The 43,929-nt window shown below is 46.3% G+C and carries 39 protein-coding genes (1 of these 39 only partly in view); 31 read left to right on the top strand and 8 right to left on the bottom strand.

The window, feature by feature from the left end; all coding sequences use genetic code 11:
* Positions 1 to 13 precede the first annotated feature (13 nt).
* Together ACFPYJ_RS28200 and ACFPYJ_RS28195 are read right to left on the bottom strand one after the other, a co-directional pair.
* Positions 14 to 652 carry an IS3 family transposase gene (locus ACFPYJ_RS28200; protein WP_379191577.1) on the bottom strand — a complete coding sequence of 213 codons (639 nt, stop codon included), beginning with the start codon at positions 650 to 652 and terminating at the stop codon, positions 14 to 16.
* A gap of 153 nt (positions 653 to 805) precedes the next feature.
* Positions 806 to 1,201, bottom strand: a complete 396-nt coding sequence (locus ACFPYJ_RS28195; RefSeq protein WP_379191576.1) for a helix-turn-helix domain-containing protein — start codon at positions 1,199 to 1,201, stop codon at positions 806 to 808.
* A gap of 558 nt (positions 1,202 to 1,759) precedes the next feature.
* Here ACFPYJ_RS28195 and ACFPYJ_RS28190 point away from each other — a divergent pair.
* On the top strand, positions 1,760 to 2,554 hold the full coding sequence (locus ACFPYJ_RS28190) for a transglutaminase domain-containing protein (protein ID WP_379191575.1): 795 nt from the start codon (positions 1,760 to 1,762) through the stop codon (positions 2,552 to 2,554).
* A gap of 88 nt (positions 2,555 to 2,642) precedes the next feature.
* Here ACFPYJ_RS28190 and ACFPYJ_RS28185 read toward each other — a convergent pair whose 3' ends face one another.
* Positions 2,643 to 3,857, bottom strand: a complete 1,215-nt coding sequence (locus tag ACFPYJ_RS28185; RefSeq protein WP_379191574.1) for a conserved virulence factor C family protein — start codon at positions 3,855 to 3,857, stop codon at positions 2,643 to 2,645.
* A 285-nt stretch (positions 3,858 to 4,142) separates the two neighbouring features.
* Between ACFPYJ_RS28185 and ACFPYJ_RS28180 the strand changes: the two genes are divergently transcribed.
* The 3 genes from ACFPYJ_RS28180 (at position 4,143) to ACFPYJ_RS28170 (ending at position 7,585) form a co-directional block, all read left to right on the top strand.
* On the top strand, positions 4,143 to 5,189 hold the full coding sequence (locus ACFPYJ_RS28180; RefSeq protein ID WP_379191573.1) for an MBL fold metallo-hydrolase: 1,047 nt from the start codon (positions 4,143 to 4,145) through the stop codon (positions 5,187 to 5,189).
* Between the two features lie 109 nt (positions 5,190 to 5,298).
* On the top strand, positions 5,299 to 6,921 hold the full coding sequence (locus tag ACFPYJ_RS28175; RefSeq protein ID WP_379191572.1) for an ABC-F family ATP-binding cassette domain-containing protein: 1,623 nt from the start codon (positions 5,299 to 5,301) through the stop codon (positions 6,919 to 6,921).
* A 166-nt stretch (positions 6,922 to 7,087) separates the two neighbouring features.
* Positions 7,088 to 7,585, top strand: a complete 498-nt coding sequence (locus ACFPYJ_RS28170) for a zinc ribbon domain-containing protein (protein WP_379191571.1) — start codon at positions 7,088 to 7,090, stop codon at positions 7,583 to 7,585.
* A 12-nt stretch (positions 7,586 to 7,597) separates the two neighbouring features.
* On the opposite strand, the gene ACFPYJ_RS28165 is transcribed toward ACFPYJ_RS28170, so the two are convergent.
* Complete coding sequence (locus ACFPYJ_RS28165) at positions 7,598 to 8,551, bottom strand: L-lactate dehydrogenase (protein WP_379191570.1); 954 nt, start codon at positions 8,549 to 8,551, stop codon at positions 7,598 to 7,600.
* A gap of 305 nt (positions 8,552 to 8,856) precedes the next feature.
* Here ACFPYJ_RS28165 and ACFPYJ_RS28160 point away from each other — a divergent pair, with 305 nt between their 5' ends.
* Both ACFPYJ_RS28160 and ACFPYJ_RS28155 read left to right on the top strand, forming a co-directional pair.
* Positions 8,857 to 9,744, top strand: coding sequence for a cation diffusion facilitator family transporter (locus tag ACFPYJ_RS28160; protein ID WP_379191569.1), 888 nt, complete (start codon positions 8,857 to 8,859; stop codon positions 9,742 to 9,744).
* A gap of 160 nt (positions 9,745 to 9,904) precedes the next feature.
* A complete protein-coding gene (locus ACFPYJ_RS28155; RefSeq protein ID WP_379191568.1) occupies positions 9,905 to 10,156 on the top strand; it encodes a hypothetical protein in 252 nt (83 codons plus the stop codon).
* 273 nt (positions 10,157 to 10,429) lie between these two features.
* On the opposite strand, the gene ACFPYJ_RS28150 is transcribed toward ACFPYJ_RS28155, so the two are convergent.
* Together ACFPYJ_RS28150 and ACFPYJ_RS28145 are read right to left on the bottom strand one after the other, a co-directional pair.
* On the bottom strand, positions 10,430 to 11,845 hold the full coding sequence (locus tag ACFPYJ_RS28150) for an NAD-dependent malic enzyme (protein WP_379191567.1): 1,416 nt from the start codon (positions 11,843 to 11,845) through the stop codon (positions 10,430 to 10,432).
* Positions 11,846 to 11,951: 106 nt separating this feature from the next.
* Positions 11,952 to 13,067 (bottom strand): MGDG synthase family glycosyltransferase, encoded by a 1,116-nt coding sequence (locus ACFPYJ_RS28145; RefSeq protein ID WP_379191566.1) that lies wholly within the window; start codon positions 13,065 to 13,067, stop codon positions 11,952 to 11,954.
* Between the two features lie 368 nt (positions 13,068 to 13,435).
* Between ACFPYJ_RS28145 and kapB the strand changes: the two genes are divergently transcribed.
* The 4 genes from kapB (at position 13,436) to ACFPYJ_RS28125 (ending at position 17,296) form a co-directional block, all read left to right on the top strand.
* Positions 13,436 to 13,828, top strand: coding sequence for a kinase-associated lipoprotein KapB (gene kapB, locus ACFPYJ_RS28140; RefSeq protein ID WP_379191565.1), 393 nt, complete (start codon positions 13,436 to 13,438; stop codon positions 13,826 to 13,828).
* A 43-nt stretch (positions 13,829 to 13,871) separates the two neighbouring features.
* Entirely contained in the window at positions 13,872 to 14,408 is a 537-nt protein-coding gene (gene pyrE / locus ACFPYJ_RS28135) for an orotate phosphoribosyltransferase (RefSeq protein WP_379191564.1), read from the top strand.
* Between the two features lie 158 nt (positions 14,409 to 14,566).
* Positions 14,567 to 15,157 (top strand): TetR/AcrR family transcriptional regulator, encoded by a 591-nt coding sequence (locus tag ACFPYJ_RS28130; RefSeq protein ID WP_379191563.1) that lies wholly within the window; start codon positions 14,567 to 14,569, stop codon positions 15,155 to 15,157.
* A gap of 114 nt (positions 15,158 to 15,271) precedes the next feature.
* On the top strand, positions 15,272 to 17,296 hold the full coding sequence (locus ACFPYJ_RS28125) for a YhgE/Pip family protein (protein WP_379191562.1): 2,025 nt from the start codon (positions 15,272 to 15,274) through the stop codon (positions 17,294 to 17,296).
* A gap of 127 nt (positions 17,297 to 17,423) precedes the next feature.
* Here the strand turns inward: ACFPYJ_RS28125 and ACFPYJ_RS28120 are convergent, their stop codons facing one another.
* Positions 17,424 to 18,782: a stalk domain-containing protein gene (locus ACFPYJ_RS28120; RefSeq protein ID WP_379191561.1), complete on the bottom strand. Its 1,359-nt coding sequence runs from the start codon at positions 18,780 to 18,782 to the stop codon at positions 17,424 to 17,426.
* Between the two features lie 480 nt (positions 18,783 to 19,262).
* Between ACFPYJ_RS28120 and gltB the strand changes: the two genes are divergently transcribed.
* The 3 genes from gltB to ACFPYJ_RS28105 all read left to right on the top strand — a co-directional run bounded on the left by gltB (position 19,263) and on the right by ACFPYJ_RS28105 (position 25,902).
* A complete protein-coding gene (gene gltB / locus ACFPYJ_RS28115) occupies positions 19,263 to 23,867 on the top strand; it encodes a glutamate synthase large subunit (protein WP_379191560.1) in 4,605 nt (1,534 codons plus the stop codon).
* Positions 23,868 to 24,033: 166 nt separating this feature from the next.
* Positions 24,034 to 25,152 (top strand): RCC1 domain-containing protein, encoded by a 1,119-nt coding sequence (locus ACFPYJ_RS28110; RefSeq protein WP_379191559.1) that lies wholly within the window; start codon positions 24,034 to 24,036, stop codon positions 25,150 to 25,152.
* 612 nt (positions 25,153 to 25,764) lie between these two features.
* A complete protein-coding gene (locus tag ACFPYJ_RS28105) occupies positions 25,765 to 25,902 on the top strand; it encodes a hypothetical protein (protein WP_379191558.1) in 138 nt (45 codons plus the stop codon).
* 53 nt (positions 25,903 to 25,955) lie between these two features.
* On the opposite strand, the gene ACFPYJ_RS28100 is transcribed toward ACFPYJ_RS28105, so the two are convergent.
* On the bottom strand, positions 25,956 to 26,327 hold the full coding sequence (locus ACFPYJ_RS28100; protein WP_379191557.1) for a helix-turn-helix domain-containing protein: 372 nt from the start codon (positions 26,325 to 26,327) through the stop codon (positions 25,956 to 25,958).
* A gap of 341 nt (positions 26,328 to 26,668) precedes the next feature.
* On the opposite strand from ACFPYJ_RS28100, the gene ACFPYJ_RS28095 reads away from it, so the two are divergent.
* From ACFPYJ_RS28095 to ACFPYJ_RS28010, 18 genes are all read left to right on the top strand, one after another.
* The gene (locus ACFPYJ_RS28095; RefSeq protein ID WP_379191556.1) at positions 26,669 to 27,424 is read left to right on the top strand and encodes a YveK family protein; all 756 of its coding nucleotides are present in this window, start codon (positions 26,669 to 26,671) and stop codon (positions 27,422 to 27,424) included.
* Complete coding sequence (locus ACFPYJ_RS28090; protein ID WP_379191555.1) at positions 27,405 to 28,094, top strand: CpsD/CapB family tyrosine-protein kinase; 690 nt, start codon at positions 27,405 to 27,407, stop codon at positions 28,092 to 28,094. Before ACFPYJ_RS28095 ends, ACFPYJ_RS28090 begins: the two co-directional genes overlap by 20 nt.
* A gap of 237 nt (positions 28,095 to 28,331) precedes the next feature.
* Entirely contained in the window at positions 28,332 to 29,225 is an 894-nt protein-coding gene (gene galU, locus ACFPYJ_RS28085; RefSeq protein ID WP_379191554.1) for a UTP--glucose-1-phosphate uridylyltransferase GalU, read from the top strand.
* Positions 29,226 to 29,236: 11 nt separating this feature from the next.
* Positions 29,237 to 29,932 (top strand): sugar transferase, encoded by a 696-nt coding sequence (locus tag ACFPYJ_RS28080; protein WP_379191553.1) that lies wholly within the window; start codon positions 29,237 to 29,239, stop codon positions 29,930 to 29,932.
* 31 nt (positions 29,933 to 29,963) lie between these two features.
* Positions 29,964 to 30,902: a GDP-L-fucose synthase family protein gene (locus ACFPYJ_RS28075; RefSeq protein WP_379191551.1), complete on the top strand. Its 939-nt coding sequence runs from the start codon at positions 29,964 to 29,966 to the stop codon at positions 30,900 to 30,902.
* 29 nt (positions 30,903 to 30,931) lie between these two features.
* Complete coding sequence (gene gmd, locus ACFPYJ_RS28070; protein ID WP_379191549.1) at positions 30,932 to 31,921, top strand: GDP-mannose 4,6-dehydratase; 990 nt, start codon at positions 30,932 to 30,934, stop codon at positions 31,919 to 31,921.
* Entirely contained in the window at positions 31,912 to 33,258 is a 1,347-nt protein-coding gene (locus ACFPYJ_RS28065) for a hypothetical protein (RefSeq protein WP_379191548.1), read from the top strand. Before gmd ends, ACFPYJ_RS28065 begins: the two co-directional genes overlap by 10 nt.
* Positions 33,259 to 33,263: 5 nt before the next feature.
* A complete protein-coding gene (locus ACFPYJ_RS28060; protein ID WP_379191547.1) occupies positions 33,264 to 34,328 on the top strand; it encodes a glycosyltransferase family 4 protein in 1,065 nt (354 codons plus the stop codon).
* Positions 34,329 to 34,331: 3 nt separating this feature from the next.
* Complete coding sequence (locus ACFPYJ_RS28055; protein ID WP_379191546.1) at positions 34,332 to 34,892, top strand: WcaF family extracellular polysaccharide biosynthesis acetyltransferase; 561 nt, start codon at positions 34,332 to 34,334, stop codon at positions 34,890 to 34,892.
* Complete coding sequence (locus tag ACFPYJ_RS28050) at positions 34,889 to 36,127, top strand: glycosyltransferase family 4 protein (RefSeq protein WP_379191544.1); 1,239 nt, start codon at positions 34,889 to 34,891, stop codon at positions 36,125 to 36,127. The genes ACFPYJ_RS28055 and ACFPYJ_RS28050 overlap by 4 nt, the downstream gene beginning before the upstream one ends.
* Positions 36,128 to 36,163: 36 nt before the next feature.
* Positions 36,164 to 37,432, top strand: a complete 1,269-nt coding sequence (locus ACFPYJ_RS28045; protein WP_379191543.1) for a UDP-N-acetylglucosamine 1-carboxyvinyltransferase — start codon at positions 36,164 to 36,166, stop codon at positions 37,430 to 37,432.
* Between the two features lie 25 nt (positions 37,433 to 37,457).
* Positions 37,458 to 38,021 carry a serine O-acetyltransferase EpsC gene (gene epsC / locus ACFPYJ_RS28040; protein WP_379191542.1) on the top strand — a complete coding sequence of 188 codons (564 nt, stop codon included), beginning with the start codon at positions 37,458 to 37,460 and terminating at the stop codon, positions 38,019 to 38,021.
* Positions 38,014 to 39,306: a flippase gene (locus ACFPYJ_RS28035; protein WP_379191541.1), complete on the top strand. Its 1,293-nt coding sequence runs from the start codon at positions 38,014 to 38,016 to the stop codon at positions 39,304 to 39,306. The genes epsC and ACFPYJ_RS28035 overlap by 8 nt, the downstream gene beginning before the upstream one ends.
* Before the next feature lie 27 nt (positions 39,307 to 39,333).
* Complete coding sequence (locus tag ACFPYJ_RS28030; RefSeq protein ID WP_379191540.1) at positions 39,334 to 40,371, top strand: NAD-dependent epimerase; 1,038 nt, start codon at positions 39,334 to 39,336, stop codon at positions 40,369 to 40,371.
* 4 nt (positions 40,372 to 40,375) lie between these two features.
* On the top strand, positions 40,376 to 41,257 hold the full coding sequence (murB, locus tag ACFPYJ_RS28025) for a UDP-N-acetylmuramate dehydrogenase (protein WP_379191539.1): 882 nt from the start codon (positions 40,376 to 40,378) through the stop codon (positions 41,255 to 41,257).
* A 14-nt stretch (positions 41,258 to 41,271) separates the two neighbouring features.
* The gene (locus ACFPYJ_RS28020) at positions 41,272 to 42,315 is read left to right on the top strand and encodes a glycosyltransferase (protein WP_379191538.1); all 1,044 of its coding nucleotides are present in this window, start codon (positions 41,272 to 41,274) and stop codon (positions 42,313 to 42,315) included.
* 37 nt (positions 42,316 to 42,352) lie between these two features.
* Entirely contained in the window at positions 42,353 to 43,726 is a 1,374-nt protein-coding gene (locus ACFPYJ_RS28015) for a sugar phosphate nucleotidyltransferase (protein WP_379191537.1), read from the top strand.
* Positions 43,727 to 43,739: 13 nt separating this feature from the next.
* Positions 43,740 to 43,929 carry the 5' portion of a glycosyltransferase gene (locus ACFPYJ_RS28010; protein WP_379191536.1) on the top strand. The gene runs 908 nt beyond the window's last position, so 190 of the gene's 1,098 nt are visible here — the first part of the coding sequence; it begins with the start codon at positions 43,740 to 43,742; its stop codon lies beyond the right edge, outside the window.

The following is a 43,929-nucleotide window of genomic DNA, read 5'->3' as shown; positions in this document are numbered from 1 at the left end:
GTTCACTCATTCCTTATGGTACCATAAGGTTTTTTTTCTGAGTGTCTACTTGAAGGGGATAATACCAGCCCCGGTACTGTACCGGGGTCAGCTTGTTTAACTTTCTTTGTGGCCGACAATGGTTATAAAAGTAGATGTACTCTTCAATTCTACTTTGTGCTTCCTCGATTGATCGGATATCATAAGGGTAGAGCCCTTCCGTTTTCAGATGGGAGAAGAAGCTCTCCATTGAGGCGTTGTCATAACAATTGCCTCGGCGTGACATGCTGATTTGGGCGCCAACCTTTGGCAGCGTGTCGTGGTAGTCATAGGACGTGTACTGGGATCCCTGATCGCTGTGAACGATCAGCCCGGTCACGTCCTTCTCTTTGTCAAATGCCTTAGAAAACGTCTGCAGCACAAGCTGCTTGTCGTTATGGAGACTCATCTGGTAGGCCACGATCTCGTTATGGCATAAGTCTTTAATGGCGGAGAGGTACAGCCACACTTCACCGACTCGGTATTGTGTGACGTCGGTTACCCACTTTTGATTGGGTGCATCAGCCTGAAACTGACGCTCCAGTAAGTTCTTAACAACTCGGTCACCTATGTTCCAGACGCGGCTATGACGGTATTTACGGCGTATGCTGGAGCGCAGCCCCATCTCTTGCATTAACCGAAGAACCTTCTTAATGGTTGATCCAGATACCATGGTCTTGAAGCAAGAACAGTTGAACCTGACGATAGCCGTAAACACCTTTATAGCGCTCGAAGGTAGCGCGGATCATCTCTTTGGATGTTTGATCCTTATCTATCTTCTTTCGTTCTACATAGGCGTAGAATCCGCTTCGGGAGAGGCCAACTTCTTTGCAAAGCTCTGTAACGGTAAAATCTCCTCGGAGCTCTTCAACGAGCCGACACTTCTCTGGTACACCTCCACCTTCGTAATTGCCAACCACTTTTTTAGGACGGCATTCTCCATTTCCAAACGTTTGACATAGCGATTCTCATCCGTGTATTGCTTCCGCCTGCCACGATTGTCCGTAAGTCCGAAATCGCCCATTTGCCTATAACGCCGCATCCATACCTTCAGTCGGTCAACATCTACGATCCCTAGCTCTTCGGCTACTTTCTGCTTCGTCATCCCTTGAAGCCGCAACTCCACTGCTTTCTTCTTTGTCTCAAAGCTATACGTAACAAACTTTTGGCCCTTCTTTGCCATAACGAAAAGCACCCCCTATAGTTTTCATCGGTTTAACACCAGGGTGTTTTTCCAATGTCCACTATAAGGGGTGCACTTCAATTCCACGGTGGTTTTTGTCATTAATCATGTAGAACGGCTGGACTATTATTTGAAATTTTTTCAAGGAACCGGGATCGCTTGGTCAAGCGCCCCATCAGGATTATAATTACATTCATAATGAACCGAACACATTGATCGGGGTTTGGATGGCGATGGAGGACGGATGTGGAGAACGGCTGCCTGTGGGTCGTGCCGGGAAGCCGCCGGCTGGGTGTCCTTAAACATGCCGATGTAAGAAGCCTGAAGGAATATGATCCGCTGATGAGTGAAGCGCAGGATGTCTGAAAGCGAAGTATTCGTTAATCTAAAGGGAAGAAAAGAAATCCTGGACAGCCCAATAGGCTGGTTCAGGATTTTTTGCATGGGACAATCGGCTTGACTTAAGAGCCGCCTTTATTAACCTAGTCGCATTAGGGTATACTATAACTAGTAATTGTTGGTAATGCGATAAGGGTTAATAAGGGAAGGAGCAGGAGATTGGGTCAACTTTTATATCGAATAGGCTTGATAGCCCTGCTTCTTACAATCGGACTCGGCTCAGATTTCAATTATACGGTTGATCCTGCTCTTCCTGCTGCTGGTACTTTGGAAGAACTGAGGACCAGCCTCCAGAAACAGATCGGGCAGCAGGCAGATGAAATCAATATGGATTACAACGGGGATCACCAGGAGCTGTCGGCTAATTTTGCGGATCTGCTAAAGCATGTTTTCGCCGCAGATGATTATGTCGCTTATATCGTGGACTCTTATCTGTATACGATACGGACATGGGGGGGCACTGCAAGAATCAAGGTTACGGTCCGATACCGGGAAACGGTAGAGCAGTCTCATCAGGTAGCGGAATTAACGGGCAGAGTGCTGCCTGCGATTCTTGTTCACGGCATGCCCGAGACGGATAGGATCAAAGCGATTCATGATTGGATCGTCCTGCATGTCGCCTACGATCAGTCCCTGCAGCGTTACACGGCTTATGATGCGATCGAATCGGGTAAAACCGTCTGCCAAGGTTATTCGCTGCTTGCTTACCGCATGCTGAAGGAGGCAGGCTTCCAAGCCCGGATTATTGAAGGCACGGTTGATTCCGGCAGCCATGTCTGGAATTTGGTTCAAATCGGTTCCGAATGGTACCATATGGATGTTACTTGGGATGATCCCATACCGGATCGTGAAGGCAGGGTCAGCTATAATTATTTTCTGAAATCGGACAGTGAGATGAAGAAGGATCATCAATGGGTGAAATCTTATCCTGCTGCAATGAATAGTAAGACATAGAGTGAAGAGAAGAGAAGGGCTGCCAGCGCGATTCGTGAAATCGCACTGGCAGCCCTTCTTTCAAAGATCAGGTTCCTCCGGCGAGGGATTAGACCTCGCCGTTTCCTTCATCGCCGCGGCTGCGGGCAGTGATCTGCTGCCATACGGAGCCGGCGGATTCTTCGCCGCGCTCAATGCGTTCGAGCGCGATGCGGGCTTGCAGGCTGACCTCGAATTCCGGGTCAGCAATTGCAGTGCGCAGCCCCTCTACGGCCGATTCATCGCCGGCTTCGTAGAGGAAGCGGGCAGCCCGCCAGCGGACGAGCTTATTGCGGTCGCGGAGGGCTTCGATCATGGGACCCGTCGCAGCGGGGTCGCCAAGATCGGACAGGGTGTCGCCTGCGGTGCGCCGCACGGAGGCGGAGCTGTCGCGAAGCGCCGCGACCAGAAGCGGCAGCGTTTCTGGGAGGCGAAGCTCGCCGAGGTAGACGACGGCCTGTCTCCGGATGGAGACATTCTCGTCGGATATGGCCTTCGCCAGCAGCGGCAGCATGGCTGGCTCGGGCGAGGTCCGCGATAGCGCCTCGTAGCGGACGCTCCAGTCCGGCGAGGCGAAGCGCTCCGCGAGCTCTTCGCTCGTCAGCGGAGCGGGCCGTACCGGGGCAGGGGAGGCTTCGCCCTCAGCGCTTTTGCCGAGCGCAATGGCTGCGGCAACCAGCTCCTGCAGCCGCTCCTGCGGGTACGCGGCTTCGAGCTCCTTGACGAGCTCCGCTGCAATATCCTCAGGCTCGCCGTATCGGACGCCGAGCTCCTCCAGTTTGCGCTCGCGAATCATAGAGGCAGCTGCAGCGGCCGTGACCGCTTCCGTGAACCGCTCCGGCATCGCCGCCCGGACCTCGCGGTCGCCGATGCGCACGCGCAGCTGCATCGGGATTCCCCGATACAGCTGCGCGAAGCAGCTGGCTTCGCCAAAGCTATCCTGCCGCACGGCTGCCGCTGCGGAATCCTCTGCAGAGGCGTCTTCCCCGCTCTGCAAAGCGGTCCGCGCCGCCGCCAGGATACGCTCCCAATCCGCGCCCGGCTTCCGGTCGAGCGCGATAAAGTCCGCCGTGCGGAATAACCCCCGCACGCCCTCGATTGCAAGCAAGCTGCGCAGCGGCTCGCTCACCGCTCTTCTGTAAGGCACCGTTCCTTCTCCGTCTTCAGCCGTATCCTTCAAATCAGCCGCTGTAAAGCTGAAACGCTGAGCGGGCGGCAGCTTCTCATCTACATTCAATTTCATTGTATTTGGACTTGGTGTGGGTTCGATTCCGATTAGTTTCATGATGATAGCCTCCGTCATTCATGGATTCAAATGTAAGTTGTTCTCCCGTTACTACAAGTTTAAACCAAATATGAGAAGTAAACCACATGGAGGGATATGCTTGTGAGATCGTTTGCTTATTCACCTCACCCTTGGTATCGTAGGAGTAGAGAGAGATAGAGATTACCGAGCTTATGCCCATGCGGGTTTGCGGACTTGTCGGTCAGGCTGCAGACCGTAAGGCCTGAGCATAGGCATCAAGGGCAGTTTTGCACCCTGCAAAACTATAGGAGGAAACCGACTGTTATGCGCTTTGAAAACCTGGATCCAGCCGCAACAATCAAGTCGTTTAAAGAACTTAGGCAGTGGCGCCGCGAGCGTGCCGTGAAGATGAAGCATAAGGATTATTCATTCGCTGTTCCTGCGGAGCAGCCGGATACCGCTTATCTGAACGGCAACACCAGCCAGCCTTCCTTAACCTGGATCGGACATTCTACGTTTCTGATTCAGCATTCCGGACTCAATATTATTACCGATCCTGTATGGGCGGAGCAGATGGGCTTTCAGAAACGGCTGGTGCAGCCTGGACTGCCCATTGCCGATGTACCGCCGATCGATGTCGTCCTTATCTCCCATTCCCATTATGATCACCTGCACATAGGTTCACTCAAACAGCTGTCAGGCGGCAAGACTCTTATTGTGCCGGTTGGCTTAGCCGATAAAATGCGCAGTAAAGGATTTTCCTCCGTCATCGAATTGGATTGGTGGGATTCAGCTACGATCAGCGGCGTTAAATTTACTTTCGTTCCTTCCCAGCACTGGACAAGGCGCACGCTGCTTGATACGAATCGCTCTCATTGGGGCGGTTATGTCATTGAAGCCTCGGATGAATATGAAGCTATGAGGGCCGCGGCTCAGGCATCGGTCTTGGAATCAGCTGAAACAGCAGAGACGGAATCAGAGAGTCAAGCCTTGCATCATGTGGAGCAAAAAAGGCCTTTCGTAGGTCTTTCACCATCGATTTATTTCGCAGGAGACAGTGGATATTTTGACGGATTCAGGCAGATCGGCGAGCGGTTCCGCATCGATATTGCCCTTATGCCGATCGGTGCTTATGAACCGGAATGGTTCATGGGACCTCAGCATGTTACGCCTGAACAAGCTCTTCAAGCATTTATAGATACGGATGCAGCATACTTCGTGCCGATGCATTACGGTTCCTTCCGGCTTGCCGATGATACGCCCCGCGAAGCACTTGACCGGCTTGAATCGCAGCGGGCTCATCTTGAGCTCGATTCCACCCGCATGGTCATTCTTCCGCATGGCGAGACATGGCGGATGAACGGTGTTTGATGAACGAAAAACAACTCGGCATACACAAGGGGCGCGGGATTAATCCGCGCTTTTGTGCTATAATGATGTGATGAATAAGATTTTCGAGTGAAGGACGGGATTACGTACAATGATCAGCACAAGCGGCATAACGCTTCGATATGGTAAGCGTGCGCTATTTGAAGATGTTAATATTAAATTTACGCCAGGCAATTGCTATGGTTTGATCGGCGCGAACGGAGCCGGCAAATCGACGTTCCTGAAGATTCTATCAGGTGAAGTCGAGCAATCTCATGGTGAAGTTCACATTACGCCAGGCGAGCGTCTTGCAGTCCTGAAGCAGAACCATTATGAGTACGATGATAATGTTGTGCTCGAAACGGTTATCATGGGTCACAAGAAGCTCTTTGAAGTGATGAAAGAGAAAGATGCGATCTATGCCAAAGCGGAATTTACCGATGAAGACGGTATGCGCGCAGGCGAACTGGAAGCTGAATTCGCCGATATGAACGGCTGGGAAGCTGAATCCGAAGCAGCAGGCATGCTGAATGGACTTGGTATCACACCTGACCTGCATGACAAGAAGATGTCGGAGCTCTCCGGTAACGAGAAAGTTCGTGTCCTCCTTGCGCAAGCCTTGTTCGGCGCGCCGAACATTCTGCTGCTCGATGAGCCTACCAACCACCTTGACATGGAATCCATTCACTGGCTGGAAGATTTCCTTGCCGGCTATGAAGGCACTGTCATCGTAGTATCTCATGATCGTCACTTCTTGAACCAAGTCTGTACGCATATTGCGGATATCGATTTCGGTAAAATCCAAATGTATGTCGGTAACTATGATTTCTGGTATGAATCCAGCCAATTGGCGCTGACGCTCATGCGCGATGCCAACAAGAAGAAAGAAGATAAAATTAAAGAGCTTCAAGCCTTTATCCAGCGCTTCAGCGCAAACAAATCCAAATCCAAGCAAGCGACTTCCCGTAAGAAGCTGCTTGATAAAATTTCACTCGACGACATTCGTCCGTCGAACCGTAAATATCCATTCATCAACTTCAAGCCGGAACGCGAAGCAGGCAAGCAATTGCTGCTTACAGAAGGTTTGACGAAGTCCATCGATGGAACGAAGCTGATCGACAACCTGACGATTGCCATTAATAAAGGCGACAAAATCGCGCTGGTTGGACCGAACACGCTTCCGAAGACCATTCTATTCCAGCTGTTAACAGGTGAAATCGAGCCCGATGCAGGTACGTTCTCATGGGGAATTACAACGACGCAGGCTTATTTTCCGAAGGACAATGCGCCTTATTTTGACGGCGTTGAGCTGAACCTGGTTGACTGGCTCCGCCAGTATTCCAAGGATCAGGATGAGAGCTTCATCCGCGGCTTCCTCGGCCGCATGCTGTTCTCCGGTGACGAAGCGCTTAAGAAAGCGAGTGTTCTCTCCGGGGGCGAGAAGGTGCGCTGCATGCTCTCCAAAATGATGCTCTCGAGCTCGAACGTTCTACTGATGGATGAACCGACGAACCATTTGGATCTTGAATCTATTACAGCGCTCAATAACGGCTTGATCGATTTTGACGGTACGCTGATCTTTACTTCTCATGACCATCAGTTCGTTCAAACCATCGCAAACCGGATCATTGAAATTACGCCAAACGGCATCATCGACCGCATCATGCCTTATGATGAATACCTCGAAAGCGCAGAGGTTAAAGCGCTGCGCGAGCGTATGTATCCAGCTGAATAATTAGGTCAAACAAGATGGCCGCACCTTAACGTAGAATTCTACGACAAGGTGCGGCTTTTTTTGACGAATAAAGGCGACTGGACGCGCCTTCTGACGTGACCCTGATGATGGGTTTATGATAAACTTGTACAATGGCGATGAACATCAGATTAAGGAGTCGATATAGATGTCTTTTCTCGATAAATTGAAGCAGGGTGCTTCCGAAGCAGCGAAGAAAGCACAGCAAACGGTTGAAATAACGAAGCTCAAATCGCAAATTTCCGGTAAGGAAAAAGATCAGGAAAAGCTTTTTCTTCAGATAGGCGCTGCTCTCTACCGCTCTCATCAAGCTGGCAATGTAGCGGATTCGGAGCAGGAGGTCATGGGCTGCTGCCAGCAGCTGGATGAGATTCAAGCTGATATTCAATTGATCGAAGAACGAATCAAAATGATCCGTTTCGAGAAGACCTGCACATGCGGGAAGGTCGTTGCTTTGGACACCAAATTCTGTCCGGATTGCGGGACCCAGCTTCCACAGGAGCCTAGGCCTGACACAACGATCGGCGAGATCCAGGTGATCTGCAGCAAGTGCGGGATGGAGAACGAATTGAACACCAAATACTGCTACAGCTGCGGTACAGAGAATTCCTCAAGCATTGCGGACGAGTTTTCACAAGGGCAGTAAACGTTCTCTGTCCTACAGAGGCGGAAGGCTTGCCAGCGCTCCTCGAATGACCGTACAGGAATGCTTGAACTGTTCTTGTTCTTTCGGGGTCAGGTTCAGCTCCACAATTTCTTTAATTCCATGACGGGTAAGGATCGCGGGAACGCCTGTGCATATGTCATTTTGGCCGTATTCACCTTCCAGAACAGCCGAGACTGCAATAATTCGATGATCATCATTGAGGATGGAATGAATGATATAGGCTAAAGCATTAGCTATTCCATAATAAGTGGAGCCCTTGAGAGTATAGATTTCCGTGCCGGTTTCCTTCGTCTTTTTTGCGATTTCGTCCAGCTTCAAATGACGGAATCGCTCCGGATGCTGAGACAGGATGTCCATTACCGGTTTGCCGCCTATTGTAACATGAGACCATACCGGAAACTGAGAGTCACCGTGCTCACCAAGAACATAACCCTGTACACTGCGGGGATCGACGGGGAAGTAGTGAGAGAGCAGCGTTTTCATGCGGGATGAATCGATGGATGTGCCTGTTCCAAGCACCTGATTCCGAGGGAGACCCGATATTTTCCATACCATATACGTGACAAGGTCAACGGGGTTCGAAGCAGCCAGAAATATGCCGTTGAAGCCGCTCGCCATGATTTGTGCAATAATCGGTTTATGAATCGAATATGCAGACTCCAAGACTTCCAACCGGTTTTTAATATTCTTCGGCCTAATCCCCATGCATAACACGATGACATCCGCATCCGAGCATTGCTCAAAGGTTCCAGTCGATATTCTCGTCCTCGCATGAACAAAATCCATACAATGTGACAGATCCAGCGCCTGTGCATAGGCTTTCTCGGGCGTTCGGTCAATGAGTATAATTTCATCGCAGATCGCTTGATTAATTAAGGAATAAGCGCAAGTAGACCCGACATAACCAACCCCAACGATGGCTACCTTCCTCACCTTGCTTCGCATCCTGCAGCCCACCTCTTGCTGTTAGTTATGATGACTTCCAGTACTACTTATATTTATGGCCGGATATGGATGATATGTGCATCAATATTGACTCCCTGCGTATATCCGCCTTGTGAAGGGATAACCTAAATGGATGCTTAAGCACTTGTGTGCGGCCGGCGCTCATTGGAAGAGTTCAAACCAGTTCGTCCGGGTTCGCCTGCGAGTTTCCTGGAGCAGCGTTATCACAAGTGCCCGTTCGATTACGATCCGTTATGATTCGGGTAATAGGTAGGATCGCCAAGTATGTGAGAGGAGTTTGACCTGTGGATCAGTACGAAGCAATCAAGCGGGGAGAAAAAGGAGCTTGGATCAGCATCGGCGCCTATATCCTCTTATCAGGCTTAAAGCTGGCAGCAGGCTATGGCTTTGCGTCCGCTGCACTAGTAGCAGACGGATTTAATAACTTAACGGATATCGTAGCTTCAACCGCCGTATTAATAGGACTGCGCATTTCACAGAAACCACCGGATGAGGATCATCCATACGGTCACTTCCGGGCAGAGACGATAGCTGCGCTTGTCGCTTCCTTCATTATGGCTACAGTTGGCATACAAGTACTGATCAGTACGGTCAAATCTCTATTTGCAGGGGAGCGGCATGTACCGGGACTGTTCTCGGCTTGGATCGCTCTTGGTGCCGGCGCAGCGATGCTTCTTGTTTATGTCTATAATAAAAGGCTTGCCAAGAAAATAAATAATCAGGCTTTATTGGCAGCAGCCAAAGATAATTTGTCCGATGCACTTGTCAGCGCCGGGGCCGCGGCAGGCATTATCGGCGCCCGTTTAGGGCTGCCATGGCTTGATCCGGTTGCCGCTTTAGCCGTAGGAGCTATTATTTGCAAGACGGCTTATGAGATTTTCTATACCGCGACTTATGCCCTTACGGATGGATTCAACGAGAAAGAGCTGTATACGCTGCGGGGAACAATCGAAAGCACAACGGGTGTCGAATCCATCAAGGATATTAAAGCCCGCGTTCATGGCAGCAATGTGCTTATCGATGTCGTCGTGCTGGTAGATCCAGCATTATCGCTCGTGGAAAGCCACCGGATCAGCGATGAAATCGAGCGCCGCATGGAGCATAAGCATAACATTATGAGTGTCCATGTCCACGTTGAGCCGCAGGGTGTAGAGAGTTACAAGGAGTTGTAGGAAGCAAAAAAAAGATGAAGAAATCAACTTTTTTTGTCTCTATGTGTGTTATAACGGTGTACATATGGGTATATATAGGAGAGCCCGCAAATGCGCACCCTTTGTAAGGGGTATTTGCGATGATAAGATCAAGGCATCTATTTAAAAAGGAGGCGTTTACATGCTCGTACCCGTTGAGTCCAAACAAATTGCTTTTTGCTCCTATGATGAAGATGATTCGACCCTGCTGCTTTATTACCATACCGGTAATATTGTACTGATCCCAGCTGTTCATAAAAGCGACTATCAATCTGTATTGGATTCGCCGAACCGTTATGATTCATTAATGAAGGTAACGAGGAAGAATCAAGCGGATGAATCATTCGGTGCCGTTACTCCGGGTAAAGTAACGGCTTCTTGTCAGGAGAGTTAGCAAGTCTGGATGGGATTCTTCCTGCTTGAATCCGTATTCGGCATTCGGGTATTCGGGTATTCTCCCGCGAGCAGCGGGCCCTGTAATAACGGGATTTTTATGATTTTACGCAGGGCGTCTCACCAGAGACGTCTTTTTAGCACGGGTTTAATACGTTAGGTTTCTTATTCGGCGGCAGCGCACTATAAATGAATGTAAGGCTGGATCCGGCCGCAGATCGTCTAATCACCTGCGGCAGATCCAGCCTTTTACTTTAAAAAAGCGGCTGCTGCGTTATTCTCTAGGCTGGCGGCGGGCAACTCCGCTTGCCGTGGCAGCCTGAACGACTCTGCGCCTTACTTCTTCGACGACACGCTGATTAAATACACTCGGAACGATGTAGAGCGGGCCCAGCTCATCGGTGCTGATGACAGATGCAATAGCTTCTGCTGCGGCAAGCTTCATCTCTTCATTGATGACCGAAGCTCGGCAATCAAGCGCTCCGCGGAAGATGCCGGGGAAACAGAGGACATTATTAATTTGGTTCGGATAGTCTGAGCGGCCTGTTGCGATAACGGCGACCAGGTCCTCTGCTTCTTCCGGACGGATCTCTGGTTCAGGATTAGCCATAGCGAATACGATGGGCTGATCGGCCATTGTGGAGATATGCTCCCGCTTAAGGATGCCGCCGGCGGAGAGGCCGATGAAGACATCGGCATTCTGCAGCGCTTCAGCAAGTCCTCCATATACCCGATCTTCATTGGTATGCTCGGCGTACCACTGCCACATGCCATTCGGATAATGGTGATCACGGGTTAAGATACCTTCCCGGTCGACCCCGATCACATGTCTGGCTCCGCCTGCGAGCAGCATTTTCGTGCAAGCGGTGCCAGCAGCCCCGATGCCGCATACAACGATTCGGGCATCCTCGATCTTGCGGTCTGTCAGCTTCAAAGCATTGAGCAGAGCCGCGTAGAGGACGACGGCTGTACCATGCTGATCATCATGGAATACCGGAATATCTAACTCCTCCCGGAGCCGCTGCTCGATCTCGAAGCAGCGCGGCGAGGAGATATCCTCCAGATTAATGCCGCCAAAACCAGGCGCTATGGCCTTAACAGTGGCAATGATTCCTTCTGTATCCTGTGTATCCAAGCAAATTGGAAAGGCATCGACATCGGCAAATTGTTTGAAGAGCATCGCCTTACCTTCCATTACAGGCATTGCCGCGAAGGGACCGATATTGCCGAGTCCAAGCACCGCACTGCCGTCTGAAACGACAGCTACGCAGTTCCGTTTAATGGTTAAGGTGAATGCCTTGGAGGGGTCCTCGTGTATAGCATTGCAAACTCTTGCCACCTCAGGTGTATAGACACGTGAGAGGTCATCCCGGTTCTGAATGGGGGTCTTGGGTTGAATCGTAATTTTGCCGCCGAGATGGAGCAGGAACGTTCGATCGGAAACATTAATGAGTCTAATTCCCGGAAGCTTCTCGAACGCCTTGGCAATACGGCCCGGGGTATCGGCTTCCCTGACCTTAACCGTTAAATCACGCACCGTACGGTCACGACTGGTCTGAATGACATCAATGGCGATAATATCACCGCCGGCATTCTCAATTGCAGTTGCTGCTGTCCCGAAGAAAGTTTGCTTCGTATCAAGCTCGATCCGCAAAATAATCGTTTTTCCATCAAGCGGTTGATTTCTCATATTTCCTGCGCCTCCTTATATATCTATCTTTGTTTACCCAGAGTCGAAAAGTGCTATGCAGTTTTTGGGTAAATAAGGACAAGAAGAATCCTGAGAAAAAAAGCCGTCACTGCATCAGCTGCAGGACGGCGCGTGAACATTGCATCGGGTTATACTGCTGATTGCGCTTCGTCATCAGATTATTCCTGAATTGTACGGAGGCGTAAGGCTCCAGGAGGAGCTCGAACCATTTGTCGATGGTTTCGGAGGAGACCAGCATCTCACCGAAGCCGCTTGCAATGAAATATTCGCAGTTTTCTTCTTCCTGGCCGGGGATCGGTTCGTAGAACAGCATCGGTATGCCTTTGCTGAGACCTTCCGTACATGTCATACCGCCCGGCTTTGTGATAAGCAGATCAGATACATCCATCAGCTTGCTGATTTCTTTGGTGAATCCGAGCACCTTAATGTTCGGATGCTGAAAATGCGGATCAGAGAGCAATTTCTCCCTGGACTTATCGTTGCTGCCAACGCAGTAAATAAGCTGAATATGGTCCCGCCAGCGAGTCATATATTCCAGCAGATTGTCGCTGTACATGATTCCCCAGCCGCCGCCCATAATAAGAACGGTGGGCAGCGGTTTCAGATCGAACTGAGACTGCAGCTCCGTTTTGTCATGGGTTTGCCAGAAGTTCGGATGAACGGGAATACCCGTCACCTCGATACGGCTGGCCGGAATGCCGCGATCGGTCAGCTTCTTCTTCACAAGGGAAGTGGAGACCAGATATTTCGTTACTTCCGAACTAGTCCAGGTTCCATGAGCATCATAATCTGTAATTAATGTGTATAAGGGAACATTAAGGCCTAGCCGTTTTAAACGGGATACGACCGCGTTAGGGACAGGGTGCGTACAAACGATTAAGTCAGGTTTGAGCTGGGAAATGACCTGGGATATATGGTTATAGAATAGACGATGCAGTGCGAGCTGGGCGAAGCGGTTAAGGGATTTCTTATATTGACGCCGGTAAACCATGCCGACCAGCTTCGGCTGCTTGCTAACCGTTTTCCGGTAAGCAGAAACAATTAAAGGACCGATAACCGGATTTAAGAAATTTCCTATTTCGATGACGCGGGTTTGAATGTTTGGGTTAAGTGCGCGCAGTCCGACGGCAAGAGCATAAGCGGCTTGTGTATGTCCGGACCCAAAACCCTCTGAGAGCAGCAGAACTCTTTTCTTACGCATCTTCTCACCTACTTTTCTTACCAGTTCTGAAGTTGCTCCCGCGAATTCCGACTGGCGATCAAAACAACGACATCTTCAATTAAAAAAGATCTCATTACCATATTACGATGCAACCTGATGCAAAACAAGATTGGAATTAAGACTTACGTATGAATATACGATTAATTTATGCTAAAATTTAGGGGGATAAGCATCGGAATGGTTCAAGATGCCTACGAGGCGGTAACTAATTCAGGCTCCCCTGCGGCAGAATGAACGCAGCCCCAGCTTAAGACGAGCCGCGCAGAATTTTAGTTTGAGATTTACCGGAACCGGCCAAAATCTAAGGCTTGGTTTGAAGTATACAATGTTAAGGAGAGATGGATCCGATGCAGTCTAATGAAAGATTTTCCCCGGAGACGGGTGCTTTAGTTGTTATTCGTTATAAAACTGGAGAGTATGTAGGTGAAGTAATGGAAGCGGGAACTCCGCGGTCGCTTGTTAAGGTGCTGGCTGTTCTTAAGCATCCAGAGCAGGGAGATTTACATAATCCTTATAATCCTGATGTTCCGATGTTTCATGAGAGGCGGGCACTCAGTTACACCGAGAAAACGAATATCCCCGCAGGCGACATGGAGCCGTACCACGGAGAAATTCCGGATTATAAGGAATCACTGAAGCATGCACTGGCTGCGGATATTGCGGAGCTGGACCGTTTGAAACGATGGGCGGAACGCGGACTTGGTCAGCTTGAACAGCTGCATAAAGAGTATAAATTCTAAAATCAGTCCTATCAACAATAGAGGAATAAGGGGAGAGGGTTCAATGGAACGGTTGGAAATGGCTAAAGAAATATACGAGGCAGCCCATTTGACCGGTCATTTCACGCTGCGGTCGGGACAAGTATCAAGTGAGTATTTTGATAAATATTTGTTTGAAGCATTACCCCGCCTGCTTGGTGCGATCGGTTGGGAATTATCAACGCGCGTGCCTGTTGGAACGGATGTGCTCGCCGGACTTGAGATGGGCGGGATCCCCATTGTAACCGTGCTCTCTTTAGAGACTAATCTGCCGGCTGCCTACGTCCGGAAGAAAGCGAAGGAATATGGCACCTGCAAGCTGGCTGAAGGGGCGGATATACGAGGCAAACGAGTTTGCGTCGTTGAGGATGTCGTCACCACCGGAGGGCAAATCATCAGCAGCGTGGAAGGTTTGCGCGAGGCAGGAGCAATCGTTGAGGATGTCATTTGTGTCATCGAAAGAAACCCGGAAGGCCGTAAGAAGCTGGAAGAGTCCGGACTGCGGCTGCAAGCGCTGTTTACGATGGAGGAGCTTGCTGCAGCGGGCGGAATCCCGCAATAGAGAAAATTGGAATGCAAAGGCGCGCAAGGACTGAATGATTAGTAATGAGCATCAGTCCTTGCGTTCATTTTATTTTCGTGCTAAAATGCATGTAATGACTGACTGACCGAAATTGATTTTTGGTCAACAACTTATCGAGGCAGGCGGGGGCAGCGCGCATGGAGCAGAAGAGACCGGTTGACCGTAAATTGCAAATCGTTGAAGCGGCTGGACAGTCCTTCGCCATGTTTGGTTACAAGGCGACGACGATGGAACTTGTGTCCAAAATTGCTGCAGTCGGCAAAGGCACGATTTACACTTTTTTTCAAACGAAAGAAGAGTTATTCAGTGAAATCATCAGCCAGTTTACGTTCACGCTCAGGCAGCTTGCTGAGCGGACGATTGACCGGAAGCTGCCGTTCTTCGAAAATCTTGTTGATGTGTTATACGAGCTGCTCCTGTTTAGAGAAAAGCATGAATTGTTCATAAAGCTCACCCAAGAGGTACGGGATATCGGCACGCCGATGGCCAAAGAGGGCATTGAGAAGATGGAGAGAACCATCATTGCTTTCATTCAGAAAGAAGTTACCGCCGGCATTGAGAAGGGCGAGATTCGCAGCGTCGACCCATCATTGACTGCATTTATTATGCTGAAGCTGTTTGTTGCCTTATCGGCCGAGTGGAACAGAAATCATGAGCCGCTTTCGAAGGATGATATTGCCCGTTATTTAACGAGCTTTCTTAAAGATGGAATAGGTGCGAAAGCGTAACGAAAGCAATAAAAGTCTATTGAAAAATAGTGGCGGAAGCTGCTTATTTTTTTGATATAAAATGACCAATAAACCAAATTGGTCATTAGTTCATTAAGTGGAGGCGAGAAGGCGATGACAGGATTAACTTTATTCGGCAGGGAAATGAGCCGGATTGTACGGGACCGTAAGCTTCTGATTCCGATTATCGGTATCTTATTCATACCTATTATGTACAGCGGAATGCTGATCGGTGTAAATTGGGATCCCTATGGAAAGCTCAGCAAGCTGCCGGTTGCCGTCGTCAATGAAGACGCAGGCGCACAGTTTAAAGGCAAGTCCTTGACTGTAGGCGAGGATTTGGTAAAGGAACTGAAGGAGAAGAAGGATTTCAAGTGGGAATTCGTCGATAAGGTCAAGGCGGAGAAGGGATTAGAGGATGGCGATTATTATTATGCTATCGAAATTCCCGAGCAGTTCTCCAAACAAGCAACGACCCTGCTCGATAAGAATCCCCATCCGGCTGCGCTTCGTTATGTGACGAATGACAGTGAGAATTACTTAGCGTCCAAAATTGGTCAATCTGCGATTGATAAGCTGCAAAGCGAAATATCAAGTCAAGTGACCAAAGCCTATGCGGAGGCTGTATTCAATCAAATCGGCGATGCAGCTGATGGGATTGCTAAAGCGAGTGACGGGGCAGCGAAGCTTAGTAATGGCGCAGCAGATGCGAAGCAAGGCGCAGAGCTGCTGCGCGATAATGTAGCGAAGCTCGCGGGCGGCTCCAAGGAGCTGCTTAGCGGCGTGAGCCAGCTGGGCACCGGGGCAAGCAGCGTATCTGCCGGCGCAGCGAAGGTCAGTGACGGCACGGCGGCATTGTCAGCCGGCCTTAGCAAGCTTGAAGCTGGCGGCAGGCAGCTTAGCGGCAGTGCGGCGAAGGCCGCCGGTGCCGCTGCGCAGCTGGCCGCGGGGCTTTCTTCGGCGCAGCAGGGCAGCGCGGAACTGGCTGCCGGCGCGGCGAAGCTGGAAGCGGCGCTTGCGGCTTATGCCGCTGCGCAGCCGGATGCAGCGCAGAATGCGGCGCTGCAGGAGCTGCTGGGCGCAGCGAAGGCGGTATCCGCCGGCGCAGCCGAGCTCTCTGGCGGCAGCACGAAGCTGGCCGCCGGAGCCGCGCAGCTTCAGCAGGGGCAAAGCTCCCTGCTGCAGGGGGTTGATGCGCTTCATGCGAAGCTCGCTGAAGCATCGAAGAGCAGCGCCAAGCTTGCAGCCGGCGCTAAAGCCACTGCTGATGGCGCCGCCAAGGTTGCAAGCGGCGCAGCCGCCGCCGGCCGCGGGGCGGCCCAGCTTGCTGACGGCTCGGGCAAGCTTGCAGCCGGCTCCGCGCAGCTTGCTAACGGAACCAAGAAGCTCGCCGACGGATCTGCAGAGCTGTCCGGTAAGCTTGGTGATGCTTCCCAAGATTCCGGTGAAGTTAAGGGCTCTGACGCCCTATACGACATGTTCGCAAAGCCGGTACAAGTGGACGAGGCGAAGCTGACGAATGTTCCGAACTATGGAACGGGCTTTACGCCTTACTTCTTATCGCTTGGATTGTTCGTTGGAGCGCTGCTGTCGACCATGGTGATGTCGCTCCGCGAGACATCGCTTGCACCCAAATCCGGCTGGAGCTGGTTCTTGAGCAAAGCGCTGCTGTTCGGACTTGTCGGTGTCTTGCAGGCATTGATCGCAGATGCCATTCTGATCTATGGCATCGGAGTGCATATCAATCATATAGGTGCGTTTGTGGGCTTTACGTTATTAACGAGTGTGACCTTCATGATGATCATTCAGTTCCTGGTGGCGGCGTTTGATCAGCCCGGCCGGTTCATCGGGGTTATCTTCTTGATCCTGCAATTGACTGGAAGCGGCGGTACGTATCCATCTGAGCTCATACCAACATGGCTCAGCAGCATTCGGGAGTTCCTGCCGATGACCTACACAATCTCGGCTTTCCGTGAAATCGTTACGGGCAATGAGCTTATGACAGCAGGCAGCAGTGCCGTACACGTTGCTGTATTCGCAATCGTGAGCACCGCATTATCGCTGCTGGTCTATACCCTTATGTTCCGCAAAAACAAAAACAGCTCCGCCCCAAACGAAACGGCGCTGCAAGCGTACTAGACCATAAAGTAAGCGGCTGTTTGCGTCCGCTGTGTATGACCGTCAAATAAAAACACCTTTGCCGAGGCGTGTAATCACACGAATTGGCGAAGGTGTTTTTTTACATAGGGGCAGGGGCTATAGATTCCTACTTATTTACGAATACCGTTTGAATCGGCTTTCGGTAGATGACTTGGTAGCCCAGCCCTTTGGAGAGCGCGGCAAGCGGTAAGTAAGTAACGGACTGATTACCGACCTTCTGCAGATAAGCCGGAGTTTCCAATGGGGCTGTCTGTCCGTTTATCTGCATGGTTTTTGCGCCTATCGTGAAGGAGACCTGCTTGTCGCCTGATTTCAGGGTTGCTGTGCGGGTTTTATTATCCCAAGACAGATTAGCATTCATTGCATCTGCAATATCGCGCATGGGAAGGAACGTCGTGCTGTTCTTCACAATGGGCTTGTTAGCGCCGGATAGCGTCCTGCCATTCACCACAATCCGCAGCGGAACGCCTGCCGGCAGTACTGCCGGTTCTTTGTAGTCGCTCCAAATTCCTTTGGCGAAGGCCTTTCCCATCTGTTCATAGCCTGATTGTTTAGGATGAATATCACCGCGCAGAATATAGGTGTAGGACAGCTCATTTCCCATGAAAGGAGCAGAAACGTCAACCATCTTGACATGATTTCCTTCTTGACGCAGTTTGACAGCTAACGCTTCATCTTGCTCCTGAAGTTTCTTCACTGCGGCAACGAGGACGGCGTACTGCTCGGCAGTTACAGCTTTATTAATGGCGGACGGCTTTGGAACAGGCAAATATTGATCGGCAAAAACAATTTGAACCTTCGGGTTGATGGATAGAATAGCCCGCAAGGAAGATTCTAATGAGACATTATAGTCGGTTAGCATGGTATCAAGCCTGGAAGAAAGCTGCTCCGCAGTCATGGGGCTTGCCTTGATCTCTTCAAAGATCGAGGTGAAATCGTTGCCGCCGATCGTCAATACAACGGTATCGGCTTGTTCGAGCGCGCTGCGCAAATTTGCGGATTTTGCAATTGTTTCGGATGCGAGGGGATAACTGGATAAGTTCGGCTGGACCTCTTCGGCTGTCGTTGACGTTCCACTAATTACTGCACCCAGCCAGTGCTCCAATCCGGTGGATTTCAATCCCAATATGCCGTAATTTTGCAGCTCGGCCCGGCCGTGATATAAGGCTTGTTCATATACGCGGTCCGCGTAACCGTAAGGGGTGGAGTTCTCTGTCATACCAAGCTCGTACCCGACCGTTAGGGAATCGCCGACGGCCACGATATGCTGGGTGTCTGCTGCTTCAATTGCTGCCGGAACTGCTGCATATGGCACATAATTAATGGCTGAGAATAGGGAGCTCTTCACAATTGGCGCTGCATTTCCAGAGGCTGCAGCGCTTCCCGCGCCGACTGCAGCCGCGAGAATGGCAGCAGCTGTCAGTGCAGCAGCCAGCCGGGGTGATTTCCTGAAGTTACTATACAACCCGAACACATCCTTTGTTATAGTTAGTGTAGCCGTAAATGGATATCAATCACCCGCATGGGTGTTTAAAGCTCATCGTAAAATACTTCTTATCACCACCATAAAAAATATTAAATTGATATCATTATGGCGTGATGCTAAAATAATATAATAACGAAAATTCGAAATCGTGCCCCTCAACCCGGATGCTGACCTTTATGGCAAGCTACACAGCCGTAGACAGCATCTTTTTTGAAAAGATCAGCTGGGCTTCGTTTCACCCTCGTCCTGCCTGATTTTTCCAAGGGAAGAAACGATAACCGGAGTCTGCAAGGGCAGCCGAGTACTTTCTTCTTATACCTACTTGTTCATTTTCGGGTCGTTTGTTATGCTGTATCCTTACGTGTACTTTTTCATTTTAAGCGATATCGCAGCGAAAATGAAGCAGGACCTCATGATTATTGTTTACTCACAAAATTTCTCATAGAAAGGTTGCAACCAATGAAAGAGAATCGTTTGGGATTGCCGCCGAAGCAAGGTCTCTATGATCCGCAATTCGAGAAAGATGCTTGCGGCATGGGCTTTGTGGCCAACATCAAAGGAATCAAGTCACATTCAATCATTCGCCAGGCGCTCACGGTGCTCGAGAATATGGAACATCGCGGAGGCCAAGGCAGCGAGCCGAATACAGGTGACGGAGCAGGTATCATGCTGCAGCTTCCTCATGCTTTCTTCGCTCGCGAACTGAGAGGCAATGGAATTGAACTGCCGGCAAATGGAGAGTATGCGGTAGGCATGCTGTTCTTGTCGCAGGACGAGAGTGTACGCGTGAAGCATGAGCGCGAATTGGAAGCAATCATTCGTGAGGAAGGCCAAACGTTTATCGGTTGGCGTACGGTTCCCACAAATGACGAGAAACTCGGCACATCCGCAGTAGCAGCTAAGCCGTTTGTCCGTCAAGTCTTTATTGGTAAGAACGCCTCGCTTCAGGATGAGCTGGCATTTGAGCGCAAGCTGTATGTTATTCGCAAACGTGCAGAGCATGCCATTCGCTACTCTGGCGCAGAAGGTGCGGACAGCTTCTATTTCTCCAGCTTGTCGAGCAAGAAAATCGTTTACAAAGGGATGCTAACAACCGAGCAAGTACGCTCTTTCTACCTCGATCTTAACGATGAGGCAGTTGAGACAGCGATCGCGCTTGTTCACTCCCGTTTCTCCACGAACACGTTCCCAAGCTGGGAGCGCGCGCATCCATACCGTTATTTGATCCACAATGGTGAAATCAATACGCTTCGCGGTAATGTTAACTGGATGCATGCCCGTCAGACGCTTTGCGAAACCGAATTGTTTGGCGATGATATGGAGAAAATTAAACCAATCATCAATCCGGACGGATCGGATACGGCGATGTTTGATAACACGCTGGAATTCTTATATCTGTCAGGTCGTTCCCTGCCGCATGCAGCAATGATGATGGTGCCTGAGCCGTGGTCCAACCACGAGGGTATGAGTGATGAGAAGAAAGCCTTCTATGAATACCACAGCTGTTTGATGGAGCCGTGGGACGGGCCTGCCGCAATGGCGTTTACAGACGGGACTCAGATCGGTGCAATTCTGGACCGAAACGGTCTTCGCCCAGCGCGTTATTATGTGACCAAGGACGATGTCATCATTCTTGGTTCTGAAGCAGGTACAGTTCCTGTCGAACCAGAGAACATTTTGTATAAAGACCGGCTTCGTCCGGGCCGTATGCTGCTTGTTGACACCAAAGAAGGCCGCATCGTTTCCGATGAAGAAGTAAAAGCAAAAATCGCCGAGGAGCATCCATACCGCGAATGGCTTGATGAGCATTTGGTTGGTTTGGACGATCTGCCGGATGCACCGGAGCTGCCGGAGCCGGATCACGATACGGTTGAACAGCGTCAGCAAGCGTTTGGCTATACGTTCGAAGACCTGCGTAAGGTGCTTGAGCCGATGGCTGGAAGCGGTGTTGAGCCGATCGCATCCATGGGTTATGATGCGCCGCTGGCTGTTCTATCCGAACGTCCTCAGCGTCTGTATAACTATTTCAAACAAATGTTTGCACAAGTAACGAATCCGCCGATTGACGCGATTCGTGAAGAGATCATCACAGCAACTGGCACAACACTTGGACCTGAGCGCAATCTGCTCAATCCGGAGCCGGAGAGCTGCCGTCATATAAGACTGGCATCCCCTGTTCTGTCCAACGAAGAGTTTGCCAAGCTGCGCCATGTACGCCGTGAAGGCTTCAAATCCATCACGCTTCCGATTTTGTTCGAAGCGGCGAAGGGCGAAGAAGGCATCCGGTTTGCCATCAAGCAAATGTGTGAAGCAGCAGACCGCGTAATTGGCAAAGGTCATAACGTGTTGATCTTGTCTGACCGCGGAGTGGACCGTGAGAATGCAGCTATTCCAGCGCTTCTTGCCGTATCTTCCCTGCATCACCACTTGATCCGTGAAGGTACGCGTACCAAAGTGAGCTTGCTGCTTGAATCCGGCGAACCTCGTGAAGTGCATCATTTTGCACTATTGCTTGGTTATGGAGTAAGTGCAGTTAACCCTTACCTGGCATTCGAGACTTTGGACGATATGATCCGCCAAGGCTTGCTGAGAGGCGTAACTCACGATAAAGCAGTGAAGAACTTCATCAAAGCCGCAACGAAGGGTGTCGTAAAGATCTTGTCCAAAATGGGCATCTCGACGATTCAATCATACCGCGGAGCGCAAATTTTCGAAGCGGTTGGCTTGAAGCCGGAGCTGGTTGATGAATACTTCACTTGGACGACAACCCGTATTGGCGGTATTGGTCTGGATGTGATTGCTGAGGAGACGCTGAAGCACCATAACCGTGCGTTCTCTGAGCAGGAAGGCCGCGTGAAGGAGCTTGACTCCGGCGGTGAATACCAGTGGCGTAAAGACGGAGAAGATCATCTATTCAGCCCGCAGACGATTCATACCCTGCAAATGGCTTCCCGTTCCAACGACTACAAATTGTACAAAAAGTTCTCTGAACTTGTTCAGGGTGAAGATAAGAAGCATCTGACGCTCCGTTCCTTGCTTGACTTTAACTTTGACGCAGAACCAGTGCCTTTAGAAGAAGTTGAGTCTGTTGAATCGATCGTTAAACGGTTCAAAACCGGTGCGATGTCTTACGGATCCATCTCCAAAGAAGCGCATGAATCACTTGCAATTGCGATGAACCGCATCGGCGGTAAGTCCAATACGGGTGAAGGCGGCGAGAATCCGGCCCGCTTCATTAAAGATGAGAACGGCGACTCACGCCGCAGTGCGATTAAACAAGTAGCATCCGGACGCTTTGGCGTAACGAGCAACTACTTGGTGAACGCGGATGAGATTCAAATTAAGATGGCACAAGGTGCGAAGCCTGGTGAAGGCGGACAGCTGCCTGGACGTAAAGTATACCCTTGGGTTGCCGAAGTTCGCGGATCTACACCGGGTGTCGGACTTATCTCTCCGCCGCCGCATCATGATATCTATTCGATTGAAGATTTGGCAGAGCTGATCCATGATTTGAAGAATGCGAATCCGCGCGCTCGCATCAACGTAAAACTCGTATCCGAGAATGGCGTTGGCACGATTGCTGCAGGTGTAGCTAAAGGCCGTGCCGATGTTATCCTTGTCAGTGGATATGATGGCGGTACAGGCGCATCGCCGCTTGCTTCGATCCGTCATGCCGGCATGCCATGGGAGCTTGGGCTTGCGGAAACGCACCAAACGCTCATGCTCAACAATTTGCGTGATCGCGTTGTTGTGGAGACAGACGGTAAAATCATGAACGGCCGCGACCTTGCGATTGCAACATTGCTGGGGGCCGAGGAATATGGCTTCTCAACCGCACCGCTCGTTGTTCTTGGCTGTATCATGATGCGTGTTTGTCAGCTGGATACTTGCCCAGTGGGCGTAGCGACTCAGAATCCGGATCTTCGTAAGAAATTCATGGGTGATCCGAGCCATGTTGCGAACTATATGCTATTCGTAGCCCGTGAGCTTCGTGAAATTATGGCACAGCTTGGTTTCCGTAAGATTACGGATATGGTTGGCCGCGTGGAGCGCCTTCAAACGAAATCGCTTATCGACCACTACAAGCTGAAAGGCATTGATCTTACACCGCTTCTGCACCAACCGGAGCTGCCTCATGATGCAGTCCGTTACAATGTGCAAGAGCAAGATCATAAGCTGGAGGAATCACTTGATATGCAGGAGCTGCTTGCAGCAGCTAAGCCGGCACTTGAGAGCGGTGAGCATGTACGCGGTACATTCCCGATTCATAATATTAATCGTGTTGTCGGAACGATTGTGGGAAGTGAAGTAACGCGTCGTTACGGAGCAAAAGGTTTGCCTGAAGATACAATCAACTTCCACTTCGTAGGTTCTGCTGGTCAAAGCTTCGGTGCTTTCGTACCGAAAGGGATCACATTATCCATCGAGGGCGATTCAAATGACTACGTGGGTAAAGGTCTTTCCGGTGGTAAAATCATCGTAGCTCCTTCACCGAAAGCAACGTTCAAAGCCGAAGAGAATGTTATTATCGGCAATACAGCATTCTACGGAGCGACTGACGGTGAAGCTTATATCCGCGGTCTTGCAGGTGAACGTTTTGCTGTTCGTAACTCAGGGGTGAAGGTTGTTGTCGAGGGAGTCGGCGACCATGGCTGTGAATATATGACAGGTGGACGTGTTGTTATTCTCGGCGGTACTGGCCGTAACTTCGCAGCAGGAATGTCCGGCGGTGTTGCCTATGTGCTGGATGAAGCCGGTGATTTCTACAAACACTGTAATATCGAAATGGTATTATTGGAGCGCGTAGATGCACCTGCCGATGCTGCAGAGCTGCATGCTATGCTTGAGCGTCATGTCCAATACACAGGCAGTGCAATCGGCGACCGTGTCCTGGCAGATTGGGATACGTACCGCAATAAATTTGTGAAAGTAATTCCGAAGGATTACAAACGGATGCTGGAACAAATTGATAAGATGGAACAATCCGGTCTTGCCGGTGAAGAAGCGCTTCTCGCAGCTTTCGAAGCGAATATGAAAGAATTAGCGCGCGTAGGCGGTAATTAATAGAAGAAACGCAGCAGCCCAGTTACCAGTGTTTAGGTAATTGGGCTGTTTTTATATTGTTTTTATGTAAATTGTTTCCTGTAGGAAGATGAAATAGAGCACGTTTAAACCAGCCATGAATATAGTAATAGATAGTTTAGCTACTATATTAATAGGAGGGAATTTTTTGACATTTACAGCCCCTAATCCAGTTTTTACTGATCAAGGCGTCGGTGGAAGCCATAGTATGCTCCTTTATCCCGATGGAACCGTTTGGACATGCGGTAATAATGATTGCGGTCAGCTTGGCGATGGTACAAAACAGAATCGATCGATATTTAAACAAGTCATGAATCTGAATGAAATTGTGGCGGTTAGTTCAGGCGTTAATTTTTCGCTTGCTTTAAAAAAAGACGGTACGGTCTGGGGTTGGGGCGATAATAGTTCAGGTCAGCTTGGTGATAGAACAAAAACGAACAGAAGTAAACCCTTAAAAATCAATGGCCTTTCGAATATTATAGCTATAGGCAGCAGCAACGCACACTCTCTTGCTCTTTCATCAGAAGGTGTGGTATGGAGTTGGGGGAATAACGGGTCAGGTGAGATTGGCGATGGCACTACGCTTTTAAGAACCAGGCCTGTACAGGTAATTGAACTGAACGATGTAATCGCAATTAGATGTGGGAATTATCATTCTGTAGCTTTGAAAGCGGATAAAACCGTCTGGTCTTGGGGAAATAACGTTCTGGGTCAGCTTGCAGATGGAACAAAGAAGAACCGGTCAGTCCCTAAACAAGTCAAAGGTCTTGCTGGGATCATATCCTTGAACGCTGGTATCGCTCATACCATAGCACTTAAAAATGACGGTACGGTATGGACATGGGGTGATAATAGTTCAGGTCAGCTTGGGAACGGCACAAAATCCTATAAAGCAACTGTAATAAAGGTTCCCGGACTATCTAATTTTTCGGCTGTCGGCGCTGGCGGTTACTGTTCGTTTGCCCTTAAGAATGATGGAACCGTATGGGCATGGGGGAATAACAATACAGGACAGCTGGGCGTCGGTACAGCGGGCAGTCATGTATTAGAGGAAATCAACAGTGATGAGACTCCGCTAATAGAAAGCTTGGTCCCGCTGAAAATGTTTACGGATGCTGCAGCTATTTCAACAGATTCAAATCATTCATTCGCACTGAGAAATGATAATACCGTTTGGTCATGGGGAAAAAATAACTTTGGCCAGCTTGGTGATGGAAGTACGATTGTAAAACTATTACCTACGAATATATTAACGTTTAATGAATAGTTAGTCTCAATTGAGGACTGGCTGCAGGAATGGATACTTTAGTCATTTGCTCCTAGTCCTCCAGTATTAAGTTTAAAAACCATATTCCTGCAGATACGGAATAAATAAGTGGTGTTAAGGAAATTTCAAGTTGGCAGCGTTTTCATTTGAAGTTAGGATGTACTCAAATACGTAATTTTTGGATACGTATAATTGTAGATGTACATGTGAGAATAAATACCTAGAATAGCACCAGAATCCGACAAAAAAACAAAAAGAATGCGAGGATTCACTCCACAACCTTCGACATACTTTGCAAATTGAATTGGCTATAATAGCTAAGTAGGTCAGACAGTTAACAAGTAGAAGGTGGGTTAATTAAATACGAGCAAAAAGTAGTTGAGGTTTTATTGTACGGAGTTTACGTATTAGTAAACATATATGGAACACCTGAGAATACATACATATTGATCTTCTAAACAACCAAATATAACTCCGTACTAAATGGACGACTACATAGTTGACTCCGTGCTTTTCATATGTTTGATAACAGATAATTGGAACAATACTTCTAAACCCAGCTTAGGGGATACCAATTTCAAAAAAAACAAGAGAGAGTAGGAGTCGGAGATAATGAAAACAAACGATCAAGTGAAAGAAGATGAGCAAAGCATCGTACCGTTACAATTAGACGTATATAAGATTATGGAGCAACTTGGCATTGATTGTGCGAACTTACCTCAAGACATACTTCCATTTAATAAGAAATAGGCGGTCAACTAAAAAAACATAGTCGGCGCTTTGCCGCACTATGTTTTTTTAGTTTATGATTTCATCATTCTCTCAGCGCGAACAAATGCAATAAATCGGCGAGCTTCGTCGGCGGAAAGTTTACGGCCATCTATGGTTAGGTCGTATTTTTCTAATAATTCCTCATCGGCTAGTTCCAGATGATCCACAAAATCACGAATCGGTTCATCAAGTGTGACATGAGGAGCATTCGTTCGTCCAACCAGGTAGTCGACAGATACATGGAATAAGTCGGCGAACTTTGAAAGTGTATCGGTATCCGGTTCCCTGCGATTTTTCTCGTAATGGGATAGGGCAGCACGTGAAATCCCAAGTAATGCTGACGTCTGTTCTTGTGTCCACCCCCGATCCTCTCTCAATTTTGCAATGCGGCTACCAATGTTCATAATTCTCCTCCTAACTACCCTTATCATCATATTAATACGAAACGCTTACAAATGCATGTCATGATACAAAACGTCGCATGTATGAAAAAACTATGAAAAAGACCTTGACATGTTACGTTCTGTATCGTAAAGTAAAAAATGAAAGTGATACATATCGTATCATAATCACTATTTATCATAACCTAAAATTGTTAGATTAATACACGTATCGACAATAAAATTGTTAGATTCGATTATGAATGACATCAAAACTGTTAGGTTAATTCATGCATTCACATCAATGCTGAAATAAGTTTGTAATGAAGCTGAACTTACTACGAATAATGGAGGATGAAAAAAAAGTGGAACTCAAACACTATTTCAAAATTCTATTAAGGAAGCTTTGGCTGATTGTTGCCATAGTCCTTATCGGCTGTATTATAACAGCCGCGAAAAGCTACTACTTTACAACCGCGATTTATCAGGCTAATGCAAAGCTCATCGTTAATCAAGCCTCTCTCAACGATCCCAACGCACTCCCCAGCGTAGGCTCACTTCAGACAGATATGATGTTGATTAATACTTACAAAGAGATCATTAAATCCCCTGCCATCATGAATAAGGTTGTCGAGCAAAATCCACAACTTCAGATCAGCCCAATGGGATTATCTGCATCTACCACGGTAGTATCCGCAAATGAATCCCAGATCGTAAATTTAATGGTAAGCAGCACATCCTATGAAAAAGCTGCTGAGGCTGTTAACGCAATTGCAAAAGTCTTCAAATCAGAAATCCCAACGATTATGAATGTTAATAATGTAACGATATTAAGTGAAGCTGTCGTGGGCGAGGCAGCGAGCCCAATTAATATGAGTTCAAACATGGATTTTGTTGTTGCCATTGTTCTTTCATTACTTATAGCGGGAGGGCTCGTTTTCTTGCTTGACTACCTGGACAACACTTATAAGTCTGAGTCGGAATTAATAGAAGATCTCGGACTGCCCATGCTTGCGATTGTGACCAAGATCAATAAAGGAGATCTCAAATCACGCAATAAGCCGCCGGCATCAAAAAATCAAAAAGTGGGGGAAGGAACGTATGCGACGATCAACCAATGAAAATAACCTGATAACACTTTTAAATCCGAAATCGCGTGTGTCTGAATCATATCGAACATTAAGAACCAATATTCAATTCTCTTCAATGGATGCTCCTATGAAGGTGTTAATGGTTGCGTCCGCTCAAATGGATGAGGGTAAAACAACAACGATTAGCAATTTGGCAATAGCCTATGCACAAGAAGGCAAGAAAGTTTTATTGATCGATGCTGATTTGCGGAAACCATCATTACACCATGTCTTCTCACAGAGCAATCGTATCGGCTTGACGAATGTTTTGGCTAAACAAAACAGATGGCAGGAGGTAATCAAAGATTCTCTTATTGAGAACCTGACTCTTCTGCCTTCAGGTCCCATTCCTCCGAATCCATCAGAATTGCTGGGAACAAGCCGCATGCAGGTGATGCTTGAAGAAATCAAGGAAGAGTATGATATCATTCTGCTCGATACGCCGCCAATACTGGCCGTTACAGACAGTCTGGTTGTCAGTGCGTATTGCGACGGCGTTGTGATGGTAGTTGCAGCCGGCAAGGTGGATAAGGAACTGGTTAAGAAAGCAAAAGCAAGTCTTGAGCATGTGAATGCGCGTATTATAGGGCTCGTACTGAACAATATGAATCGTAAAGATGTGAAGGCTACTTTAAATTATGCCTATGGAGCAAAAGAGTAAAGGGACGTTTTTCCTTATAGGTAATGTCTACTGTACCTCTATCACTGTAGACACTCGGTCACGCTGTGGGTCAATAGACCTTAGACATTATTGTCAAGGGTGTGATGTGAGGATGGGTTAGATGCCCATTAACTAAAAATCCGAGCTATAGATTTTTCCGCAAGGCGAAATCCATATCTCGCATTTTTAGCACCTAAGAGCACTTATATAAAAAATATATAGGATAGGGTGAAGAACATGAAAAAAGTTCGTAAAGCGATTATTCCAGCAGCGGGACTTGGGACTAGATTTCTTCCAGCGACAAAAGCAATGCCGAAAGAAATGTTGCCAATCGTTGATAAGCCTACAATCCAGTATATTGTTGAGGAAGCAATCGCCGCCGGTATAGAAGACATCATTATCGTAACCGGTAAAGGAAAACGGGCAATCGAAGATCATTTTGACATTGCATTCGAGTTAGAGCAGAGCTTGATGGAGAAAGGAAAGTTCTCTTTATTGGAGGAAGTTCAAAAATCGTCAAGTGTGGATATTCACTATATTCGTCAAAAAGAGCCAAAGGGCTTGGGGCATGCGGTATGGTGTGCGCGCAACTTCATTGGTGATGAACCATTCGCGGTATTGCTTGGCGATGATATCGTCGTATCCGACGTACCTTGCACCAAACAATTAATTAACCAATACGAGAAAACGAAACGTTCTGTCATCGGCGTTCAGGCTGTTTCCTTCGAACAAACGGAGCGTTATGGCATTGTTGATCCGGTTGATGCCAACGGAAGTCTCTACATGGTTAACCGTTTTGTCGAGAAACCAAAGCTCGGCACAGCCCCTTCCAACCTGGCAATCATGGGTCGTTACATACTGACGCCTGAAATCTTTTATTTCCTTGAAAAACAGGAATTGGGTGCAGGCGGAGAGATTCAACTGACGGATGCCATTCAGCGCTTGAATGAAGTACAGGGCGTATATGCCTATGATTTCGAAGGTACCCGGTATGACGTAGGAGAAAAACTTGGCTTTATAACGACGACGTTAGATTTTGCGCTTAGAAACAAGGAACTGCGCGTCCCGCTGCTGACAGCACTAGAAGAGATTGTTGAGCGCGAACACTCAAATAAGATCATTCAAAAATGAGGTGATTTGCGATGGCCCCAGTACCACAAAGAAAAGATGCTGAAGTTCTTTTAGAGAGTGGTTCCGCCTACGGCTATGGTTTAAAACGTAAAAAATCCATGCGTTCCTATGTTATGGTCAAGCGTGCCATAGACATTATTTGTGCTTTTATCGGTATTATTCTGCTGTCGCCTCTATTTATAGTTGTTGCACTAATCATTAAACTTGAGGATCCCAAAGGCTCGATCTTTTTCCATCAGATAAGAGTAGGCAAGAATGAGAAGCTGTTTAAGATGTACAAATTTCGTTCGATGGTTTCCAATGCGGAAGAATTGCTAGGCGATCTTCTGGAGCAGAATGAGATTAGCGGCGCTATGTTTAAGATGAAAGAAGATCCGCGAATTACGAAGATTGGTAAATTCATTCGGAAAACGAGCATTGATGAATTGCCTCAGCTGTGGAACGTAGTCCGTGGAGACATGTCGTTGGTTGGTCCTAGGCCGCCGCTTCCTAGAGAGGTTGCAGAGTATACGAATTACGATAAACTCCGTCTAAAGGTTACGCCAGGATGCACCGGCTTATGGCAGGTCAGCGGACGTAATGAATTAAGCTTTAGTGAAATGGTCGAATTAGATTTGATTTATATTGAACATCGCAGCATTATGTACGATCTTAAAATTATTTTGAAGACCGTCAAGGTACTTCTTGGATCTAAAGACGCATTCTAGTTGAATGTTAGCAAAGGTTGAGGTGAGTTTTATGGAGTTAAATGCAAAGGTTTATGTAGCCGGACACAGAGGATTAGTCGGTTCGGCTATATTGAGGGCGCTCGAGAATGAGGGATATACAAATCTCGTATATCGTACAAGTTCCGAGCTGGATTTAAGGAACAGGGAAGACGTCCTGGCTTTCTTTGAAAAAGAGCAGATTGACTATGTATTCGTAGCTGCGGCAAAGGTTGGCGGCATCGCAGCGAATAATGATTATCCCGCGGATTTTATCCGGGATAATCTTCTCATTCAAACCAACGTTATTGATGCAGCTTACCGATCGAATGTTAAGAAGCTGTTATTTCTGGGATCCACATGTATTTATCCTAAATTTGCGCCGCAGCCGCTCAAAGAAGAGTATTTGCTCACAGGATCGCTCGAGCCGACTAATGAGCCTTATGCGATTGCCAAAATAGCAGGCATAAACATGTGTCAGTCTTATAACCGTCAATACGGAACAAAATTCATTTCGGCGATGCCGACGAATATGTATGGACCTAATGACAATTTCGATTTGAAATCGTCCCATGTTTTACCTGCTTTAATTAGAAAGTTTCATGAAGCGAACGAAGCAGAAGCTCCTTCGGTTGAGGTATGGGGTACGGGAAATCCGAAGCGGGAATTCCTTCACTCCGATGATTTGGCGGATGCTTGTTTGTTCTTAATGAAGAGTTACGAGGACAGCGAAATCGTAAATATCGGCGTTGGAGATGATATCTCGATTAAAGAGCTGGCTGAATTAATCAAGGATATCGTCGGCTATAAAGGCGAGATTGTATTTAATTCCACCATTCCAGACGGAACGCCAAGAAAACTCGTTGATGTTACTAAAATTAACGGCCTTGGCTGGAAAGCACAAATTCCGCTTGAGGAAGGTCTTCGATCCGTCTATACGGCTTTTCAGCAGGAGCATTTGATTAAACAATAATTTTAAAAATAGGGTGGAGGAATAGAGATATGAAAAGAGCATTAATTACAGGTGTAACCGGACAAGATGGATCCTATTTAGCAGAATTTCTGTTGGAGAAAGGGTATCAGGTGTTCGGCCTCCGCCGACGCACGAGTACACCGAATTATGAGAATGTTCAACATATTCAAGATCGAATTGAATGGATTTCAGGCGATCTGAACGACCTCGCTTCATTAATTGAGGCGGTTCGTATCTCCAATCCGGATGAAGTCTATAATTTGGCTGCTCAATCGTTCGTGGCCGCTTCTTGGCCGCAGCCAATTGCCACAGCTAATATGACCGCAGTTGCAGTGACCAACATGCTTGAAGCGGTTCGGATCATCAAGCCGGAAGCAAGATTCTATCAAGCTTCCAGCAGTGAAATGTTTGGTAAGGTTATGGAAACCCCTCAGAAAGAAACCACTCCTTTTTACCCTCGAAGCCCTTATGGAGTTGCTAAGGTTTATGGCCACTGGATTACTGTTAACTACCGGGAAAGCTTTAATATGTTTGCATGTTCGGGAATTCTATTCAATCATGAATCACCAAGACGGGGTCTTGAATTTGTTACGAGAAAAGTTACAGACGCGGTAGCGCGAATTAAATTGGGATTGGATAACGAGCTGCGTCTTGGAAATTTAGATGCGAAACGTGACTGGGGATTTGCCGGTGACTATATCAAAGCGATGTGGCTGATGCTTCAACAAGACACGCCGGATGATTATGTTATTTCCACAGGAGAAACGCATACTGTTCAAGAATTTGTGGAAATTGCATTTGGAAGTGTTGGATTAGATTGGAAACAATATGTGGTTATGGATGAAAAGTTTGTACGTCCCGCAGAGGTGGATCTATTGCTCGGTGATTGCACGAAAGCAAAAGAGAATCTGGGTTGGGAGCTCGAGGTGAGCTTTGAGCAGCTGGTGAAGATGATGGTTAAGTCAGATTTAGAGAAATATGAATCTGCAGCAAAAGGGAAAGAAGTACAATGGATTTAGGAACAAGGAGTATAGGTAAGGATTTCATTTCTAAGTACTTCGTTATTTTAATGGGAGTAATAAGCATATCCTTATACTATTTCTTTAATAATAGCAATATCGTTCTTTATTATGGGATTCTATTAAATATTATTATCATCATTCGTGTTAAGAACAGTAGAGTTCTGCAAATTGTATTTCTGTTTATGCTGACCTACCTACTTAACTTAGTGCCCTACTTTTCTTATGGCATCCATATTAGTTACTATTCTTTGTATCAAAAAGAAAAAATCTTTGAATCTGTGTTGATTATTCATGTCATCTTTTTAATCCTTTTATATGCATTTATGAAAAAAGATGTGAATAGTAACAAAGAAGCGTTAATTAATAAAGTCGCTATGAAAGACAATGGTCTTGTTTATGCCAGCGCAATTGGAGTTATGTCTCTTATTCTCCTTCTGGGGAAGACGGGACATAACCTTAGTAAGACTGTCAGTCAAACGAGCCAGGTAACAGATGGATTCGCCATTAATGAGTATTTTTTGATTTTTACCTTCATCGCTTATGTATTCACGGGCAATTTAAGGTCGAGGAAAGCTATCATCTTGATTCTATCCGCACTCTATATTGTGAAGAATACTTTAGCCGAGGGAAGAATTGAGACTCTGCAGCTATTAATCCTTCTGTTCATCTTGTTTATCGACACGAAAAAAATAAATAATGCGCTATTCTGGTTTGGGTCCATTGCCGGATATTTAACAATGAGTTTATTCGAGAAGCTGCGAATCAGCTCAAACGGCCTTATCAATTTATTTAAAACCGGTCAGGACGGATCACCTTATATTGAAAGCAATCAAGGTGATGTGTTTTACAATTCTGCGGTTTACGTTGGGCTCATCAAAGATCAGATCTTTAATTATCATTTTAGAATCAATTCTTTCATTGGATTCGTTGAGAGAATATTTCTCCCCTCCAAGTATGCAACTAGCCAGGCGAATGTTTCCATTTTCTCGAAGGCTTACGCCCAATCTGGAGGTGGGGGATTAATTAGCATTTATTTCTATGTGTGGCTTTCCTATCTGGGGATCGTCCTCATAGCGCTAATTTTAGCCTTTCTAGTAAATAAACTATACAAAACAAACAATCAATATGCCGTAATTTACTTTGTTATGTTTATTTGCACGGTTCCAAGATGGTTTGCATACGACCCTATCACCTTATTTAAACTCTCGTCTTATGCAATCGTCATCTTCTTCTGTTTTAATCAATTAGATATTGTTCTAAATAAGAACAAAAAGAAATTAACTCCTTATGTTCAGAATCAAAGGAAGATTATTATTAATCAGGAGTTAAGGTGAGGCTTATGAAGAAAATTTGTTTAATTGGTCAATTTCCGCCTCCCATTCACGGATTGTCCAAGGCACTTCAGACGATAATCAATTCAAAACAATTTAACGACAAGTACTTACTTACCTATGTAGATATTAAAGATAACAAAAGGATCGCTTCCCACATGACTGAAGTGGGCAGGGCCGATGCTGATATCTATTATTTCACCATATCTCAAACCAAGTTTGGCAATCTGCGGGATATGTTTATCTTATGGAGACTTTTGAAGAAAAAGAAAAAGGTCGTTATTCATTATCATGGTGGATACTATAAGGAGCTTTATAAACAGTTCAACCCGATTCAGCGCATGATGAACAAGAAGCTGATTTCACAGATCGATATTATGATCGTGCTAAGCAAAGGATTGATTGATTTATTCACTGGTGTGATCAATCCTCAGAAGATTAGAATCTGTGAAAATTGCATTGAAGATGATGTGCTGCTGAGTGAACGGGAATTCACGAATAAAGTGAACCTGCTGAAACAAGGTAAAGAACAGCTGGAAGTTATTTATTTAAGTAATTTTATTAAGAGCAAAGGCTACTTTGATATTTTGCAAGCAGCCAATCAATTGAAGGATCAGAACGTCATTTTCCACTTTGCGGGCAAGTTTTTTAGTGAAGCGGATAAGGAAGAGTTTTTGGATTATGTCAAACAAAATCGGCTGGAGAATGTTGTCCGATATCACGGCGTGGTGATGGGGGAGCAGAAAAAGAATCTGTTAATCCAGAGCGATGTTTTTGCGCTGCCGACCTATTATCCGAATGAGGGCCAGCCTATTTCCATTATTGAGGCAATGGGCAATGGTTTAACGATAATATCAACGAACCACGCAGGCATACCTGATATCGTCTCTTCGGATAACGGATATCTGATCAAGCCCCAATCTCCAGAGGATATTGCCGCTGTCATTCAAAACTTGCTGCAGGACAGAAGTAAACTCACTACGTTCGCTCAACAAAACAGAAAGACGGCTTTAACGAAATTCAAAGAGAGTGACTACATAAATAGGTTGGAAGTCATAATGGATGAGGTCTAAAAGATGAATATAGATTTATCTAAATATGATCAATCCTGGTATTCAAGAGGCCGCAGTGGTTCAGTCGTTTTATTATGGTGGCTAGTCCAAGGTACCCTGTTCAAATTTTCTCTTCATAACATGTACAGCTTTAGAAATACGCTGCTCCGGTTATTCGGTGCGAAGATCGGAAATGGCGTAAAAGTGAGATCTACGGCTAAGTTCACCTATCCTTGGAAGGTAAGGATTGGAGATCACTCATGGATTGGAGATGACGTGGAGTTCTATAGCCTGGACGAAATAATCGTTGGAAGCAACTGCGTTGTGTCACAGAATTCATATTTGTGCACAGGCAGCCACAAGCTGAACGATCCGGCCTTCGGCCTGATTACAAAGCCGATTGTTATAAAGGATGGGGCTTGGGTGGCAAGCGATGTCTTTGTTTGTCCAGGTGTTACAATCTACGAACTGGGTGTGGCGGGAGCCAGAAGTACGGTGATGAAAGACATCCCTGCTGGTGAAATACATGTTGGATATCCGGCCAAATTCTTAAAAGAACGAATGATGAAAGAGGTAATGGCATGAAGCGCAACATTGTATTTGTTATTAACTACTTTTATCCGGACTACGCGTCTACCGGTCAATTGTTAACGGAATTATGCCTTCATATCCAGCATGATTTCAATATTACCGTTATCGCTGCGCAGCCTGGATATGCCGGAGAAACGAATGATACAGGGAAGCGAATTGTGCGAGACCGGTTGGAGAATATAGACATCATTCGAATCCGGCTTCCTAAAGTGGATAAACAAAACAAGCTGAGTAGGTTGCGGTACATCGCCACTTACTTTTTTTATGCCAACCTGATGGTTATGAAGCAAAAGAATGTCGACTTTATTTACACAATATCCCAGCCTCCAATACTTGGAGGACTTATTGGAACGATAGGTAAAGTTTTGAAACGGGCAAAGCATATCTACAATATTCAAGACTTTAATCCAGAACAGGCCGAGGCGGTCGGATACACGAAGAATAAACTTGTATTCAAAGCTGCGCGATGGATCGATACCTTGAATTGTAAATGGGCAGATCACATTATTACAGTGGGCCAGGATATGCAGCAAACCCTGCGTAAACGATTCAGTAACCAGAAAATCACAAACAACACCGTAATTAATAACTGGACCAATGAACAAGAAATTGTCCCCCTCCGGAAACAGCATCCAAAGGTTGCGGAGTTCATCGAACAAAACGGCTTGAAGGACAAATTTATTGTCATGTATTCAGGTAATCTCGGTCTTTACTATGACCTGGAAAATTTAATAAAGATTACGAATGAATTTAGAGAAGTCAAAGATCTTGTGTTTGTTTTTATTGGTGAAGGTGCAGTGAAAAAACAAATGCAGGATTATGTGCAGCAGCAGCAGCTGTCTTCTAAGGTACAATTCCTTCCTTATCAGCCGCTTGAGAACTTGAAATATTCCCTAAACGCCGCGGATGTCCATTTGGTCGTCAATCAAAAAGGGATCAAGGGAGTATCGGTTCCGAGTAAGATTTACGGAGTTATGGCTGCCGGCAAACCGGTGCTGGGGGTTCTGGAAAGCGGGAGTGAAGCCTACCGGCTCATTGATGAAAGTCAATGCGGCGTTGTTGCTGAACCTCAAGATTACGAAGAAGCAGTAAAGCAGCTCCATTATTTATATAACCTCACTAGCACTCAGCTTGCAGCTGTTGGGAAACAAGGAAGAACGTATTTGGAAGCTCATCTGCGTCGTGATTTATCGCTTGAAAAGTATAGAGAGCTTTTGTTATCCATGTAGATCATAAAAAATACAAAACTGATAGGAGTGTTTTAAGTGATTACAACTTTAAATCCAAGTAAAACGTTTGTGCTGACAGGTGGAAACAAACTATCCGGAACAGTTAAATTGTCAGGCGCTAAGAACGCTGCCCTTCCCATGATTGCAGCCGCATGTTTGGGAGAATTGCCAACTGTCCTTGATAATGTCCCTGTTGATCTGCGGGATGTAAAAATTCTTATTCAAATTTTGCAGGAAGCCGGAGCAGAAATTCATGTCGACGGAAATAGCGTTTCATGCTCCAGAGGTAATTTCCCGAACGCTCCTGTCAATCCGATTGCCAGCGAAATCAGATATTCCTTACTGCTGCTTGGATTGGCTTCGGCCTTAGGTTCAGAGCTGCTGCTGCCAATGCCGGGAGGCTGCAAAATTGGAGATCGTAAATATGACCTGCATTTGATGGGGCTTAGTAAATTGGGTTCTACTATATCGGAAACGGAAGAAGGCATTCATGTAAGCTCCAAAGGCAACATTGGCTCACAAATTGAATTTTATCTGCCAACGACCTCAGGAACCGAAAATATTATGATTGCAGCAGCAACTGCTCAAGGTGAAACCACAATTCTGAATGCGAATACTCGTCCAGAAATCATGGAGATGGCGAAGCTGATGAATCTGATGGGGGCAGATGTGGAATGCTCCAACCGCGTCGTTCATATCAAAGGCGTCAAGAATATCAAAGGCGGCGTGCGGTATTCGGTTATGGCAGGATGGGATGAGGCTGTAACCTATATTATCGCATCAGCTATGACGGGCGGAGAGGTTTGTATTCCAGACTTCTCGATGGACTTCATCAGAGAAGACGTTCGTTTGTTAAGAGAAATCGGCGTTGACGTATTCGAGTGGGGAGGAGCCGTATATGCTTCGGGCGTGAAGCTGAAAAAATCCTTTGACCTGTTCACTGCCCCATATCCAGGCATCAATTCCGATATGCAGCCGATCTTCGCAGCATTGGCTTTCGTCGCAAGTGGCAAAAGCACGATAACAGATCTAAGATTTACGGAACGATTCAAATATGTGGATGAACTTAAGAAGTTTGGCGGAAGCATCTATTCGTTCGGAAATACGGCAATTGTTGAAGGCGGCAAGGAGCTTCGCGGAACGGAAGTGAATGCCACCGATCTAAGAGGCGGTGCATCCTGCATCCTTACAGGTTTGATCGCCGAAGGAACGACTGTAATCAATAACATCAGTCAAATCCAACGTGGGTATGAGAATATTACTCCTAAACTGCAGCAGCTTGGTGCTAATATCGATATTCAATAATTCACCTGGAACAGAGGAACTAAATGTGGCAAACGCAAATAAATATCGGCATGTGTTAAGGCAAATCAACAAAGATTTGAACGATTGCGCGAAAACGAAATCACCTGTTATGAAGGTGATTTCGTTTTTTACAAACATTAATTTTCAAGTCCTTTTTCTTTATCGGCACGTGTATTATTTGAAGAACAAATCGGCATTGCACAAGCTGATTATGATTGTATTCAATTATATTTCCAGAACCATGTTCCAGTGTTATATCGCTGAAAAAGCTACGATCGGCTCGGGTCTGAACCTTCCTCATCCAACAGGCATTGTTATTGGGGAGGATGTCATCATTGGTAATAATGTAACCATTTATCAACAGGTGACGCTCGGCAGCCACGGGAAACAAAGCTCGGGCAGAGCTTATCCCATCATAGAGGATAACGCGATCATTTATGCTGGCGCTAAATTGATTGGCAATATCACGGTTGGCAGAAATTCCGTTATTGGCGCAAATGCTGTTGTAAACAAGGATGTTCCTCCGGATTCGATCGCCGTAGGCGTGCCCGCAAAAATTATTAACAAAAGAGATGATCAAAGTGGCTGAACTGGCATCTGTACGTCAGGTAAAATCGAAAACTGCAAAAGACATTATTTCTACTATTCTGACTAGGGGAATCACTCTATTTGGAGGATTTATCGTTTCTATTCTGCTTGCTAGATTCCTCGGAGCAGAGGGAAGAGGTATCGTAACCGTCATTTTCATGGTGCCGACACTTATATTGACTATCGCTGATCTTGGCATTCGTCAAGCGACAGCTTATTATGTCGGACAAAAATTATATGACTTAAACGATATTGTTAAGACATCCTATTTTATTTGGGCCATAACATCCATTACTTCCGTTTTATTCATCGCTGGTTACTTTGGGTTCTTTTATTATGGCAAGTATAGTATAACGCTTTTGTTGATCGCTTTATTGAGCGTGCCATTCAGTTTATTTTCTAAATACTCGAACGGCATTTTGCAAGGGAAAGACAAGATCAGCAAAATTAATAATCTAGAGCTGTTAAACATTATTTTTAATATGCTCGCGGTAATCGTGCTTGTGGGTTTATTAAAGTTAGATGTGCTTGGCGCTACTATCGTGTATCTATTCTTGGGGATCATGATTGCCATTCAGTCTTATGCAATGGTTCAAAAGTTGTCGCCGATCCGCTTAGGTTATGTAAAGGGACTTCCTTGGAAGCTTGTGAAGAAGGGGATCGCTTATGCGACGGCCCTGTTCATTCTTCAATTAAATTATCGATTGAACATTCTTATGCTCGAACATTATTCAGATGTCAAATCGATTGGGATATTTACAGTTGGAACCACATTGGCGGAGTTAATATGGCAGCTGCCAGCGGCGGCGGGAATGGTGCTGTTTGCAAAAAGCGCTAACAGCAAGACGGAGTCAGAAGCGATTAACCGTGCAGCCAAGCTGCTGCGTGTGCTTTTGCCGGTTGCTTTTGCCGCATGTTTGTTTATCGCCGTATTTTCACCGTTCATCGTAAAAGTATTGTACGGTGAGGAATTTGTCGATGCCGCGCAAGTTATTCGATTATTGATGCCAGGCATATTCGTTATGTTCTTCTTCAAGGTACTCAACGCGGATTTAGCAGGAAGAGGCAAACCTCTGTTCGCTCTTGCGATCTATATTCTTCCATTGCTGCTCAATGTCGCATTAAATTATTATCTTATACCGCTTTATAACATCAATGGAACGGCCATTGCATCTTCAGTTAGCTACATGATCGGCGCGATTTTATTTTTGTTCGTATATGCGAAGAACACCGGGTTGAAATTAGTCGATTTGCTGATCATTAAGCGCAGTGACCTAAAGAGATAAAAAAATGGAGAGAAAGCAGGTATGCTTATGTCAAAAATATTGGTTACAGGTTCGGCAGGTTTTGTCGGTTTCCATCTTGCATTGAAATTACTGGGTGACGGGATGGAAGTGGTCGGAATTGACAATGTAAACGACTATTATGACCCTTTGTTGAAACACTCCCGATTAAAGTTGCTCAAAGAATACGACAAGTTCACTTTTTATCAGAACAGCCTCGAAGACAACGAGAAAATAAAAGAGATATTTGAGCAGAATGAGATTTCAGTCGTCGTGAATTTAGCCGCTCAAGCGGGCGTTCGCTATAGTATCACTAATCCTCGTGCTTATGTTGATTCCAATTTAATTGGATTTGTCAATATTCTAGAGGCATGCAGGCATAACCAGATTGAACATTTGATCTATGCATCTTCCAGCTCCGTTTATGGAGCGAATACACAAATGCCTTTCTCTGAGAAGCATAATGTCGATCACCCGGTAAGCTTATATGCAGCTACTAAAAAAGCAAATGAACTGATGGCACACACATATAGTCATCTCTATCGTTTGCCGACAACAGGCCTTCGCTTCTTCACCGTTTATGGCCCATGGGGCAGACCTGATATGGCGTATTATCTATTTACCAAGGCCATCCTCAATAACGAGCCTATCAAAGTTTATAATCACGGCAATATGAAGAGAGATTTTACTTATATCGACGATATCGTAGATGGCATCAGGAAACTAATCGGTAAGAAAGCAGAGCCGAACGCAGATTGGGACAGCAGCAATCCAGATCCGAGTACGAGCACCGCTCCATACCGGATTTATAATATAGGAAACAACAAGCCTGTAGAATTGAATCATTTTATCTCTGTCATCGAGAAGAAGCTTAATAAAACAGCGATAAAAGAATACCTTCCGATGCAGCCCGGCGATGTTCATGAAACCTATGCAGATGTGGATGATTTGGTTAATGATATTGACTTCAAACCTCAAACCTCAATTGAAGAGGGCTTAGACAAATTCCTTGATTGGTATTTACAGTACTATGGCGTGAAAACTGAAAATGGAATCTATACGAGGTGATAACATGTTCACTAAATTAGAATGTAAGGTTGAAGAGAACTATAACTTGAAGGATATCACCACGATGGGCGTTGGCGGTCCATGTAAGTATTATGTCGTTCCGAACACGATAGAGGATATTCAAGAAGTCAAACAAAAGTGTGCGCAAAGTGATACGCAGCTGCTGATCATCGGTAATGGCTCAAATGTGATTATTGATGATAGCGGGTTTGACGGCGTGGTGCTTCATGTTGGAAAAAGGCTCAGAAATATGAAGCTTGAGCAGGATCATTTGTACGCGGAAGCTGGAGTGGCGCTCCCAAATATTGCTTTCACCATGGCAAAAGAAGGGATTACCGGCTTTGAATTTATGGCCAGTATTCCAGGTACGGTTGGCGGTGGGGTGGTCATGAATGCCGGCAGTCTAGGGAAAGAAACCTCGACTGTACTGAAATCCGTCACCTATTTGGATGAAGAGGGAATGCTGCATACCAAGGACAACGCGGAGCTGGGACTTTCCTTCCGGAACAGTCGGTTTCTGGGTACAAAAGATATCATTCTTAGCGCAAACTTCTCCATCGAGCGTTCTCCGGATAAAGCAGCGCTAATGGAGAAAACGAAGGAAGTTGCCAATGTAAGAAAGAAAAAATTCCCGATGAATGTGGCGACTGTAGGGAGTACGTTTAAGAGTCCATTCAATGGTCCTCACCCGGGAAATTTGATTGAAAAGGTTGGTTTAAAAGGATATCAGGTCGGAGGCGCTCAGATCAGCACGGTACATGCGAACTGGGTAATCAACACAGGCAGCGCAACCTCACAGGATGTAAAAGAACTTATTCGCATTATGCAGGATACAGTCAAACAAGAGCTTGGTGTATGGATGGAACAAGAGGTTATCTATATTTAATGAGGTGGTAAGTTGTGGTTTCCGTCATTACCATTTACTACAATAGGGCTGAATACGTTATGGAATCCATTCAGAGTCTATTGGATCAAACCTATACTGACCTTGAAATCATTGCTGTTGACGATGGTTCAACGGACAACACCTTGGAATTATTACATTCCTTCTCCGATCCTAGGTTAAAGGTTATCTCTCATCCAAACCAGGGGTTTGTAAAGTCGATCATAAGCGCGGTTAGCCTTGCATCTCATGAAATTATTGCTATACATGGATCAGGTGATATTTCATTACCGGAAAGAATCGAGAAGCAGGTTAAGGTTCTAGAAGAGAGACCGGAAATTGGAGTAGTCGGCTGCTATGTTGCAAATGAGAATATGGTGAGCAATGAATCCATGATCAGCAAGCCGGAGATTGATAAGAAGATAGGGATATCCAAACAACTGCTTCATATGAACATATTTCTGCATGGTGAAGTCATGTTTAGAAAAAGCATCTATCTTAAGGCTGGCGGCTATCGGGATTATTTTAAATTTGCTCAAGATTATGACCTCTGGTTAAGGATGAGTTTGTACACTGAATTTGCCGTAGTAAAGGAAGTTTTATATAACAGATTTACGTTGTCCGATGGAGTGAGCGCCTCTTCCAGTAAGATTTCGATGCAGATGTATTTTGCGGAAGTTGCGCGACAATGTTTTGAACAGCAATCGAAAGGCCAGAAGGATATTATTCAGCTGCACGGCGTATATTGTCCGTATTACAGAAGAAGAACGAAAAGACTATCTTCCATCTTTTGGAGGCTATCGATTGTCTCGTTGGCACAAAAGGATGTAGAAGGCTCATCTTATTTTAATCGCTTAAGCATCAATGAGAAATTGTCAGCTCAAAATACGATATTTGCCGCGCTCCTGGTCCTTCTTCGAAAAAGTAAAGCTATACAAGGTTTAGCTTTCCTGCTGTTTGGCCGGATGAATAAGTACAAAAGAAAAGCTAACAGTACCGTTGCTAAAAACAATCGTACTCGAGTATTGGTTGGAGAGTCGGCTGAATTGAAGAAAATGTGAGCGGATGAGGAATCTTTGAAATGAGAGGTGATCCAAGATGAAACTAGTCTTGTTATCAGGCGGTTCAGGAAAGCGGCTATGGCCATTGTCCAACGATGCAAGGTCAAAACAGTTTCTTAAAATGCTCGAGAATGACAACAAAGAGCTAGTTTCCATGGTACAGCGGGTTTGGGGGCAGATTATAACCAACGATCTAGGCGAATCAAGTTATATTGCAACTAGTAAGTCTCAGATTGAGATCATGCAGAGCCAGATTGGATCGGATGTCCCCTTGATCGTTGAGCCTGAACGTAGAGATACGTTTGCTGCAATTGCACTTGCTGCGACGTATCTTTATTCATTCAAAGGAGTTACTTTGGATGAAGTTATCGCCATTTTACCGGTTGATCCATACGTGGAAAACCACTTCTTTGAATCGGTAAAGGCGCTTGAGAACGTGCTGGATTCATCGGATGCAGATCTGGCGCTGATTGGAGTTAAGCCAACATACCCATCTTCAAAATATGGTTATATCATACCAACTGATGAGAAGCAGTCTGAATCGCAAGATTATCAAACCGTTTGTCACTTCCAGGAGAAACCGACGGAAGAGCAAGCGGAAGAACTCATTAATCAGGGTGCATTATGGAACTGCGGGGTATTTGCATTCAAGCTCGGTTATATTATCCAACTGCTTGAAGAAAAAAGACTCCCAATCCAATATGAAGAATTTGCCAAGCAGTATCATTTGGTCCCCAAAATCAGCTTCGATTACGAAGTAGTTGAGAGAACGAAAAATATCGTTGTGCTGCCGTATAACGGGTATTGGAAAGATTTGGGTACCTGGAATACGCTGACGGAAGAAATGAAAAGCAGCCAGATCGGCAAGGGCATTATTAGCAGTGATTGTGAGAATACGCATTTGATTAATGAAATTGATATTCCGGTGTCGATACTTGGCCTATCCAATGTGGTCGTCGCGGTAAGCCCGGACGGGATATTGGTGACAGATAAAAGCGCCAGTCCAAGAATAAAGGATTTTATTAATTATGATCAAGGCCCTATGTATGAAGAACGACAATGGGGTTGGGTCCGAATCCTGGATGACCAGGTATATGATGACGGCCGCTGCGTAGTGACGAAACGAGTCGGAATTAAAGATGGGAAAAACCTGAGCTATCAATTGCATTCCAACCGTGAAGAAGTTTGGACGATCGTTAAGGGCTCAGGCGAATTTGTGCAAAACGGAAATTATATGAAGGTAAAAGCGGGTAATGTGCTCCACATTCCGATGAAAACCTTGCATAGCATTCGTGCATTGACGGAACTTGAAGTCATCATTGTACAAAGCGGTGTGAATGAAGATTTCAATCAAGTTGTAGAGATTTACAGTTCTTGGGAAGAAGTTTCTCAACATTGTTTGAAAGTATAAGGCGGGTTATCGTTTGTTGAAAACCATTTGCTACTATATCACTGATTACGGGTATGGTCATGCGACTCGAAGTATTGCGATTATTCGCAGTTTATTTCAACATTCGGGGCAATCATTCCGTATAATCGTATGCTCCGGCAAAGCGCTGCCATTCATCCAAGAGTCCTTGAAAGAATATGAGAATGCGATTTCCTATCGGGCGA

The sequence above is a fragment of the Paenibacillus solisilvae genome, assembly GCF_042656405.1.
Classification (GTDB): domain Bacteria; phylum Bacillota; class Bacilli; order Paenibacillales; family Paenibacillaceae; genus Paenibacillus_Z; species Paenibacillus_Z solisilvae.
The sequence above is the reverse complement of the archived record's forward strand: the minus strand, read 5'-3'. Positions and strand labels throughout refer to the sequence as shown.

What these genes read in the sequence shown, in the direction of transcription:
- ACFPYJ_RS28200 (WP_379191577.1), bottom strand. Translation starts at nt 652, where the DNA reads ATGCAAGAGATGGGGCTGCGCTCCAGCATACGCCGTAAATACCGTCAT.
- ACFPYJ_RS28195 (WP_379191576.1), bottom strand. Translation starts at nt 1,201, where the DNA reads ATGGCAAAGAAGGGCCAAAAGTTTGTTACGTATAGCTTTGAGACAAAG.
- ACFPYJ_RS28185 (WP_379191574.1), bottom strand. Translation starts at nt 3,857, where the DNA reads ATGAAACTAATCGGAATCGAACCCACACCAAGTCCAAATACAATGAAA.
- ACFPYJ_RS28180 (WP_379191573.1), top strand. Translation starts at nt 4,143, where the DNA reads ATGCGCTTTGAAAACCTGGATCCAGCCGCAACAATCAAGTCGTTTAAA.
- ACFPYJ_RS28175 (WP_379191572.1), top strand. Translation starts at nt 5,299, where the DNA reads ATGATCAGCACAAGCGGCATAACGCTTCGATATGGTAAGCGTGCGCTA.
- ACFPYJ_RS28170 (WP_379191571.1), top strand. Translation starts at nt 7,088, where the DNA reads ATGTCTTTTCTCGATAAATTGAAGCAGGGTGCTTCCGAAGCAGCGAAG.
- ACFPYJ_RS28165 (WP_379191570.1), bottom strand. Translation starts at nt 8,551, where the DNA reads ATGCGAAGCAAGGTGAGGAAGGTAGCCATCGTTGGGGTTGGTTATGTC.
- ACFPYJ_RS28155 (WP_379191568.1), top strand. Translation starts at nt 9,905, where the DNA reads ATGCTCGTACCCGTTGAGTCCAAACAAATTGCTTTTTGCTCCTATGAT.
- ACFPYJ_RS28150 (WP_379191567.1), bottom strand. Translation starts at nt 11,845, where the DNA reads ATGAGAAATCAACCGCTTGATGGAAAAACGATTATTTTGCGGATCGAG.
- ACFPYJ_RS28145 (WP_379191566.1), bottom strand. Translation starts at nt 13,067, where the DNA reads ATGCGTAAGAAAAGAGTTCTGCTGCTCTCAGAGGGTTTTGGGTCCGGA.
- kapB (WP_379191565.1), top strand. Translation starts at nt 13,436, where the DNA reads ATGCAGTCTAATGAAAGATTTTCCCCGGAGACGGGTGCTTTAGTTGTT.
- pyrE (WP_379191564.1), top strand. Translation starts at nt 13,872, where the DNA reads ATGGAACGGTTGGAAATGGCTAAAGAAATATACGAGGCAGCCCATTTG.
- ACFPYJ_RS28130 (WP_379191563.1), top strand. Translation starts at nt 14,567, where the DNA reads ATGGAGCAGAAGAGACCGGTTGACCGTAAATTGCAAATCGTTGAAGCG.
- ACFPYJ_RS28125 (WP_379191562.1), top strand. Translation starts at nt 15,272, where the DNA reads ATGACAGGATTAACTTTATTCGGCAGGGAAATGAGCCGGATTGTACGG.
- gltB (WP_379191560.1), top strand. Translation starts at nt 19,263, where the DNA reads ATGAAAGAGAATCGTTTGGGATTGCCGCCGAAGCAAGGTCTCTATGAT.
- ACFPYJ_RS28105 (WP_379191558.1), top strand. Translation starts at nt 25,765, where the DNA reads ATGAAAACAAACGATCAAGTGAAAGAAGATGAGCAAAGCATCGTACCG.
- ACFPYJ_RS28100 (WP_379191557.1), bottom strand. Translation starts at nt 26,327, where the DNA reads ATGAACATTGGTAGCCGCATTGCAAAATTGAGAGAGGATCGGGGGTGG.
- ACFPYJ_RS28090 (WP_379191555.1), top strand. Translation starts at nt 27,405, where the DNA reads ATGCGACGATCAACCAATGAAAATAACCTGATAACACTTTTAAATCCG.
- galU (WP_379191554.1), top strand. Translation starts at nt 28,332, where the DNA reads ATGAAAAAAGTTCGTAAAGCGATTATTCCAGCAGCGGGACTTGGGACT.
- ACFPYJ_RS28080 (WP_379191553.1), top strand. Translation starts at nt 29,237, where the DNA reads ATGGCCCCAGTACCACAAAGAAAAGATGCTGAAGTTCTTTTAGAGAGT.
- ACFPYJ_RS28075 (WP_379191551.1), top strand. Translation starts at nt 29,964, where the DNA reads ATGGAGTTAAATGCAAAGGTTTATGTAGCCGGACACAGAGGATTAGTC.
- gmd (WP_379191549.1), top strand. Translation starts at nt 30,932, where the DNA reads ATGAAAAGAGCATTAATTACAGGTGTAACCGGACAAGATGGATCCTAT.
- ACFPYJ_RS28065 (WP_379191548.1), top strand. Translation starts at nt 31,912, where the DNA reads ATGGATTTAGGAACAAGGAGTATAGGTAAGGATTTCATTTCTAAGTAC.
- ACFPYJ_RS28060 (WP_379191547.1), top strand. Translation starts at nt 33,264, where the DNA reads ATGAAGAAAATTTGTTTAATTGGTCAATTTCCGCCTCCCATTCACGGA.
- ACFPYJ_RS28055 (WP_379191546.1), top strand. Translation starts at nt 34,332, where the DNA reads ATGAATATAGATTTATCTAAATATGATCAATCCTGGTATTCAAGAGGC.
- ACFPYJ_RS28050 (WP_379191544.1), top strand. Translation starts at nt 34,889, where the DNA reads ATGAAGCGCAACATTGTATTTGTTATTAACTACTTTTATCCGGACTAC.
- ACFPYJ_RS28030 (WP_379191540.1), top strand. Translation starts at nt 39,334, where the DNA reads ATGTCAAAAATATTGGTTACAGGTTCGGCAGGTTTTGTCGGTTTCCAT.
- murB (WP_379191539.1), top strand. Translation starts at nt 40,376, where the DNA reads ATGTTCACTAAATTAGAATGTAAGGTTGAAGAGAACTATAACTTGAAG.
- ACFPYJ_RS28015 (WP_379191537.1), top strand. Translation starts at nt 42,353, where the DNA reads ATGAAACTAGTCTTGTTATCAGGCGGTTCAGGAAAGCGGCTATGGCCA.